This is a genomic window from Pseudomonas costantinii (assembly GCF_001870435.1).
Taxonomy (GTDB): domain Bacteria; phylum Pseudomonadota; class Gammaproteobacteria; order Pseudomonadales; family Pseudomonadaceae; genus Aquipseudomonas; species Aquipseudomonas costantinii.
The window spans coordinates 114778-167595 of the sequence record NZ_MDDR01000004.1; the positions used below are offsets into that span (position 1 = coordinate 114778).

42 protein-coding genes (1 of these 42 only partly in view) are annotated in these 52818 nt (G+C 61.1%); 10 read left to right on the top strand and 32 right to left on the bottom strand.

Going from position 1 to position 52818, the window contains the following annotated elements; translation table 11 throughout:
• From BFL40_RS01935 to BFL40_RS01950, 4 genes are all read left to right on the top strand, one after another.
• Positions 1–55, top strand: partial view of a DnaJ C-terminal domain-containing protein gene (locus BFL40_RS01935; RefSeq protein WP_071482822.1) — the 3' portion only. Its footprint begins 884 nt before the window's first position; the window shows 55 of its 939 coding nt (coding positions 885–939); its start codon lies off the left edge, out of view; its stop codon occupies positions 53–55.
• An 83-nt stretch (positions 56–138) separates the two neighbouring features.
• Entirely contained in the window at positions 139–7089 is a 6951-nt protein-coding gene (locus BFL40_RS01940) for an NEL-type E3 ubiquitin ligase domain-containing protein (protein ID WP_071482823.1), read from the top strand.
• Positions 7090–7171: 82 nt separating this feature from the next.
• Positions 7172–7744: a dermonecrotic toxin domain-containing protein gene (locus BFL40_RS34235; RefSeq protein ID WP_235864709.1), complete on the top strand. Its 573-nt coding sequence runs from the start codon at positions 7172–7174 to the stop codon at positions 7742–7744.
• 1 nt (position 7745) lies between these two features.
• On the top strand, positions 7746–8969 hold the full coding sequence (locus tag BFL40_RS01950) for an NEL-type E3 ubiquitin ligase domain-containing protein (RefSeq protein ID WP_071482825.1): 1224 nt from the start codon (positions 7746–7748) through the stop codon (positions 8967–8969).
• 16 nt (positions 8970–8985) lie between these two features.
• Here BFL40_RS01950 and ureC read toward each other — a convergent pair whose 3' ends face one another.
• The 11 genes from ureC to urtA all read right to left on the bottom strand — a co-directional run bounded on the left by ureC (position 8986) and on the right by urtA (position 19081).
• A complete protein-coding gene (gene ureC, locus BFL40_RS01955; RefSeq protein ID WP_071482826.1) occupies positions 8986–10686 on the bottom strand; it encodes an urease subunit alpha in 1701 nt (566 codons plus the stop codon).
• 137 nt (positions 10687–10823) lie between these two features.
• The gene (locus BFL40_RS01960) at positions 10824–11129 is read right to left on the bottom strand and encodes an urease subunit beta (protein WP_071482827.1); all 306 of its coding nucleotides are present in this window, start codon (positions 11127–11129) and stop codon (positions 10824–10826) included.
• A complete protein-coding gene (locus BFL40_RS01965) occupies positions 11126–11659 on the bottom strand; it encodes a GNAT family N-acetyltransferase (protein WP_071482828.1) in 534 nt (177 codons plus the stop codon). Before BFL40_RS01965 ends, BFL40_RS01960 begins: the two co-directional genes overlap by 4 nt.
• A 5-nt stretch (positions 11660–11664) precedes the next feature.
• A complete protein-coding gene (locus tag BFL40_RS01970) occupies positions 11665–12177 on the bottom strand; it encodes a GNAT family N-acetyltransferase (protein ID WP_071482829.1) in 513 nt (170 codons plus the stop codon).
• 9 nt (positions 12178–12186) lie between these two features.
• A complete protein-coding gene (gene ureA / locus BFL40_RS01975) occupies positions 12187–12489 on the bottom strand; it encodes an urease subunit gamma (protein WP_003171437.1) in 303 nt (100 codons plus the stop codon).
• 34 nt (positions 12490–12523) lie between these two features.
• A complete protein-coding gene (locus BFL40_RS01980; RefSeq protein WP_071482830.1) occupies positions 12524–13363 on the bottom strand; it encodes an urease accessory protein UreD in 840 nt (279 codons plus the stop codon).
• Positions 13364–13406: 43 nt separating this feature from the next.
• Positions 13407–14105 carry an urea ABC transporter ATP-binding subunit UrtE gene (gene urtE / locus BFL40_RS01985; RefSeq protein WP_071482831.1) on the bottom strand — a complete coding sequence of 233 codons (699 nt, stop codon included), beginning with the start codon at positions 14103–14105 and terminating at the stop codon, positions 13407–13409.
• Positions 14106–14242: 137 nt separating this feature from the next.
• Positions 14243–15103 carry an urea ABC transporter ATP-binding protein UrtD gene (gene urtD, locus BFL40_RS01990; RefSeq protein WP_071482832.1) on the bottom strand — a complete coding sequence of 287 codons (861 nt, stop codon included), beginning with the start codon at positions 15101–15103 and terminating at the stop codon, positions 14243–14245.
• Positions 15100–16179, bottom strand: a complete 1080-nt coding sequence (urtC, locus tag BFL40_RS01995) for an urea ABC transporter permease subunit UrtC (RefSeq protein WP_071482833.1) — start codon at positions 16177–16179, stop codon at positions 15100–15102. The genes urtD and urtC overlap by 4 nt, the downstream gene beginning before the upstream one ends.
• Positions 16179–17681: an urea ABC transporter permease subunit UrtB gene (urtB, locus tag BFL40_RS02000; RefSeq protein ID WP_071482834.1), complete on the bottom strand. Its 1503-nt coding sequence runs from the start codon at positions 17679–17681 to the stop codon at positions 16179–16181. Before urtB ends, urtC begins: the two co-directional genes overlap by 1 nt.
• A 134-nt stretch (positions 17682–17815) precedes the next feature.
• Positions 17816–19081 (bottom strand): urea ABC transporter substrate-binding protein, encoded by a 1266-nt coding sequence (urtA, locus tag BFL40_RS02005; RefSeq protein ID WP_071482835.1) that lies wholly within the window; start codon positions 19079–19081, stop codon positions 17816–17818.
• A 263-nt stretch (positions 19082–19344) separates the two neighbouring features.
• On the opposite strand from urtA, the gene BFL40_RS02010 reads away from it, so the two are divergent.
• Entirely contained in the window at positions 19345–23928 is a 4584-nt protein-coding gene (locus tag BFL40_RS02010; RefSeq protein WP_071482836.1) for a DUF4329 domain-containing protein, read from the top strand.
• A gap of 4 nt (positions 23929–23932) precedes the next feature.
• On the opposite strand, the gene BFL40_RS02015 is transcribed toward BFL40_RS02010, so the two are convergent.
• The 13 genes from BFL40_RS02015 to cbiE all read right to left on the bottom strand — a co-directional run bounded on the left by BFL40_RS02015 (position 23933) and on the right by cbiE (position 36749).
• Positions 23933–24943, bottom strand: coding sequence for a FecCD family ABC transporter permease (locus tag BFL40_RS02015; protein WP_071482837.1), 1011 nt, complete (start codon positions 24941–24943; stop codon positions 23933–23935).
• Positions 24940–25887 (bottom strand): ABC transporter substrate-binding protein, encoded by a 948-nt coding sequence (locus BFL40_RS02020; protein ID WP_071482838.1) that lies wholly within the window; start codon positions 25885–25887, stop codon positions 24940–24942. The genes BFL40_RS02015 and BFL40_RS02020 overlap by 4 nt, the downstream gene beginning before the upstream one ends.
• Positions 25884–26672 carry an ABC transporter ATP-binding protein gene (locus BFL40_RS02025; protein ID WP_071482839.1) on the bottom strand — a complete coding sequence of 263 codons (789 nt, stop codon included), beginning with the start codon at positions 26670–26672 and terminating at the stop codon, positions 25884–25886. The genes BFL40_RS02020 and BFL40_RS02025 overlap by 4 nt, the downstream gene beginning before the upstream one ends.
• 54 nt (positions 26673–26726) lie before the next feature.
• On the bottom strand, positions 26727–28832 hold the full coding sequence (locus BFL40_RS02030) for a TonB-dependent receptor (protein ID WP_071482840.1): 2106 nt from the start codon (positions 28830–28832) through the stop codon (positions 26727–26729).
• A gap of 149 nt (positions 28833–28981) precedes the next feature.
• Positions 28982–30364, bottom strand: coding sequence for a PepSY-associated TM helix domain-containing protein (locus BFL40_RS02035; protein ID WP_071482841.1), 1383 nt, complete (start codon positions 30362–30364; stop codon positions 28982–28984).
• A 113-nt stretch (positions 30365–30477) separates the two neighbouring features.
• Positions 30478–32547: a TonB-dependent copper receptor gene (locus BFL40_RS02040; RefSeq protein ID WP_071482842.1), complete on the bottom strand. Its 2070-nt coding sequence runs from the start codon at positions 32545–32547 to the stop codon at positions 30478–30480.
• Between the two features lie 93 nt (positions 32548–32640).
• The gene (locus BFL40_RS02045) at positions 32641–33066 is read right to left on the bottom strand and encodes a DUF2946 domain-containing protein (protein ID WP_071482843.1); all 426 of its coding nucleotides are present in this window, start codon (positions 33064–33066) and stop codon (positions 32641–32643) included.
• A 10-nt stretch (positions 33067–33076) separates the two neighbouring features.
• Positions 33077–33559 carry a copper chaperone PCu(A)C gene (locus tag BFL40_RS02050; protein ID WP_071482844.1) on the bottom strand — a complete coding sequence of 161 codons (483 nt, stop codon included), beginning with the start codon at positions 33557–33559 and terminating at the stop codon, positions 33077–33079.
• Positions 33560–33605: 46 nt separating this feature from the next.
• The gene (locus BFL40_RS02055; protein ID WP_071482845.1) at positions 33606–34001 is read right to left on the bottom strand and encodes a DUF2946 domain-containing protein; all 396 of its coding nucleotides are present in this window, start codon (positions 33999–34001) and stop codon (positions 33606–33608) included.
• A 102-nt stretch (positions 34002–34103) separates the two neighbouring features.
• Positions 34104–34427 carry a helix-turn-helix domain-containing transcriptional regulator gene (locus BFL40_RS02060; protein WP_071482846.1) on the bottom strand — a complete coding sequence of 108 codons (324 nt, stop codon included), beginning with the start codon at positions 34425–34427 and terminating at the stop codon, positions 34104–34106.
• Between the two features lie 5 nt (positions 34428–34432).
• Entirely contained in the window at positions 34433–34765 is a 333-nt protein-coding gene (locus tag BFL40_RS02065; protein ID WP_071482847.1) for a type II toxin-antitoxin system RelE/ParE family toxin, read from the bottom strand.
• A 56-nt stretch (positions 34766–34821) separates the two neighbouring features.
• The gene (locus BFL40_RS02070) at positions 34822–35547 is read right to left on the bottom strand and encodes a cobalt-precorrin-6A reductase (RefSeq protein WP_071482848.1); all 726 of its coding nucleotides are present in this window, start codon (positions 35545–35547) and stop codon (positions 34822–34824) included.
• On the bottom strand, positions 35544–36749 hold the full coding sequence (cbiE, locus tag BFL40_RS02075) for a precorrin-6y C5,15-methyltransferase (decarboxylating) subunit CbiE (RefSeq protein WP_071482849.1): 1206 nt from the start codon (positions 36747–36749) through the stop codon (positions 35544–35546). Before cbiE ends, BFL40_RS02070 begins: the two co-directional genes overlap by 4 nt.
• Before the next feature lie 38 nt (positions 36750–36787).
• On the opposite strand from cbiE, the gene cobG reads away from it, so the two are divergent.
• The 5 genes from cobG to BFL40_RS02100 all read left to right on the top strand — a co-directional run bounded on the left by cobG (position 36788) and on the right by BFL40_RS02100 (position 42139).
• A complete protein-coding gene (gene cobG, locus BFL40_RS02080; protein WP_071482850.1) occupies positions 36788–38134 on the top strand; it encodes a precorrin-3B synthase in 1347 nt (448 codons plus the stop codon).
• A complete protein-coding gene (locus tag BFL40_RS02085) occupies positions 38127–38753 on the top strand; it encodes a precorrin-8X methylmutase (RefSeq protein ID WP_016976987.1) in 627 nt (208 codons plus the stop codon). The genes cobG and BFL40_RS02085 overlap by 8 nt, the downstream gene beginning before the upstream one ends.
• Positions 38753–39484 (top strand): precorrin-2 C(20)-methyltransferase, encoded by a 732-nt coding sequence (locus tag BFL40_RS02090; RefSeq protein WP_071482851.1) that lies wholly within the window; start codon positions 38753–38755, stop codon positions 39482–39484. Before BFL40_RS02085 ends, BFL40_RS02090 begins: the two co-directional genes overlap by 1 nt.
• The gene (cobJ, locus tag BFL40_RS02095) at positions 39484–41121 is read left to right on the top strand and encodes a precorrin-3B C(17)-methyltransferase (protein ID WP_071482852.1); all 1638 of its coding nucleotides are present in this window, start codon (positions 39484–39486) and stop codon (positions 41119–41121) included. The genes BFL40_RS02090 and cobJ overlap by 1 nt, the downstream gene beginning before the upstream one ends.
• A 238-nt stretch (positions 41122–41359) precedes the next feature.
• Entirely contained in the window at positions 41360–42139 is a 780-nt protein-coding gene (locus BFL40_RS02100) for a hypothetical protein (protein ID WP_071482853.1), read from the top strand.
• On the opposite strand, the gene tspR is transcribed toward BFL40_RS02100, so the two are convergent.
• From tspR to prmA, 8 genes are all read right to left on the bottom strand, one after another.
• Positions 42136–42732 carry a MarC family protein gene (gene tspR, locus BFL40_RS02105; protein WP_032890615.1) on the bottom strand — a complete coding sequence of 199 codons (597 nt, stop codon included), beginning with the start codon at positions 42730–42732 and terminating at the stop codon, positions 42136–42138. The genes BFL40_RS02100 and tspR overlap by 4 nt on opposite strands.
• A gap of 168 nt (positions 42733–42900) precedes the next feature.
• A complete protein-coding gene (locus BFL40_RS02110) occupies positions 42901–45672 on the bottom strand; it encodes a hybrid sensor histidine kinase/response regulator (protein WP_071482854.1) in 2772 nt (923 codons plus the stop codon).
• A 115-nt stretch (positions 45673–45787) separates the two neighbouring features.
• Positions 45788–47080: a phosphoribosylamine--glycine ligase gene (gene purD / locus BFL40_RS02115; RefSeq protein ID WP_071482855.1), complete on the bottom strand. Its 1293-nt coding sequence runs from the start codon at positions 47078–47080 to the stop codon at positions 45788–45790.
• A 129-nt stretch (positions 47081–47209) separates the two neighbouring features.
• Positions 47210–48817 (bottom strand): bifunctional phosphoribosylaminoimidazolecarboxamide formyltransferase/IMP cyclohydrolase, encoded by a 1608-nt coding sequence (gene purH / locus BFL40_RS02120; protein WP_071482856.1) that lies wholly within the window; start codon positions 48815–48817, stop codon positions 47210–47212.
• An 81-nt stretch (positions 48818–48898) separates the two neighbouring features.
• Positions 48899–49219, bottom strand: coding sequence for a DNA-binding transcriptional regulator Fis (gene fis, locus BFL40_RS02125; RefSeq protein ID WP_002555375.1), 321 nt, complete (start codon positions 49217–49219; stop codon positions 48899–48901).
• A complete protein-coding gene (gene dusB, locus BFL40_RS02130; RefSeq protein WP_025859501.1) occupies positions 49216–50229 on the bottom strand; it encodes a tRNA dihydrouridine synthase DusB in 1014 nt (337 codons plus the stop codon). The genes fis and dusB overlap by 4 nt, the downstream gene beginning before the upstream one ends.
• Positions 50230–50414: 185 nt before the next feature.
• Positions 50415–51662, bottom strand: a complete 1248-nt coding sequence (locus BFL40_RS02135) for a DUF3426 domain-containing protein (RefSeq protein WP_071482857.1) — start codon at positions 51660–51662, stop codon at positions 50415–50417.
• A 30-nt stretch (positions 51663–51692) separates the two neighbouring features.
• Entirely contained in the window at positions 51693–52571 is an 879-nt protein-coding gene (prmA, locus tag BFL40_RS02140; protein WP_071482858.1) for a 50S ribosomal protein L11 methyltransferase, read from the bottom strand.
• Between the last annotated feature and the right edge of the window lie 247 nt (positions 52572–52818).

A 52818-nucleotide genomic window follows, 5' to 3' on the forward strand; every position in this document is an offset into this window, starting at 1 on the left:
CTTGTGGCAAGAGCTGGCGCAGAAAGCCGCGTTTAACCCACGCGAAAACTTCTGAGCCCAGTGCTACTGGCAACTATCTACCGCTGATAGCGTTCTCGGGCATGGTGTGCTGACTCTCCATTTCACAGGAGAGGCACCATGCCCGAGACTCCCGCTACACCCCCCGTTTCCCGCAGCATTCATGCACCGCTGATTGAGCAATCCCTGCCGGCGTGGGCGACTGCCGCCACCGCGCTGCGACGGGCGCAGTTCAAACAAGCCAATGCCCCCTTGCCGGACTGGTATCGGCAGGCCACGCTGGTGCAGCGCCAGGCCCTGGGCGACGCTGCTGTCGCCGGCTTCAGTGCACAGACGCGTCTGGACAAAGCCGTCGCTACCGTCCAAGACATCGACGCTTTCGCCGAACCCCTGCTGGTGAAGGCATTGCAAGACACGTTCAATGTGCAACTGGATGTGCACAAGACCCTGCTGTGCCTGCGAAAACCTGTGGACGTGGGCGTGTTCCATATTGAAATCAGCAGTTTCGAGGTGTTGCGCCTGCCGCTGTTGCAAGCGGCGTTGCACAACTTCGAGGAAGCGGAAAGTGAGCACGATGCGTTTCATGTGTCTTCAGGTTTTATTGGCGAAACCGCACCCGGCAAAGAGGGCGCCATCAGCACGACGCTGACCGTGACGGGGTTCATCCGGTTGTGTCGAACACTGGATATCGGCGCTCTGTACCAGGCTTATCTCAAGGCGTTTTTTTACCCGGAAGACGGCGTGACGCAGCAGGTGCTTCGTCTCAAGTTCGTGGCCGCGCAAAAGACGGCGCTGGCGGCCGCTGCGCAACTGGCACTGTTGAAAAAAGATATTGAACCTGATGATTACGCCATGATCCTTTCGGTGATCAATGGCAACAATCACCCGCAGGTCGGGGGCAGGCCGGTATGGTTTCGTGACCTGAGCTTGATGAAACATCGCATGACCGGCTGCGTAGTCTTCGTCATTTGCGAGAAATACCGCTACACCAACGATCTGATCCTCTACATCCCTAACGATCCTTTCGCCCCTCTCAAGCGCCATACGTGGACCACGCTCGACGCCCTGTTCAAACAGCGCTTCACCACCCGTGAGGCGAACGACCCAACTGATGGCAACCCAAGCAGTTACCAGCGGTTTTTCTCCCAGTTTTTCGCCTATGGCGATCGCCCCGACTATTTTGATCGGCTCACCGAAGACGGGCCGCAAACGTCGGCCATCCGATCCGGATCTCCGTTCGTTTCATTGATCAATCAGATGCTCAATGGCATCAACCCGTTCAGCGCGGTCACCAGTATCAATCAGTTGCCGCCCGGCCCGCCGCCCGTGAAAGTTCCCGACCCCGACCCCTATCTGGCGCCCAGTGCGATGCTGCGCAAGGGCCACGGAATTTGGGCAGACAACATCGACCTGTGGGACTACCTGTTCGACCGCCATCGCGAGCAACTCGTGGCCGACGCGCGCAGCCATGCCGTGCCGACCGCAGATGTGGACGCCCGGGTGCGCTCGGAAAAGCTCGCGCACCTGCTCAACATCGGCATGCTGGTGCTCAATGCCGTGGCCATGCTGGTCCCCGTGCTGGGCGAGGTGATGATGGGGGTGATGGCCAGCCAACTGTTGTACGAAACGTTCGAAGGCACCCTCGAGTGGGCCGAGGGCGACCGCAAGGCGGCCAAGGCGCACTTGGTGGATGTGGCGGAAAATCTGGCGCTGTTGGTGGTCATGGCCGGTGCGGGCAAGGGGCTGGCCAAGTTGGTGTCGGTCAAGCCAGCGCCGCTGATCGAGGCTCTGGAACCTGTGACTTCTGCGGACGGTAAGACGCGTTTGTGGAAGGCTGGCCTGGAGCCCTATGAGAGCCCGGTGGTGCTCAAGGCCGACACCCGGCCCAACGAGCTTGGCCAGTTCCGGCAAGACGGCAAGACCTACATCCGCCAGGCCGGCAAGGTTTATGAAAAGACCTGGGATGAATCCGCCCAGCGCTGGCGCATCCGGCACCCGTCCGATACCCAAGCCTATCAGCCGCTGCTCAGCCATAACGGCGCCGGCGCCTGGCGTCATGTGTTGGAGAAGCCGCTGAGCTGGGATCGCCTGACACTGCTACGACGGATGGGGCATGTCACCGAATCCTTCAGCGGTGAGCAATTGTTGAATATCGCCGACATCAGCGGTGTGGATGACAATGCCCTGCGCAAGATGCACATGGACAACGCACCGCCACCTGCGGCGCTGAGCGATACCTTGCGCCTGTTCGAGGCCGATCAGGGCGTGGCGAAAGTCATCGCGCAGGTGCAGAGCGGCCAGGCACTCGATGAACACGCGTTATACCTCTTGCCATTGGTGACCGAGATGCCGCGCTGGCCCCAGGGCCGAATGCTGGAGGTGTTCGATGCGGGCTCGACGCTCAAATACGGCGTTAGACCTCAGGTACCCCGTGCACTGCGTAAACCGACGATCCGCGTCAGCCGCGCCGATGTCCTGAACGGGCATTTGCCTGCGCGCATCCTGGCGGCGTTGGATGAAACAGAAATCGTCCGGTTTTTGGGCGGTGAGCCCGCACGGGTGCACGCAGAACGACCTGGGGAGTTCAGCAAGCAGATCGCCGATTACGCCCGCACCCGCCAGCCCGCGTTGTTTGAAAGTCTCTATCAGGGCAGCGGGCCCAAAGACCCGCTGGTCGCCAGGCTGCAACGCCTGTATCCGGGGTTGGGCGAGCAGGCTGCGCAAGCGGTCCTGGCCGATGCCGACGCGACGCAATTGGCCCACCTGCAAGCGACGGGGCGCGTTCCCCTGCCTCTGCAGGAGCACGCCCGTTGGCAGGTCAAGCAAGGGCGGCTGCGCCACGCATTTGCAGGCTTGTACATGGAAAATATCGCCTCGGCGTCCAGCCGGCGTCTGGCCTTGCATACGTTGGCCGAGTTACCGGGGTGGCCGAACAGCTTGCGCCTGGAAGTGCGCGAAGGACACATCGAGGGGCCGCTCCTGGATGCGGTCGGCAGTGACGCCGGTGCAACCCGCAAATACCTGGTGAAGAAAGGCCCGTTTTTCCAGGCATTCAATGAGCGGGGGGAAGCACTCAACAACCTGCCGCGCCACGGTGACAATTTCTACGCCTCGATCATGCATGCGCTGCCCGATGAAGCCCGGCGGTCCCTAGGGGTTCCCGAGGTGGGCCAAAGCCTGATGTTGCGACGCTCAATCACCGACCATGCGACAAGCCATCCTCTGGCGTCACAACGCATCGTCGAAGGCGCGCAGCGACGTCCGCGCTGGTTCAAACCGCCGCGGCGCTTGTCGAAGACACAGGTTGGCTACCCAGCCAGCGGCCGTGGAGAGGGGGTGGCGCCCTCACTGGTCAGTCGGGTGCAGGCGGTGTATCCGTCGCTGACCGAGGGCGAGGCCAACGGCTTTGTTTTTCGTCGAATGCTGGCAGGTGATACTGACCAACAGATTGTCAACATGCTCAACAACCGCTTGCGCGAATGGCAGAGCCTGGAAGGCACCCTTGATCGGTGGGCGACCGAGGGTACGGCGCAACCTCGTCGCAATCTGTTTGCGGTCCTCAGCGGCAGGCAGCAGGCGGCCCAAGCACTCAAGAACAGCTGGCGCAACTCGCCGTTGGCGGAGCTGCCCGAGCGCGCCCAACTTAGTCTGTACTGCGATGCGCCGTTGCCTGTGCTTGAGGCGGACTTTTCCCATGTGCGCACGTTAAGCATCGGCGGAGAGGGTTTCACCGCGGCCAGTGTTGCGCAGGCGTTCAGGTATTTCCCTGAAGTGGAAAACCTCACACTCATCGTAAACCACCCGGGGCTGCGCAACGTGCCAGGAGCAATGAGCCAGTTGCCCAAGCTCAAGCGTCTGACGGTCGCGTCCAGTTTCGCCTGCGATGCCGAGCAAGTTGCCCACGTGGAACGTCTGACCCAGTTGGAAACCTTGACACTGGACGGCATGCTGGAGGCCGGCCGCGTGCTGGATGTCAGCCGAATGCGGCAGTTGCGCAGCCTGATCTTGAGCCGTACTTACCAACCGATGTGGCCCACGGGGGTATTGGATCTTCCCTTGCTGGAACGCCTGGACCTTCGGGGTACGGGCATTCGGACTCTGCCGCCGCAGATGTTCGAGGCGGGCAACGAGCGGCTGTGGAAGGGCTTGTCGCTGGATTGGTCGCAGTTCGCCCCCGATGACTTTCGACAGGCTTATGACTACGTCACCCGTCACCCCGAACACCTGTTGGACCGCGAGGAAATGGTCCGCGACTATTGCAAAGGCGGCCTGTTACGCCTGCTCAGCCCTGGCAGCGTTGCGGGTGACCTGACTCTGCGCACGAGACAATCGGACATGTTGTTGCAGGCGTTTCTCGAACGTTGGCCTGATGCGTCGGCCAGGTTTGAGGCCATCGAGGCGCTGTCCGCGCAATACCAGAGGTTGACCCAGCCGCTGAAGGCCTGGAGAGCGGGCGGCGAGCCAGGCGTGGAGTTCATGCACCGGTACAACATTGTCGGCAGCCTCGAAGCTTGTTGGTACAACGGCGTGATGCAGCGCTACGGGCTGACAGGATATGCATCGACGCTGGACCTGTCGTCCGTGGCACTGAGCGAGCTTCCTCCACTCCCCGAACAAGGTTTTGAGCATATTCAGGTGCTGACCCTCAAAGGTTTGCGCGTTCCCGAGCAACAGCTGGGCGGGTTCTTTAACCGCTTCAGCGGGCTGCAAACCCTGAACCTGAGTGACTGCGCCTTGACCCAGTTACCGATGTCTTCGAGGCCCTGGGCAGCACTTGAGCACTTGGACCTGAGTCATAACCCGCTCAACAGCCTGGACGTCAGTACGATGCCTCGTCTTCAGGCGTTGGGCCTTAGTCACTGCACCTTGCAAACATTGCCCGTGGGCGTGGAGAGTCTGACGGACCTGACCTGGCTCGACCTGCGCCATACCCAACTGGTCAGCTTGCCCGAGACTGCACTGGCCAGCGATACCGTGATGTTCAGTGCCAATCTGTATGGCACGCCCTTGAACGAGGTGACACGCACCGCATTGGCTGCGGCGTTGCGCCGGGTCGAGCAGGCCCGGGGGCTGTCTACCGGTACTCTGGGGCGCTTCGCTCTGGACGCCATCCCGGAACAGTTCCCTCCCGCCGAAACCGCGCTGTCGATCTCCCGTCAGTTATTGCCGTTGCCCGCGCCGGTGGCGCTTGAGAGCACGCTGGAGCAGCACCTTGCTCGGTTGATGCCCACGCTGCAGGAACATGAGTTGCAGGCGTGGGTCGCCCGGATGCGTAGCGAAGGGCTTGCTGATGACGTGCTTACAACTCGCCTCAATGGGTGGAATCAGCAGTTCGACGCGCTGACTCGGCGCTTGAATGACTGGCTGTTCATGCGTGAAGCGCATGGTACCCAATGGGCCGTGTCGTCGCAGAGCCGGGGGCAGGCCGCCTTACGGATCGTCGAATCCTGGCGCGCCGGGTTGAGGGCGACTGAAGGGGTTGAGGGCGTTCTTGACCTGGAAGGTCTGCAATTGGGCGACCTGCCTGAACCGCCCGTGCGGTTTGATCACGTCGCGACCTTAAACCTGGCCGGGGCCAGAATTTCCGAAGACGGCTCCAACGGTTTCCTGCGCGCTTTTGGTCAACTGCGTACGCTGAACCTCAACAGCAACCTGCTGGCTGAACTGCCTGCGGCTGTCGGCGGCATGGGCCACTTGGAGCGCCTGGACTTGGCGGGCAACCTCTTTTCCGACCCGCAACCGCTTCTAGGCCCCTTGCAGAGGTTGGCGCAATTGCAACGGCTCGACCTGAGTCAGAACCGGCTGCCGGCATTCTCGATCAATCGATTGCCGCAACTGCGCGCGTTGGATCTGAGCAGTAACAGCCTGGAAGACTGGCCGGAGGGCACGCTGCAATCGAGGAACCTGCACACCCTCAACTTGAGCAACAACAGCATTACCACGATACCCGCCGAAGCCCTCGACGGCACCCACGACGCCTTGATGACGGGTGTAGACCTGTCCGACAACGTTGAGCTGTCGCGCGAAAGCCTGGAGCAGCTTCAGCAATACGCTGCCGGACGGGAACCAGGGAGGATATTGGGCATCAGGCGCTCGGATATCGATGATCTGCTTGCAGAGCCGAACACCGATAGCGAAGACAGCGACATTGAGCCCGACGAAGAGCTGCCTGACCCTGCGCCGTCGGATCAGCAAAGCGCGGCCTGGCTGGAGGGGATGCCCCCTGATCAGGTGGCTGAGCATCGCAGGCTCTGGGCGCAACTGGAGAATGAGCCGGATAACGCCGCGTTCTTTCACCTGCTGTCGCGCCTTCAGGACACCGAAGAATACCGGCTGGCTCGTGCTGACCTGACGCGTCGGGTGTGGCAGGTGGTGAAGGCGGCGAACGACGACAGCGAATTGCGCCAGACGTTGTTCGCCATGTCCACTACCCATGGCACCTGCGTCGACGGGCGCATGCTGACTTTCAGCAATCTGGAAATCAAGGTGTTCGAGCATGACGTCCTGCTGGATATTGACCCTGCCCGTCTTGATCTGAAAGGCCCGGCCTTGCTGAAACTGTCCCGCCAGCTGTTTCGCCTGGACAAGATTGAAACTCTGGCCAACCAGGCAGCACGACCGGGCGCCGATGTGGCGGAGGTGCGCCTTTCCTATCGGATTGGTGCGCGCGAAGCGCTGGAGTTGCCCGCGCAGCCTGCCTTCATGCGCTTTGCCAGACCGATCCGGGGGCCTGTGCTGGAGCAAACGATCCAGGCCGTGCAGCGCGCGGAAAGTTCCGAGGCGTTTTACGAGTTCCTGATCCACTTGGATTACTGGACCGATTACCTCAAGGAAAAGTACCTGCAAGAGTTCGCCACATTGGAGCAACGCCGCACACAAAGGCTTGAACAGATCGAAGGCACCGACTATGCCTCTACACAGCTCTACGCCGAAGCTTTGAACATGCTCGACGTCGACCAGCAGATCGAGCGAAACCAACTGCTGATTACCTTGTCGCAACGCGAGACCGGTGAGGGCGCGACCATTTCGCGCGACGCGAACCAGCCCGGTCCTTCCCAAGACCGGACATAACGACCGGTGATAGATAGTTAGGCTTTTTTCGCCGCGCCATTCCATAGGCTGATGAATTCTCATCAGTCTATGGAGTTCTGCAATGCCCTCAACTTCCCCCCCCTCGGGTGTGTTCAATGCCGACCTGCGCGGCGTGCACTACGATTTTCTCAAGACCCGCTTCGGCCTCGATCTGGACGTGCGCAACGTGTATTTCACGCGTAAGTACGGGCGCAAGAACCGCGATGATCTGTTTGGCATTTTCGTCTTTGATCGCACTGACGATTCCGCCTTGCACTACGAGTATCGCGGTGTCTCCCTACTGGAGGCGGCCCTGGACAATTTCGCGCCCGAGGAGGCGCGTGAGGCGCCCTGCAACGATTGTCAGGTCATCACGCGCTGGAATGCTTATGACGGCGATGTCATCGCCACCGTCGACGCTGTCATGTCCATGGCGCTGCCGATTGCTCCTCATGATTTTGCCGGACTGTGCCGCAGCCTCGACCTGGGTGCGCGGTACCAGCAGCACCTCAAGGCCATCCTGCAACCCGCTCTCCAGGCCGGTGGATGTCAGCCGTATGCCACGGCTCAAATGGATCTATCTGTCGGGTTGCGGCTTGCGCGAGTGGCCCACCGGTTTGTTCGCTTCGCCCCGGCCTCGGGGATTCGTACTTGAGATGAGCGGCAATCGTCTCGATGCCATTCCTGAGGTTTCGCCGGGCTCCGAGCGGGCCGGCATTCTTGCCAGAGCGGCGGTGACCCGTGAGTGGTTGACGCCGCAGGTCCTCGACAAGCTCAACCTGTATATCGAGTCGGTCGGCCTGGACCCGGAGCGCCGTTTCCCGCCACGTGGTGCCCAGGACAGCGGGCACTGGATGAGCGGACTGACGCAGCAGCAATGGTTGGGTAAGCAAGAGGCCTGGAATGCCCTTGAGGAAGCGCCCGGAAGCGAGTCATTTTTTGACGAGATTCGTAAGTTGAGCGAGCACCTGGATGACCGGTCCGATGCGTATAAAATCGACCTGACCGCCAAGGTCTGGCGCATGCTCGAAGCCATGGCCGGCGATACACCGTTACGCGAGCGGCTGTTCCAGATGGCGCTGGCGCCCACCACCTGCGTTGATGCGGGCGCACAGTTGTTCAATGCCATGGGCGTCGAAGTGTTGTTGGCCGAGGCGCTTTCGCTGCCCAATCCTGAGCTGATGAAACTGGAGTTGCTGGACTTGGCCAAGGGTAAGGCGCGGCTCGATGAACTGGGGCGTATTGCCCACGCGCGGGTCAGCGAACTGGTGGCCCAGGGGCGCAAGTTTCCTGTGTATGACGTCGAAGGCGGCTTGATTGCGCAGTACGATACCGACGGTAATCCTGTGCCCAGTATCGATGAAGTTGAAATCCACCTGGCGTATGTCACCCGATTGGCTAACCGACTGGATCTGCCTTGGCAGACCGGGATGTTCTTCGACGAACCCGACGTGACGAAAGCGATGCTGGAGGCCGCCTATAAGCGCGTCATTGCATTGGAAGACGGCGACCTGTTGAGAGACAGCATTGTCGACCAACCGTTTTGGACGGAGTACATACAAACGTCGTTTGCCAATGAGTTCGACGCGGTAAGTGCCAAAAATGAAGCGTTGATCAACCTGTACTCGGCCCAGGAAGAGTTGGCCGCTAACGGGAAGCTGTCGGTTGAGCAGAAGGCCGAGTTGCAGCGCACGATAGACGCGTCGGCGCAGGTGTTGGGCAAGTCACCTTCCCAGGCCAGCTCCGGCCAGGTCATGAGCGATGACGAATATTTCTCGGAAATGGAAAGCCTCGGTGAGGAGCGCAAAAACATTCTGCGCACCGTCACCGATCGGGTGATGGGCCGCGACTCTTCGGCTCACCGCGAACGCAACCCTTGAGCCCAGGCTCAGTGCTTCAGAACAGGAAGTAACGCTGCGCCATCGGCAGTGACTCGGCCGGCTCGCACCACAGCAACACGCCGTCGGCCTTGACCTGGTAGGTCTGTGGGTCGACGTCGATGTGGGGCAGGTAGTCGTTGTGGATCAGGTCGGTTTTCTGCACATCGCGGCAGCCTTTCACCACGCCGATCTGCTTTTTCAACCCCAGTGCTTCCGGCAACCCTGCTGCATGTGCCGCCTGGCTGATAAAGGTCAGGCTGGTAGCGTGCAGCGAGCTGCCGAAGCTGGCGAACATCGGGCGGTAGTGCACCGGTTGCGGCGTGGGGATCGAGGCGTTGGCGTCGCCCATCAAGCTTGAGGCAATCGCTCCGCCCTTGAGGATCAGCGTCGGCTTGACCCCGAAAAATGCCGGGCGCCACAGCACCAGGTCGGCCCATTTGCCGACTTCGATGGAGCCCACTTCATGGCTGATGCCGTGGGTGATCGCCGGGTTGATGGTGTACTTGGCGATGTAGCGCTTGATGCGGAAGTTGTCATTGCCTGGGCCGTCGCCGGGCAGGGCGCCGCGCTGTTTTTTCATCTTGTCGGCGGTCTGCCAGGTGCGTGTGATCACTTCGCCGACGCGGCCCATGGCCTGGCTGTCGGAGCTGATCATCGAGAACGCGCCGAGGTCGTGCAGGATGTCTTCGGCGGCAATGGTCTCACGGCGGATACGGCTTTCGGCGAAGGCCACGTCTTCGGCAATGCTCGGGTCCAGGTGATGGCAGACCATCAACATGTCGAGGTGTTCGTCGATGGTGTTGCGGGTGAACGGCCGGGTCGGGTTGGTCGAACTCGGCAGCACATTAGGGAAGCCGCAGGCCTTGATGATATCCGGCGCGTGACCGCCACCGGCGCCCTCAGTGTGGTAGGTGTGGATGGTGCGGCCCTTGAGTGCGGCGAGCGTGGTTTCGACGAAACCGGACTCGTTGAGGGTGTCGCTGTGGATCGCTACCTGCACGTCGTATTGGTCGGCGACGCTCAGGCAGTTATCAATACTTGCCGGGGTAGTGCCCCAGTCTTCGTGCAGCTTCAAACCGATGGCACCGGCCTTGACCTGCTCGATCAATGGCTCCGGCAGACTCGCATTACCCTTGCCGGTGAAGCCGATGTTCATCGGGAACGAGTCGCTGGCTTGCAGCATGCGCGCCAGGTGCCACGGGCCCGAGGTACAGGTGGTCGCATTGGTGCCGGTGGCAGGTCCCGTGCCGCCGCCGATCATGGTGGTGACGCCGCTGGTCAGTGCCTCTTCAATCTGCTGCGGGCAGATGAAATGCACGTGGCTGTCGATACCGCCCGCAGTGAGGATCATGCCTTCACCGGCAATCACTTCGGTGCTGGCACCGATTGCCATGGTCACGCCGGGCTGAATGTCCGGGTTGCCGGCTTTGCCAATGGCGGCGATGCGGCCGTTCTTCAAGCCGACGTCGGCTTTGACGATGCCCCAGTGGTCGATGATCAGCGCGTTGGTGATGACCGTGTCCACGACTTCATGGGCGAGCAATTGGCTCTGGCCCTGGCCGTCGCGGATGACCTTGCCGCCGCCGAATTTCACTTCTTCGCCATAGACCGTGAAGTCTTTCTCCACTTCGACGAACAGCTCGGTGTCGGCCAGGCGGACCTTGTCACCGACGGTGGGGCCGTACATGTCGGCGTAGGCTTGTCTGGAAATTTTCATCGCACGTTATTCCTCGATCGTTCCCACGCTCTGCGTGGAAATGCAGCCCTGGACGCTCTGCGTCCGCTCTTAAAGTCGTGACGCAGAGCGTCACCGGATGTATTCCCACGCGGAGCGTGGGAACGATCAGTGAAGCCCTAAAGGTCACCCATGATTTTCCCGGCGAAGCCAAATACCCGCCGCCCACCGCTCAAGTCCACCAACTCAACCTCGCGACTCTGCCCCGGCTCAAACCGCACCGCCGTGCCCGCCGGAATATTCAGGCGCATGCCGCGACTCAATGCACGGTCAAACGTCAGCGCATCATTGGTTTCGAAAAAGTGGTAATGGGAACCCACCTGGATCGGGCGGTCGCCGCTGTTGGCCACGCTCAAGGTGACAGTGCGGCGACCAACGTTGAGCTCGATGTCGCCAGGCTGGATCTTGTATTCGCCAGGAATCATGCAGGTTGCCCCAGGGTCTTGAAGTAGATGGCGGTCGGGGTGTAGCGCCCGTCCGGGCTTTGGCAGTAGTCGGGCAGTTCGCCGATCTTGGTGTAGCGCAGCGACTGGTAAAAGGCTTCGGCACCGGAACCGGCTTCGGTGTCCAAGTACAGCAGGCCGCGCTTGTGTTGGCGTGCGGCGAGTTCCAGGGCGTTCATCAATTGCTGGCCGAGGCCATGGCGGCGGGCGCTGCTGTGCACCAACAGCTTTTGCACCTCGGCGCGGTTCAATCCGTTGGCTTTTTGGCACAACGCCAGTTGTACGCTGGCGATCACTTGCTCGTCACGCACCACGACCCACAGCAACAGGCTCGCGTCTTCAACACTGGCTTGCACGCCGTTTAAATAGGCGCGGGCCTGGGTATCATCGAAGTCAGCCATGAAGCCGACCGAGGCACCATGCTTCACCGCGTCCAGCAACAGCTCGATCAAGCCCACGCGGTAATGGGCAAAACTTTCAGCATTCACTCGACGCAGTTGAGCCGTGCTCATCGATCTCACTCCTTGGGCGGTTCGGCGCCCGGATTCAATGTCAGTTGCATAAAGGTCAGGTCCAGCCAACGGCCGAATTTGATGCCCACTTGCGGCATCTGTCCGGTGGTGATGAAACCCAGGCGTTCATGCAGGCGGATCGAGGCCTGGTTGCCGCTTTCGATAGCGGCGACCATGACGTGTTTGCCGCAGGTGTTGGCGCGTTCGATCAAGGCCCCCATCAAATGTGGGCCGAGGCCTTTGCCACGTTGATCGTTGCGCACGTACACCGAGTGTTCGACGCTGTAGCGGAAGCCTTCGAAGGGTCGCCAGTCGCCGAAGGAGGCGTAGCCGGTGACTTCATCATTCTCGACCGCCACCAGGATTGGATAGGCCTGGGCCTGGCGTGCACTGAACCAGGCTTGGCGATTAGCCAGGTCAACCGGTTGTTCGTTCCAGATTGCCGTGGTGTTGAGCACCGCGTCGTTGTAGATGTCGCGAATCTGGGGCAGGTCGTGCTCGGTTGCATCACGAATCATGGCCGGGCCTCATGCGATGGGCTGGTGGACGGTCACCAGCTTGGTGCCGTCGGGGAAGGTGGCTTCCACCTGGATATCCGGGATCATTTCCGGGATGCCTTCCATCACTTGTTCGCGGCTGAGCAGGGTGGTGCCGTAGTGCATCAGGTCGGCCACGGTGCGGCCATCACGGGCGCCTTCCATTAATGCTGCGGAGATGTAGGCGATGGTTTCCGGGTAATTAAGCTTCACACCACGCGCCAGACGGCGTTCGGCGACGAGGCCGGCAGTGAAGATCAGCAGCTTGTCTTTTTCCCGTGGGGTCAAATCCATGGTTTGGCATCCAAAAAGGTTGAGAACGGGATGTTCATGTGTTCCAGATCCTGGGTGGCACTGCTTCGCGGCCGAGCACCGCCGGGCGCAGCAATCGCCATAAATCAATCAACCAGGCCCGCGCCAGCAGCGCTTCACTGGCCAGGCAGCGGGCTACCAGCAAGCCCGGTAATTGAGTCAAGTCGCCGCGCACGGCATGGGGCAGGGCGCGGCAGGCTTCAAGTAATTCAGGGGCGATATCACCGGTCAACAACAGTGTGGCGAACACCGGCTGGCCGTCCAGCCCGATAGGCGAGTCGAGCAAGCCATCAGCACCCACAATGCGCTGGCGCTCATGCCAGAGTAGCTGGCCGTCGCGGCGGATATCCAGATGTGATTGAAAGTGCCCGAGGTCGAAGCGCTCGCCGCTGGCCGGGCGACCGAGGGCGACCACGTCCCAGTAAAACAGCCGCGCATCGCCTTGCAGATCAATACGCGTCGTGAGTTCGGCCTGGGCCGCGCTGAACACGATGGTTTCCTGAGGCAGCCATTCCAGCGTAGCGCCAGCTTCCACGCTCAATTCGAGCGTTTGAAAGGCCGGGCCGCTGGCGCGATACCATTTGGCCGCGCCGGGGCTGGTCAATTGGGCCCAGGCGCCTGTGCCGACGTGGGCGCTGATGTCCAGGCGGTCACCCCCGGCAATCCCGCCGGGCGGGTGCACGATGATGTGCTGGCACACCTCGGGGCCTTCGGCGTACAGGTGCTTTTGCACGCGCAGCGGGCCGAGGTGGCGGCGCATCACCGGGCGCGTGGTGTCGCCGAAACGCGCGTAGCCGAGTTCCAACTCGGCATGCCAGCTGGGGGTGAACAGGGCGGGGGTAACGGGCAGGTTCATGGCTCAGTGCTTATCAATGGGACGCTAGAGATTAGATCGTAACTTAGATCGTAACCAGGCCGCGTACCCCCTCGCTTTCCATATTTTCACCGCGGCCTTGCTGCACGATTTCACCGCGGGACATCACCAGGTACTGGTCGGCGAGCTCTGCGGCGAAGTCGTAGAACTGCTCCACCAGCAGGATCGCCATATCGCCGCGTGCGGCGAGCTTCTTGATCACCGCCCCGATTTCCTTGATCACCGACGGCTGGATGCCCTCGGTGGGCTCGTCGAGGATCAACAAACGGGGGCGGCTCGCCAGGGCACGGCCAATCGCCAACTGTTGCTGCTGGCCGCCGGACAGGTCACCGCCACGCCGATGTTTCATTTGCAGCAATACCGGGAACAGCTCGTAGATAAACGCCGGGACCTCCTTGGCTTCGGAGCCAGGGAACCGCGAGAGCCCCATCAGCAGGTTTTCTTCCACCGTCAGCCGCCCGAAGATCTCCCGGCCTTGCGGCACATAGGCGATCCCGGCGTGCACGCGTTGGTGTGGTTTGAACCCGGTGATGGCTTTACCTTCCCAATTTACTGCGCCTTCTTTGGCGGGTAGCAAGCCCATCAGGCACTTGAGCAGGGTAGTTTTGCCCACGCCGTTCCGGCCGAGCAGGCAGGTGACTTCGCCAACTTTCACGTCAAAGGACAGCCCGCGCAGGATGTGGCTACCGCCGTAGTATTGGTGCAGCTTGTCGACTTGCAGCATGTTCACATTCTCCTCACTCGATCGTTCCCACGCTCTGCGTGGGAATGCCGCTTGGGACGCTTTGCGTCCGCTCTTAAAGTCGTGACGCGCAGCGTCACAGGATGCATTCCCACGCGGAGCGTGGGAACGATCAGCGGTCAGCGGCCGAGGTAGACCTCGATCACCCGTTCATTTTCCTGCACCTGTTCCAGCGACCCTTCGGCCAGCACACTGCCTTGGTGCAATACGGTCACGTGGTCGGCAATGGAACCGACAAAGCCCATGTCGTGCTCCACCACCATCAGCGAATGTTTGCCTGCCAGGCGCTTGAACAGTTCGGCGGTGAATTCAGTTTCGGCGTCGGTCATGCCCGCCACCGGTTCATCCAGCAGCAACAGTTGCGGGTCTTGCATCAGCAACATGCCGATTTCCAGGAATTGCTTCTGGCCATGGGACAGCAACCCGGCCGGGCGCTGCACCGAGGCGGTCAGGCGGATGGTGTCGAGCACCTCATCGATGCGATCTTTCTGCTCGCCGCTCAGGCGCGCGCGCAGGCTGGCCCACACCGACTTGTCGGTTTTCTGCGCCAGTTCGAGGTTTTCAAACACGCTGAGGGCTTCGAATACGGTGGGCTTCTGGAATTTACGGCCTATGCCCGCCTGCGCGATCTGCACTTCGCTCATGCTGGTGAGGTCCAGGGTTTCGCCAAACCAGGCTTTGCCGTGGCTGGGCCGGGTCTTGCCGGTGATCACGTCCATCAGCGTGGTTTTGCCCGCACCGTTGGGGCCGATAATGCAGCGCAACTCGCCGACGCCGATGTACAGGTTCAGGTCGTTCAATGCCTTGAAACCGTCGAAGCTGACGCTGATGTCCTCCAGGGTCAGGATCGTGCCATGGCGCGTATTCAGGCCTTTGCCGGCGGCCTGGCCGAGGCCGATGGCATCACGGGCGCTGCCCTGGTCTTTGTTCGGTTCCAGGATAGGTTCGAGCATAAATTCCGCCGTCGCTGTGATTCTCATTGTTCACCCCGTTTCTTCAACAGGCCAATCACACCTTTGGGCAAATACAGGGTGACGATGATGAACAGCGCCCCGAGGAAGAACAGCCAGTATTCCGGGAAGGCCACGGTGAACCAGCTCTTCATGCCATTGACCACACCGGCGCCCAATAACGGGCCGATCAAGGTGCCGCGCCCACCCAAGGCCACCCACACGGCGGCTTCAATCGAGTTGGTCGGCGACATTTCGCTGGGGTTGATGATGCCGACTTGCGGCACATACAGCGCCCCCGCCAAGCCGCACAGCACCGCGCTCAACACCCACACGAACAGCTTGAAACCACGCGGGTCGTAGCCGCAGAACATCAGGCGGTTCTCGGCATCGCGCAGGGCGGTCAGCACGCGACCGAACTTGCTCTGCGCCAGGCGCCAGCCGATGTACAGGCTCGCCACCAGCAACAGCACCGTGGTCACAAACAACACTGCCCGCGTGCCCGGCTCGGTAATGCCAAAACCGAGAATGCTGCGAAAATTGGTGAAGCCGTTATTGCCGCCGAACCCGGTCTCGTTACGGAAGAACAACAGCATCCCGGCAAAGGTCAGCGCCTGGGTCATGATCGAGAAATACACGCCCTTGATCCGCGAGCGAAAGGCGAAGAAACCAAACACCAATGCCAGCAAACCCGGCGCCAATACCACCAGGCACAGGGCCCAGAGGAAATGCTCGGTGCCCACCCAGTACCACGGTAATTCGGTCCACGACAAAAAGGTCATGAACGCCGGCAACTCATCACCGGAGGCCTGGCGCATCAGGTACATGCCCATCGCGTAACCGCCAAGGGCAAAGAACAAGCCGTGGCCGAGGGACAACATACCGGCGTAACCCCAGACCAAATCCAGTGCGAGGGCGACGATGGCGTAGCAGAGGATCTTGCCCACCAGCGTCAGGGTGTAGGCCGACACGTGCAGTGGATTTTCCGGCGACAGCAAAGAGAACAATGGCAGTGCCAGCAGCAGGATCAGAATCACCGCGCCCACCGCAATCGTCACCTTGGGACCGGCCTTTTGCGTGGCCGTAAGCATCAATGGCTGGTTCATCAGTCGATTACCCGTCCTTTCAGTGCGAAGAGTCCTTGCGGGCGTTTCTGGATAAACAGAATGATCAACGCGAGGATCAGGATCTTGCCGAGTACGGCGCCGATCTGTGGCTCAAGAATCTTGTTGGCGATACCCAACCCGAAGGCGGCCATCACGCTACCGGCCAACTGGCCGACACCGCCGAGTACCACCACCAGGAACGAGTCGATGATGTAACTCTGGCCCAGGTCCGGGCCGACGTTGCCGATCTGGCTCAGTGCTACGCCGCCTAAACCGGCGATGCCGGAGCCCAAGCCAAACGCGAGCATGTCCACGCGCCCGGTGGGCACGCCGCAGCAGGCGGCCATGTTGCGGTTCTGGGTGACGGCGCGCACGTTGAGGCCCAGGCGGGTCTTGTTCAGCAGCAGCCAGGTCAGCACCACCACACACAGCGCGAAGGCGATGATCACGATGCGGTTGTACGGCAGCACCAGGTTGGGCAGCACCTGAATCCCGCCTGATAGCCACGCCGGGTTTGCCACTTCAACGTTCTGCGCACCGAACACCAGGCGCACCAACTGGATCAGCATCAGGCTGATGCCCCAGGTGGCGAGCAGCGTTTCCAAAGGCCGGCCGTAGAGGTGACGAATCACCGTGCGCTCCAGGACCATACCGATGGCGGCGGTGACAAAAAACGCCACCGGCAGCGCGATCAACGGATAGAACTCGATGGCTTGCGGCACATAGCGCTGCATCAGCAACTGCACCACATAGGTGGAGTAAGCGCCGAGCATCAGCATTTCACCGTGGGCCATGTTGATCACGCCGAGCAAGCCGAAAGTGATCGCGAGGCCCAAGGCGGCGAGCAGCAAAATTGAACCCAGGGACATGCCGCTGAAGGCCTGGCCGAGGATTTCGCCGACCATCAATTTGCGTTTGACCTGGGCCAGGCTGGTTTCGGCGGCAGTGTGCACGGCAGCATCGCTTTCAACACCGGGCGCCAATAGCGCTTCAAGGCGCGTGCGGGCCAGCGGGTCGCCGGTACCACCCAATAGGCGCACGGCGGCGAGGCGAACAACGGGGTCGGTGTCCACCAATTGCAGGTTGGCCAAAGCCAGGCTGAGGGCGGTGTGCACGCCTTCGTCGGTTTCGGCGGCGACTTGCTGGTCGAGAAATTTCAGTTGCGCGGGCTGTGCGCTTTTTTGCAGGGTTTGCGCGGCCGCCAAGCGCAGCTTGGGATCGGCAGCGAGCAATTGCTGGCTGGCTTGTACGTTGTCGATCAGGCCGCGCAGGCGGTTGTTCAGGCGTACGGTTTTGGTTTCACCGTTGACCGTGAGTTGGCCTTGTTGCAGGGCATCCACCAGCTCGATGCGTGCCGGGTCGGGCTGGGCAGCCCAGTCCTGGAGCAGCTTGGCTTGTTGAGTCGGGTTGGCGGTTAAAAAGTCTTCGGCGTCGCTGGCGTGTGCGGCAAAGGGCAGCAACAGCAGGGCCATCAGGATGAAGCGGTAAAGGGCAGTGGGCATAAACAAGTTTCCTATAGATCGTTCCCACGCTCTGCGTGGGAATGCCGCCTTGGACGCTCTGCGTCCGCGTTGTGACGCAGAGCGCCACGCGATGCATTCCCACGCAGAGCGTGGGAACGATCAGTACCGCGGGCTTAGTTGCTCTTGACGGCGTAATCCGGCTTCTTGTCATTGCCAGGGATGTACGGGCTCCACGGCTGTGCACGGATTGGCTCATTGGTTTGCCACACTACCGAGAACTGCCCATCGGCCTGGATCTCACCGATCATCACCGGCTTGTGCAGGTGGTGGTTGGTCTTGTCCATGGTCAGGGTGAAGCCCGACGGCGCGGCGAAGGTCTGGCCGGCCAGGGCTTCACGCACTTTGTCGACGTCGGTGGACTTGGCTTTCTCGGCTGCCTGCGCCCACATATGGATACCCACGTAGGTGGCTTCCATCGGGTCGTTGGTTACGGCTTTATCCGCGCCCGGCAGGTTGTGTTTCTTGGCGTAGGCTTTCCAGTCGGCGACGAATTTCTTGTTCACCGAGTTCTCCACCGACTGGAAGTAGTTCCACGCCGCGAGGTTGCCCACCAGCGGCTTGGTGTCGATGCCGCGCAGTTCTTCTTCACCCACGGAGAACGCCACCACCGGTACGTCGGTGGCCTTCAAACCCTGGTTGGCCAGTTCCTTGTAGAACGGCACGTTGGAGTCGCCATTCACGGTGGAGATCACCGCAGTTTTGCCGCCGGCGGAGAATTTCTTGATGTTGGCGACGATGGTCTGGTAATCGGCGTGGCCGAACGGGGTGTAGACCTCTTCGATATCTTTATCGGCTACGCCTTTGGAGTGCAGGAACGAACGCAGGATCTTGTTGGTAGTGCGCGGGTACACATAGTCGGTGCCCAACAGGAAGAAGCGCTTGGCGCTGCCGCCTTCTTCGCTCATCAGGTATTCCACCGCCGGGATCGCCTGCTGGTTCGGCGCGGCACCGGTGTAGAACACGTTCGGCGACATCTCTTCGCCTTCGTATTGCACCGGGTAGAACAGCAGGCCATTGAGTTCTTCAAACACCGGCAAGACGGATTTGCGCGACACCGAGGTCCAGCAGCCGAACACCACGGCGACCTTGTCCTGGGTCAGCAACTGCCGGCCTTTTTCGGCGAACAGCGGCCAGTTCGAGGCGGGGTCGACTACCACGGGCTCCAGCATCTTGCCGTTCACACCGCCTTTGGCGTTGATCTCGTCGATGGTCATTAACGCCATGTCTTTCAGGGACGTTTCGGAGATGGCCATGGTGCCGGACAGCGAGTGCAGGATACCGACCTTAATGGTCTCGGCGGCCTGGAGGGTCCAGGTCATGCCCATGGCGGCAATCGATGCCGAGAGAGTGAAAGCCTTGATCAAGCTGCGACGCTTCATGGTGCGATCTCCGAGAACCTGAGTTGTTGTTGGACTGAGGACTGGACAATTGCAAGGGCTGTGCCTGCTTTGCGCGGCCCCAGTTCAGGGCCGTCTGTAGCGAGAAATGAGGGGGCGAACGCACTGAGTCGGTGCCCGGTTATGGGTGTGGTGCGGCCTGAGCACGGTCTTGGTGCGATAGCTGTTAACTATCTAACGCCTGGAGGTGTTCTGCGTGTTCAGGATGGACAGGGTGTTTTAACTCAACCCCACAAGGTGTACTGATGGACGACTCACCCCCACGCAGCAAACGTGCTGCGATTCCCCAGGGCCTCGCGAAACTAGGCACCCTGACACCTGCATTTGTCAGCGCCGATGATGTGGCGCGTTATCTCCACGAGCGTGTTGGTAATCGGCGCGACAGGGAGTTCGGCAGTGCAATAATGCAGCGCCATTCCGACCAGTTATTTTTGGCGAACGAGCCGCGAGAAGGCAAAGCCTCCACGTTCAACTGGGATTTGCTCTTGGACCGCAAAGACCCGTATAGCGACTTTTTGCACCCTGACGGCTTTAAACTAGTGGCGAGCTTCCACTCCCATCCAGACATGTACACTACGGTTCAGAAGCTGAATCCTGAGTGGACGGAGCAACAGATCCGGGCTCACATGAGTTTTTATTCCACGCCGGACATCATGTTCAATTTGCAGGATTGCCTGCGATTCACTGCGGCGTACCTGTCTGGTCCAGACGGCACGTTACTCAAATACCAACCCAGCAATAGTCCTGCCGAAGTAGGGTTTATCAATTGGCTCAAGACCAATGGGCCCTGGACGTCGCCCCATGCTCACAACGGCACACTGGAGGGTGTGTTCAAGAAGCTGGCCTCGGTGGGAAGGCTCAGCTTTATTCTGTCCAGCTCGTCCTGGGGTGGCTCGGTGGGTGATGTTCCAGCGGACTGGGAGCCTTACAAAGCGTTTAACGCGGCGCCTTTGCCACAGCCCTGCGGGCCGGTGTTTGCTAGTCGCGACCTGGCCATGAACTACGCCGGGGCGCGCACTCAGCGCCAGCCAACGCTCAAGCAGCAGGTACTGATCCTACAAAGTACGGCGAATGGCTGGTTTACTGCTGCCGAGCCGCAACCCGTCGAGTCTATCGGGGGGCAATTACCGACGCTTCCGGTCGGCCTCCATTTGCATGGGATCTATGTCCATTCCCGACCATTACCGGCCCAGTACCCCGACTTGGAAGACTGGCTGTATAAAAATTTCATCAGTCCGTTGGAGTTGGCGCAGCACATCGCCCGGTTCCGAGGGTATGCCAACGATCCGCAACCGACCCTCGGCGCCTCGCTGTTTATCCGCATGCGCGACGATGCTGTGCTGCGCTATCAATTTTCCGGCTCGGCGGCGGAGTCGCAGCTCTTCGTTCAGGGACCTGATGGCGAGGTCAGCGACAATGGCCTTCAGGCCCACCTGAACACCGGCCGCTTGTTGACCCGCGCGTTTGTCTGGCTGGTTGCGCAAGCGGGTGAACTCACAGTGGAAAAGACCAGTGCGTTGTGGGACCGCGTCGGCGTGGTAGATGCGACGTGGCTGCCGTTTTCGACGTTTGCTTTACCCGCGTTGAGCCGGGCCTTTCTCACGGCTGACGATGCCGCTCGTTACGCCCATGTGAGTATTGGCGGGCGCCGTGATCGGCTATTCGCCGGGTTGATCCTGGAGCGTAGTGATGGCCGGTTTGTGGTGACTGAGCCGGAGAGTGTTGTGGCAGGGCCCTTCTTGTCGACAGCCGGCTACCCGAAAGATCGGCAGGGTTCGCCAATCGTTCTTCATCCTGGCTATCGTTTGCAGGGGCGTTATGGGTCATGTGCAGCACTTTCTACGCTCGACCGGGAGCAAGTCGAACGGCTCAAGTGGACCCGTCAGGAGGCGGAGCTTCATGGGCAGATGCTGAAAGACCACGACGTGCACGCCATCCTGCAATCAGGCCTTGTGGCGTACCTGTCCGGCACACCGGAAAGTTTGATCAGTTACCAGCGCGGGGAGGCTTCAAGCAGTTGGAAACAGCAATGGCAGCCCGATGCTTCCGGCGGCATGAGCCCTCTGGCTAAAAAGCTCGAAAGTGGCTCAATCAGGCCGGCTGACGTTGTACGGACACTGGCCGCATCGGGCACTTTGCGGGTCAGGACGGAGACACTGTTGTGGGGGCCTGCCGAAAAGGTCGAAGTGGATTGGGAGCCCTTTGTACGGGTGCTGGAATTTCAGCGCCCCGATGAGCTGAGCTATGGCGCGATCTTTGACAGCGCGGATGCAGCCGCCCTGGATGTGCATCGACGTGAGCCGGAACGGGCTCGTCCGCGCTACGTCTCGCTTTATTTCGCCTTCATCTTCAAACATCAGGCTCGGGACGAGTACATCGCCAGCGAACTGGTCCCTGTGACACAGAAGACACCGCTTCTGTCACTTCCCGACGTCGCCGACAACGCTGTACCCGAAGGGTTTGCTTGCCATGGCGTCTACTACTCCCGGCAATGGGCAGGCGATGGGGCAGTGGATTGGTTGAGTCGCTTTTTTATCGTGCCGCAAGACCTGAGTATCGCCGTTATCCAACTGCGCAACGCAGTACGGATATCTGTCACGGACGCCGCCATCTATATCGCACCGCCCGAGGGTGCATTGCTGCGCTACTGCTCGCCCTCGACCAACGCATTGTTTGAAGCGCAGAGCACTGGAGATACGTACGAGAACATTCAGGCCAGGTTGGACATCGGTACGCTGACGCCACCCAAGTTTGTCCGCATGGTCGCGCAGGCCGGTGATCTGCAGGTCATTCACGAAAGCCCGTGCTGGGACCGCTCGGGCAACGTTCCGCAAATGTGGAATCCTTACGCCCATATCCAACGTCGGCGCTTGAGCCCGGCGTTTCTCTCAATGGATGACGCCGCCCGCTATGTGCGTCGACGCGTGCCGGTGGGGCTGACGGCTCGCTACGCGGGTGTGATCTTGCTGCGCGATGACGGCTGGTTCCTGGCTACCGAGCCCGTCGTGGTGCCCGATGAAGTATTTGATATCAAGAGGATACTCCCCGATGCCTTGGTGGAGGCGGGGCTTCATCCTATGCGGACCCTGCCGGTGGCCTGTTATCACTCCAGGCCGGCGATGCATCTGCCGTTTTTGCTGACACCCGAGCAGGAGCAGGTGTACAGCAATATGATTTCTACCCGGGTCCTGGCCCAGATGCTGGACGCGGGAAATAAGCGTATGCAGAACTATTTGCTGGGGCCGGACGGATCGCTGATCAGCCTGCTGGCCACCCCGCAAGTGAAGTACCCGTTGATTACCAACCGGGACGTGATTACCCGACCTCGAAACCGCCATGATTGGTTGTATGGTGAGATCGAACTCAGGCTGCGTTCAGGGGATTTGACACCTACGGAGTACGTCAATCGTGTGGCTGAAACGTTCATCTTGAAGGTGGTGGTGGGCAGCTCGATGTGGGGGATTACAGGCCCGGTATCGGGCTGGCGCCCTTACGTGGTGCCAACCAGTTCTGTCCGGGGTTATGCCCGTGCTCATCACGACCCGGCCTGCAGCCCGGTTTGCACCCAGCTGGACGATGCTGCGCACTGTGCACATAAGCAAGTGGCTGCGCGTGAGGAACTGAGCTTCGGTTACTTGCTCAAGTCCACGCAAAATGGCAACTACACGGCGACCCTGCCGATAGTGGATGGCGGTGCCCGCTTTGCTCATCGTCGGGTGTTCAGCGATGCCGGTTACCCTTATCGCTATGAAATGGCCGGTCTGTATTTTTGTGTGCCGCAGCAGGCTGATTTTCAGCCGAAGGGGCGGGTGCAAGATGGTGACGGCATCTACCAAGGATTGTTCTCTCCCTACGATTTGAAGGATGCGCTGGCGCTGGTGCATGCCACTGCGACGCGTGCGAGCCTGCCGCTTTATATTTCCTGTGCCGACGGTGCGCTGCTCAAGTTTGTGGTGCGCAATGAACGATTTATTCAGTACAGCGACCTGATTGAATTGCGCATCCGGAAATTAAGTCCCCGTGATTACATTCGACGCATGGCCGCGGCCGGCGATCTGCGGGTTCTACACTCCAGCGATAACTGGCCGGGCCTGGGTGTGGTCGGCAGCGATTGGCAGCCGGGACGCTCGCGAGCCATGGCTGCGCTCGACGAGAACCGTTTGGTGTTGGGGCCGATTCACGCACACGGTGAAGATGCCGCGCATTATGCCCATGGGCTGGTGGGGGGATTTTCCGGTAAACAATACTTGAGCGCCCAACTGGAGAGCCTGGTCGGCAGCTGCTACTTGCCGGTCCTGCCATTGGAAGACAACGGTTATCCTTCGCTGGTGGCCGAACGGCTGTTCCCTCAGGCGCACTCAGCGATCGGGCCTGCTCGACCCCTGCCGGACGTGCCCAAGGGTTACCAGATCAGCGCAACTCATCTGGTGTATCACGCGGGGCTCGATCAGCCTGAAACGGTGGGTGAGAGTCAGTACCGGCAGTATTTTGTGTCCTGGCGCGAACTGGGTTTCTACCTGCATGAGTTGAAACGCAAGGGGCTACCCATCAACAGAATTTACTTGTCGACTCGCGATGGTGCGCTGTTGAGTTATCTGCCCACGTTCAGTAACGATGAAATCAATCTGTTCGACAGTACCCTCAAGTGGTCGAAAACCTCGGGCTACTCCCGGCTTGCGCCAAAACCTTCCTGGGTGATCACCGAGCTGGCACGTATCGGCGAACTGAGGGTGATTCACCCGGGAGGCTTTTGGCGGCAGCGGGGTAGGGTGCGGGCTGACTTCAAAGAGGTGAACGGCAGCTACGTGCCCGACAAGGACGAGCTGTGAGCCGCTAACGCTTACGCATCAATCCGATAAAAAACAGCCCGCCAATCGCCGCCGTGGCCACGCCAATCGGCAAGTCTTCGGGGGCGATCAGCGTGCGTGCGGCCACATCCACCCATACCAGGAACAGGCTGCCCAGCAACGCGCACACCGGCAGTAACCGACGATGTTCGGCGCCCACCAGGCGCCGGGCGATGTGCGGCACCATCAGCCCGACAAAGCCGATGGAGCCGCTGATGGACACCAGCACGCCGGTCATCAGCGACGCGACCAGGAACACCTTCAGCCGCACATTGCGCGCGTTCAGGCCCAGGGTCACAGCCGTCTGTTCACCCGCCATCAATGCGTTCAACGGACGGGCCATGCCCACCAGCACCAATAGCCCCAGCAGCACCGTGGCGCTAGGGACCGCCAGCAGTTCCCAGCGCGCCAGCCCGAGGCCGCCGAGCATCCAGAACATCACCGCCGAGGCCGCGCGGTGGTCGCCCATGAACAACAAAAGATTGGCCGCGGCCATCATCACAAACGACACCGCCACGCCGCACAACAACAGGCGATCACTCTCCAGTCGACCATTGCGACTGGCCACCGCCAGCACCACCAGCATGCTCACCAGTGCGCCGATAAACGCGGCGATGGGCAAGGTCAGCAGGCCGATGATTTCACCCACATGCAACACCACAATCACCGCACCCAGGGTTGCGCCGGAGGTGACGCCCAGCAGGTGCGGATCGGCCAGCGGGTTACGCGTGACCGCTTGCAACACCGCGCCAATCAGCGCCAGCCCGGCGCCGACCAGTGCGCCCAGCAACATGCGCGGTACGCGGATCAGCCACACGATATGTTCCTGCCCGGCCGGCCAATTCACCTCGCCGAAGCCGAAAGCCTTGTACAACACAATTCGCCACACCACCTCAACCGGCACCCGCGCCGGACCGAAGCCCAGCGAGATGACACAAGACACCAGCAATACCGCACCAAGGGCGGCGAGCAGTAAGGCGTAGCGACGGGTGATCATTCGCCGTGGAACCCCTTGGCCAGGGTTTCGACGGCCAGCACGTTATCGATGCCCGGAGTGGCCTGTACGTAAGGGATCACGATAAAGCGCTGGTTCCTGATCGCGTCCACCGCTTGCAGCGCCGGGTTGTTAAGCAGGAACGCTTGCTTCTGCTCGGCGGTGATTTCGCTGTAATCGACGATCACGATCACCTGCGGGTTGCGCTCCACTACGGTCTCCCAGTTGACCCGAGTCCAGCTGGCGTTGATGTCATCCAGGATATTGCGCCCACCGGCCGCATTGATCAGCGCCTCGGGCATGCCCAGGCGGCCGGAGGTCATGGCGCGGTCTTCACCGCTGTCATAGAGGAAGACGCGAGGTTTATCCGCGGGTAGGTCTTTCTGCACCTCGGCGACCTGCGCTTGCATCTGTGAAATCAGGGCATTGGCGCGGTCTTGCACGTCGAAGATCTTGCCCAGGTTGCGCAGGTCGTTATAGGTGTCTTCCAGGGTTGCGGCCGGGCGCTTCATCACAAAGGCGCAGGATTCGGTCAGCTCGTACACGTTGATGCCCAACGGTTGCAGGGTTTGCGGCGTGAGGTCGCCGCCCACGCGCATGCCGTAATCCCAACCGGCGAAGAAGAAATCCACGTTAGCGTTGAGCAGGGTTTCCACCGACGGGTACTTGCTTGCCAGCTCCGGCAGGCCGTCGAGGATCTCGGTCATTTGCGGGGTCACCGATTTCCAGCCAGTCACGCCGCTGTAGCCGGCCATGTGCGATTTGAGGCCCAGGGCAAGCATCATCTGAGTCATGTTGATGTCGTGGCTGACCGCGTGTTTTGGCGCCTCCTGAAAGGTCACGTTGCGGTTGCAGCTTTTGATGGTCACCGGGTAATGGGTCGCCTCGGCGAACGCTTGAGCAGTGCCGAGCAACAGAGCGAGAGACAGCAGAGCGCGCAGGATCATGGTTGAGTTATCCAGGTGATTCGGGGGTAGCCGGACAAGGGGTGGGTGTCGATCAGCGCTTCGACGCCGAACACGTCACGCAGCAGTTCGGCGGTCAGTACTTCATGGGGCGTGCCGCTGGTGATGATGCGTCCGTGGTCGATCACGTACAGGCGATCGCAGAACGCGGCGGCCAGGTTCAGGTCGTGAATGCTGGCCAAGGTGCCGATGTTCAGGCGCTTTACCAGCCGCAACAACTCCAACTGAAAGCGCGGGTCGAGGTGGTTGGTCGGCTCGTCGAGGATCAGCAATTCGGGTTGCTGGGCCAGGGCGCGGGCCAGGATGACGCGCTGCTTTTCACCGCCGGAAAGGGTGGCGAAGGCATGGTCTTCGAAGCCCTGCATACCGACGGAGTCCAGCGCTTGCTGGATCAACTGTTGGTCGTGCAGCGTGTCGCTGTCGAATAAACCTTTGTGGGGCGTACGGCCCATGGCGACCACTTCATCCACCCGCAGGCCGAAGGCGTCGGGGAACTCTTGCAGCACCACGGCGATACGTCGCGCGCACCATTTTGCGCTGTGTTTCCACACGTTCTGATGTTCGAGCAGTACGTCACCCTGTTCCGGTTTGCTGAACCGGTAGGCGCAGCGCAACAGGCTGGTTTTGCCGCTGCCATTGGGGCCGATCAGCCCGACAAACTCTCCCGCACCGACGCGCAGGCTGGCGTCACGCAGCTGGAACTGGTGACGACAGTGGCCGTGATCCTGGGGCGTCCAGGTGAGGCGGGTGAGGGTGAGTGAAGTCATCAATGCTCTCTGGTTCAACACCGGTCAAAAATGTGGAAGCTGTGTTTTGTTCAGTTAGAAGGTGTAATCCGCCGTGACGAAGAATGAGCGAGGCTCACCCAGGATCCATTGCTGCCCGTCGTTGTACTGGCTCACGGCGTAGGTGCGGTCGAACAGGTTATTCAATTGCAGGCCCAGGGTGGTGTTGCGCATGGCCTTCCACGACACAGTAGCGTCGACCACGGTGTAGCTCGGCACTTCGCTGGTGTTGGCGGTGTCGGCATACCGCGCGCTGACGTAACGCACACCGGCCCCGGCGCGGATGTCATCGGTCACGGCCTTGCTCAGCCACAGGTTGGCGGTACGGTTTGGCACGTCCACCGGACGGTTGCCGTCGCGGGAAACCGACTGCTTGTTGACCACTTCGGAGAAATCGTCGTACTGCGCCCGCACGATGGCTGCGTTGGCTTGCAGCTGCCAGGCGTTGGGCAGTTGCAGGTCGAGACTGGCCTCCAGGCCATTGGAGGATTGCTGGCCGACTTGTTCTTTAAGGGTCGTGTTGGGAATGCTCACCAACAGTTTCTTTTTGACGATGTGGTAGGCCGCCAGGGTCCATTCGCCACGGGAGTCCCAGAACGCCTGCTTGAAGCCAACCTCGGCCTGTTTCGCGGTGGACAGGCCGAATTGTTGCTGGTTCGGGCTCAGGGTAATCAAGCTGCCGACGCCGTCGGTGCTGGTGGCGTACTGACCGTAGACCGAAGTGTCCGGGGTGATCGCGTAGACCAGGCCGGCTTTCCAGTTATTGCCGGTAAGGGTCTTGTCGGAGTCGTTGCCTTTCACCAGATCTTCGCGATCGATGTGCAGGTAATCACGACGCACGCCGGTGATCAGCGACAGTTGATCGGTCAGTTGCAGGCGGTTTTCGGCGAAGCCTGCGAGCTGTTTGGTGGTGCTGACCGACTGCGGGATGAATGGGCTGTTGCTTTCAAACGGTTGTGGCACCGGGTGGTAGATGTCCACCGGCTGGCCTGCGTCGGATACGTCTTGGTACGGCGAGTTGCTGGCGAGACGAAAACGAATACGGTTGTATTCGGCACCGACCACGGTCTGGCTGTCGAGGCCGAACAGGGTGTGCTTGAACGTAAAGGTCTGGCGGTCGCCCACTTGCTCCTGGTTGTGCTTGATGCCCAGATAGCTCTGGCGCACCAGGCCGCCGTCGACATAGTTGTAGCTCTCGGCGTTCTGCCAGCGACGCTGGTTTTTCAGGTACGACAGCTCGTTGGTGGCGGTGACGTTGTCGTTGATCTGCCACTCGCTGGTCAGGCGCGTCCACTGGTCGTTGTAATGCTGGATAGCGTTGCTGACGTTATAGTTCTTGTCGCGCAGGCCCCTGTGCAACTGGCCGTTAATCAGTGGCGTGCCGTAGTCGTTCTGCGGGGTCTGGTCGCCGTAGTCGTGGGCCAGGGTGAAGCTCAGGTTGTCGGCCGGCTGCCAGCGTAGGGCGCCGCTGACGAAGTCGCTGGCGGAGTCGCCACGGTCGATGAAACCGTTGCTGCGCAGGCGGTTGACGTTCAGGCGGTAGCTCAGGGTGTCGGTCAGCGAGCCGCCGCTGTCGAGCGCTTCCTGTTGGCGATCATAGGAGCCGTAGCCGAGGCGGATGTGGTTTTCGATCTCGCCTTCAAAGGGCTTTTTCGCAATCGTATTGATCACTGCGCCGGTAGCGCCCTGACCGTACATCACTGAGGCTGGGCCGCGCAGCACGTCCACGCGCTCGACCGACCAGGTGTCCACCGGAAAGGTAGAGGTGCCGGCGCCGTCGAACATACGCTGGCCGTCGTACAGTTGCAGAACGGAACTCTGCCCGGTAAACCCGCGCGCTTGCAACGAGGTGCCGCCGTCGCCCGGCGTGCCGGTGCGGCTGATGCCGGTGGCGCGGGAAATTGCGTCCTGCACGCTGGCGTCACCGCGTTCGCGGATTTTTTCACCGGTCTGGCTTTCGACGCTGCCCGGGGTTTGTCGGGCCGTAAGATTCAGACGAGAGCCGGCAGTGGTCGGGGTGTCCAGGTCGATGCGTTCGTTATCGATAGCCGGCGCGGTGACGGGGCTGGCGGGCAGGGTCAGGGCCTGGGCGCTGTTATGCAGGGCGAGCAGGCACAGGCCGCACGCAAGGTACTTGTTCATCGGTCGATCAGTCTTCTTGGAGGGTTGCTCGCCGCAGGGCGCGGCGAGCAACGATAACGCAGAAAGTGTTATAAGTTAACACTTATTGGCTGCGGGACAAAAGTCGCGCAAGGCTACAGAAGGCCTCTGCCTGGGGCATCTCACCTGGTTCATGCCGAACGTGAGGCGGGTTCACGTTGGCCAAAAAAACGCGACAGCACTAAACGATCCAGCGCCCACACGGCGATCAGCGATGCGCCCACCAACGGAAAAATAATCGCCAGAGCGAGCATGATTACCATCGCGGTTTTCCACTTCGGCAGGTCATGGCGCAGCGGTGGAACACCCAGGCCGCCCACGGGCCGACGCTTCCACCAGATCACCACGCCACTCACCGCACTGAGCAGAATCATCAGGCAGATCAGCAGCACGATGATCTGGTTCACCACGCCAAACATCTTGCCTTCGTGCAGCATCACGCCGGTCTCAGTTGCGCGTGCGACGGTGTTGTAGTGCTCCCAGCGCACATCGGCCAGAACCTTGCCGGTGTATTGGTCCACATGCAGTGTGGCGTCGTTGCGCGGGTCGTTGGCGAACACCGCGACGGTGAATACACCCTCGGCGGTGCTCGGGAAGGTGATGCTGTAGCCGGGCTCGACCTTGCGCGCGTTGGCCAAATCGACCACCTGTTGCAGGCGTACAGTCGGCGTGGCCGGCCCTGCGTGCAGGGCACCGTGCTTCATATGTTCGGCATGCTCGCCGGACATCGGCATCGGCGTGTTTTCCATGGCCCAAGGCACGGTCTGTTGGCTCGCGGTGTTGAGCACGCGTGCCTGCTGATCGGACTGCGGCACGTTGTTCCACATCGCTGCGGGGAAGGTGTTCCACAGCTGCGCGTATTGCTTACCCCAAAAGCCGGTCCAGGTCATGCCGCTGAGCAACATTACCAGCAGAAAGGCCGCGCCCCAGAACCCGGCGACCGCATGCATATCACGCCAGAACACGCGGCCACGCGTATTGAAACGAGGCCACAACACCCCCGCCGATGATTTGCCGCGCGGCCACCACAAGTACACGCCGGACACCACCAGCATCACGCCCCAACCGGCGGCGAGTTCCACCAGGCGATCGCCGACGGTGCCGATCATCAACTCACCGTGCAGCGCACGGGCGATGGCCTGCAGGTTGTTTTTCGCATCCTGTTCACCGAGCACGGTGCCGCGATACGGGTCGACGAATACCGTCACCTCGCGCCCACCGTTATGCATCACGAATTGCGCGCTGCTGGTGGCGTTGGCCGGTGGCAGGTACTTGCTGATGGTGCCTTGAGGGTAGGCGGCCTTGGCCCGTTGCAGCTGCTCGTCGGCGCTCAGCGCGTGTTCGGCGGCGGGCACGGTGAGCAGGTTGCCGTACATCAGCGGGTCGAGTTGGGGTTTGAACAGGTAGATGATGCCGGTCAGGGCCAGCATCACCATAAATGGCGCGACGAATAGCCCGGCGTAGAAGTGCCAACGCCAGGCCAGGTTGTAGAAGGAAACTTTTTGAGTGGTCATCAGGTGCTCCGCAAGGCTTGAATTTTTGTGTCAGTTACGCCGCCATCGCGGGCAAGCCCGTTCCCACATTTGGAATGTATTCCAAGGTGGGAGCGGGCTTGCCCGCGATGCCTTTAGAAGCTCATGTCCACCTTGGTCCAAAGCGTGCGCCCTGGCTCCTTGATGGCTTGCGGGTCGTTGGCCGGGTAGCCGAACCCGGCGTTGCCGGCCAGGTTCAAGTGTTCGGCGTAAGCCTTGCCGAACAGGTTGTCGACGCCGGTGCTGACCTTGAAGTGTTTATTGATGCGGTACGCCGCGTTCAGCGAGAACACGCCAAAGCCGCCACTCTTGTCGAAGTCCTTGCCGACTACGTTGCCTTTGTTCTGGTCGATGCGGTTTTGCGCGGCGACCACGCGCCACAAGGCACCGGCACTCCAGTCGTCTTCGCTGTACGTCAGGCCGAAGCGTGCATCCAATGGCGGCATTTGCGGCAGGGCCTTGCCGTCGCTGGTGTTCTTGCCCCAGGCGTAGGCGAGGGTGGCGTCGGCCTTCCAGTGGCGGGTCAGCTTGTACGCCGTGCCCAATTCGCCGCCCATGATGCGGGCGTCAACGTTGCGGGCCTGGGAGGTGGTGCCCATCATTCCTGGCTTGTAGTCGAACAGGATGAAGTCCTGCACGCGGCCGATATACCCCGAGGCCCAGGCTTCGAGGTCGGCGGTTTTGTATTGCGCGCCGAAGTCGAACTGGGTGGTTTTCTCCGGTTTCACACCGTCGAAGGCATTCACCGAACCGACGGCGCCAGTGTTGGGGGAGAACAGCTCCCAGTAATCCGGGAAGCGCTCCGAATGTCCCAGGCCTGCGTAGAGGGTGGTCGGGCTGTCGGCCAAATCATGCTCATAGCGCATGAAGCCCGACGGCAGTGTGTCGGCGCGGGTGTCATCGGCGGTGGGGTTGGGACGGGCCATCATTCCCGAGCCTGTGGTCTGGCGAAAGTCCTTGGCCGAGGCGCGGTCCAGTCGCGCGCCGGTGATCAGGCGATCGCGGTCGGCGGCGTACCAGGTCAGTTCGCCGAACGCGCCGTAGTTATGGAAGTTGGCGTCCTTGACCCGCGGCAAGTCCTTGTAGGTATCGATGCCCATGCTGCTGCGCTGGCGGTGTTCGTTGGTCTGCGCATCCAGGCCTCCTATCAGTTGTAGATCGGCCCAGCGCCAGGTCGCCTTGATCCGCGCGCCAAGGGTGCGACGATCAACGTTAGCCGCCATGGGCCCGGCCATCATCCCGGTGCCTGATGGCGTACGCAGGCTGTAGTTGTCCATCACATGGTCGGCGTAGTTGTAGTAGACCTGGGCCTCGACCTTATCCAGCACCTCGCCGATGTTGGATTTTTCGAAACGCAGCCCCAGGCTTTCACGCAGGAACTGCGAGCCGTCCATGCCACGCCCGGCGTAACGCGCCTCGCCATCACCACGGCCGGCGGTGAGTTCCAGCAGGGTGTCGGCGTCAGGGGTGAAGCCGACGGCGACATCGCCATTCCACTTGTCGTAGCGCGAGGCCACGGTTTTGTTATTGCCATCCTTGTAGTCATCGGCATGTGCCTGGTTGCCGATCACTCGCACATAGCCCAACGGCCCACCGGCAGCAGCGTCGATGACCTTATCGAAACGCCCGTTGGAGCCGGCCAGCACACTGGCGTTGACCCGTGTGCCCAGTTCACCGAACTGCTCCGGCTCGCGCTCGAACAGAATGGTGCCGGCTGAGGCGCCCGGGCCCCAGAGTACGGTTTGCGGGCCTTTGATCACGGTCAGCTTGTCGTAGGTTTCCGGCGAAATGTACGAGGTGGGCGCGTCCATCCGCCCAGGGCAGGCGCCGAGCATCATGCCGCCGTTAGTGAGGATATTCAGGCGTGAGCCGAACATGCCGCGCAGCACCGGGTCGCCATTGGTGCCGCCGTTGCGCACCAGGGCGAAGCCGGGGATGGTCTTGAGGTAATCGCCACCATCGCTGGCGGGCACCGGTTGGCGCGGGTCTTTCGGGTTGGTGATCACGGTCAGCGGTGAGCTGGGGGCGATTGCGGTGATCACGGTGGGGCTCAGCTCATGCTCGGCGTGCTCGTCGGCGTGGGCCAGTGGAACCAGCAGTGCGCCGCACAGAACGGCGAAAACGGGGGTACATCCCAAACGGGAGTCAGCAGAAAACCTGGACATGACAAATTCCATCAATCAATCGTAAACAACACGGCCAGCAGCCTGCGGCTGTCTGTCTAAAGTCGGCCGGGGTGAAGTAACGCTGTGAAGTGCTTACGAAGCGATGGGCGGCGCGCGGCTACGGGCGCCGGGGAAGATGCTCTGCCGGGCATGGCCCAGGCGGGTGGCGGGGGTGAGGGCGTTGGCCGGTGGCGGGCTGCCGAGAATGGCGTAGGACACGCTGCCGGGCAGGGCCGGGCAACTGAAGAGCAGGTCGCAATAGCCGCACTTTGCCCAGAGTGCGTGATGTTCGTTGGGGGCTTTAGTGTGATGGGATTCGCCATGGTCGCCGGGCATTTCCATCGACATTTCCATGGGCATGTCCATCGACATACCGGCGTGATGATCCATCGGCATCGCTTGGGAAATCAGCGGACCGATAAAAATCATCAGCATGGCGAACAGGCTGATCCAACTGCCGCGCATAAGGCTCATGGGCTTACGGCGGCGCGGGGACAACCTGGCGCGAGGGGCGCCCATCGAGGTTGGCTTACTGGGAGTGCATATGCTCGTGGCCAGCCATCGGCGGCGTTTTCTGTACCGAGACTTCCACTTCCACCTTGCCGGCTTTTTCGAAGGTCAGGGTCAGTGGGAATTGCTTGCCGTCGGCCAACAGGCTGCGGTCTTTAAGGCCCAACAGCATTACGTGATAAGCCATCGGCGCGAAGGTCAACTCACCTTTGGCCGGTACAGCGACGCTGGGTACTTGCTGCATCTTCATCAAGTCGCCCTGCATCACGTGCTCGTGCAGTTCGGCCTTGTCCGCCACCGGCGTGTCGACGCTGAGCAGGCGGTCCGGGGTAGCACCGGTGTTATGAATCACAAAGTACGCCGCCACCGTGGGCGCGTTCGGCGGCAACTCCTGGGACCAGGGATCGCTGACCAGCAGGTCGCCGGCCTTGTAGTCATCGGCATTGGCAGCAACGCACACCGGCAGCAACAACGCAGCCAGAAGCAGGGAAGATTTGAGCATGGCAGTTCTCCAGAACGGTTCTAAACGCAGTTCACTTGCGAAGAAATCAGACCGTTGGAGAGGCGCGCGGGTTGAGGCTCGGCCATTGCTGGCGCGGCGTCGGGGTTTGCAGTGACGGCGGCGGCAGGCTCAGCAGCGCATCGAACCGCGTGACGTACAACTGCGGCACATGCCCCGGCAACGCCACCAATGGCGCGGAGCCTGAGCAACACCAGCAATGCTGCATGGTGGAGTGATCGTCCTGCTGTGGTGCCGGAATCTCCAACTTGCCCAAGGCAATTGTTTTGAGGCTGGCGCCATTGGAGGAACAGAAACTGCCCCACAGCATTTGTTGGATCGGGTCCTGGGACTGCTGCATCGCACTCGCCATCGGCATGGCAAAGGCGTTGAACAGCACTGCAAAGCAGGCGATCCAGACGATTGCAAAGCGTTGACGGGCCATGGCGGAGAATCCGTAGGGTTAAACGATCAGGTGGGTATTTAGCCTGATCGAGGGGGATAAGTAAAAAGGGGCGGTGTGGTTTGGTGTCGCAGTTCTGGCAAGTTACGCAGTGGGTACTCCGTGGACCTGCATATCGACGCCTAACGTTTTTCTAATCACTGCAAAAATAGCCGCCAGATTATCCATGCTTGGATTACCGCTGGCAGACAGCATTCGATGCAAGCTCTTGCTAGGTTTTGAGGTTTCTTTTGCAAGACCTTCAAAGCCCACTGTAGCGTTAACCAGATCACGCAAAATTACGCGTGAAACTTCCGGTTCACCATTGAGAAACAGCGTAGCAGCCTCGTCTAGAAGTGCTTGGGCAAATTCGGGGTCGCGCTGGGCACGTTCGGCAATTGTGTGTTTGTAGCTGCGGGTGAGCGCCATGCTGGTTACCTCTTTTGTTCCGTTTTTTTGCCACGCTGATGTTCATCGATCAGCGATTTTACGACGTTGATATCGCGCTTTTGACTGGACTTGTCGCCACCACCGAACAAGATGATTAATCGGTGACCTTCTTGTATCAGATAGATTCGAAGGCCGGGTCCCCAGTTGATGCGGTATTCGCCCAGTCCGTCAAACCACTTGATGTTGCTGGTATTGCCCATCTCAAGTCGAACCAATGCAGTTGAAACTTTGGTCGCCGCTGGCACACTCAAGGATGAAAACCACTCATCGAACGGGCTGATCTGGTTGTCGCGTCGGTATTCTTCGATCTCAATCATTAGCCGTCCTGAAGGTAACAAATAGGTTACTAGTCAAGCAAGCAAGCGATCCTGTCTTATCGAATGAAATTTGCCAACGCTATGAGTGTTTCTTTGGGCGACAAGAGTTCCAGATCAACCTTCGCCAACACCGGTCGTTTAAGCACCAGCACCGGCACCCCACGCTCCCGAGCCACTTCCAGCTTCGGCTCGGTCGCCGTGCTGCCGCTGTTCTTGCTGATCAACACATCAATCTGTCGCCGCTCAAACAACGCGCGTTCGTCTTCGATCAAAAACGGCCCACGCGCGCCGATCACTTCACAGCGTTCATTCCCCGGATACACATCCAGCGCGCGCAACGTCCAGAACTGGTCCTCTGGGATCTCATCAAGATGCTGCAACGGCTCGCGTCCCAGCGTGAATAGTGGGCGTTTGAAGGGTTTCAAAGCTTCAATCAATTCAGCCCAATCACTGACCTCGCGCCAATCATCACCGGACTGCGGCTGCCACGCCGGTCGGCGCAAGGCCCAGCACGGGACATTGCATAACTGCGCAGCCTGGGCGGCGTTTTGGCTGATCTGCGCCGCATAAGGATGCGTGGCATCCAGTATCAGGCTGATGTTTTCATCGCGGACAAACTGCGCCAGACCTTCAGCGCCGCCATAACCACCCACGCGCACCTGACAGGTCAGGTCAGTCGGCACCCGCCCAACCCCGGCCAGGCTGTAGATATGTTCCGGGCCGAGGGTGCGGGCGATGGCCAGGGCCTCGGTGACACCGCCCAGCAGCAGGATACGGTTCATAGCGGTTTGATCACTTCCAATAGGGTGATCGGCAGCGCTTGGCGCCAGGTGTCGAACTCGCCTAGCGGCTGGGCCTGGGCCACATGGATGCGCGTCAGTTCGCCACCGTGCTGGGCGCGCCAGTTCATCAAGGTCATTTCGCTTTGCAGGGTCACGGCATTGGCGACCAAACGGCCACCGGGCCGCAGGTGTTGCCAGCAGGTGTCGAGCACGCCGTCGCGGGTCACACCGCCGCCGATAAAGATTGCGTCCGGCGTTTCTAAATTGCTTAAAGCCTGGGGCGCGGTGCCGCGAATCAGTTGCAGGCCGGGGACGCCGAGGGCGTCGCGGTTGTGTTCGATCAGGCCTTGGCGGCCCGCATCGGCTTCAATCGCCAATGCGCGGCAGCTCGGATGGGTGCGCATCCATTCAATGCCGATAGAGCCGCTGCCCGCGCCCACGTCCCACAGCAGTTCGCCGGGCATGGGTGCCAGGCGGGCCAAGGTCATGGCGCGTACATCGCGTTTGGTCAGTTGACCATCGTGTTTGAACGCCGAGTCGGGCAGGCCGGCGAGGCGCGACAGGCGCGGGGTATTGGCGTCGGCCAGGCAGTCGATGGCGATCAGGTTCAAGTCGGCGACCGACACAGGTTGCCAATCCTGAGCCAGCCCGTCGATACGCTGCTCATCTGCACCGCCCAGGTGTTCAAAGACGCTCATACGACTAGGCCCAAACCCGGACTCAACCAACAGCGAGGCAATCGCCGCAGGACTGCGCCCATCATTGCTCAACACCAGCAAGCGCACACCACTGGCCAGATGTGCGTTCAGCGCCGCCAATGGCCGAGCCACCACGGACAACGTCACCACTTCCTGCAATGGCCAACCCAACCGTGCTGCCGCCAGGGAGACTGACGAAGGTGCGGGCAAAATCAGCAATTCTTCAGCCGCCACTTGCCGCGCCAGGCTGGCCCCCACGCCATAAAACATCGGGTCGCCGCTGGCCAGCACGCACACAGGCTCGCCGCGCCGTGCCAGCACCGGCTCCAGGGAAAACGGGCTTGGCCACAGCTGGCGTTCGCCGCGAATACACACCGGCAACAGGTCCAACTGGCGTTGGCCACCTATAATCCGGGAGGCGCGCAACAGGGCATGCCGGGCGTTTCTGCCCAGCCCCTTGAAGCCGTCTTCACCGATGCCTACTACCGTCAGCCAGGGCGACATATGAATTCCTTGAACGACATCCGACGGGCAGGCTTTTCATGCCGCCGGACAAAGCAGGCATAATACCGCGCCTTTACCCGTCAACCGGTAGCCCCGTGAACCCAACGCCTGTTCTGAACACCTTGCGCCCCTCGGCTTGTCCGGGGTTGCTGCGTATTGTCCAGGCGTTGGATGGCGGCATTTGTCGGATCAAACTGACCGGTGGTTCGATCAGCACCGTGCAAGCCCATGCCGTGGCGGACGCGGCCCAGGCCTATGCGGGCGGGGTGATCGAGGCGACCAACCGCGCCAACCTGCAGATTCGCGGGATCGGCGCCGAGCAGGAGGCCTTGATCGCGATGCTCCTGGCCGCAGACCTTGGTCCGAACAACGCGGCCGGTGACGACGTGCGCAACCTGATGCTCAGCCCCAGCGCCGGGATCGATACGCACATGCTATTCGACACCCGCCCGCTGGCCGAGCAGATTCTGGCAACCCTGCAAAATCATCCGCGTTTCCATGAGCTGTCGGCCAAGTTCGCCGTGCAGTTGGATGGCGGCGAAGCCTTGGCGATGCTCGAACATCACCATGACCTGTGGTTGTCGGCGTTTGAGCAAAAGGGCGAGATTTTATTGGCGTTCGGCCTGGCGGGTTGCCCGGGGCTGGATGCGCCGTTGGCAGCCGTGCCGCTGGACCAGGGCCATGCATTGGTGGTGGCCGTGCTGGAAGCGTTTCTCGACCTGGCCACCCCGGCGCAAACCCGCATGCGCCATCTGGCTGTGGATAACTTACTGAACCAACTCAGCCTGCCGCTACTGCCGATTGACGGCTTCAAACGCCCGGCCAGTGGCGCTTTGTTGCACCTCGGAACTTATCCACAGCACAAAAAAGATCAGTTCTACGTCGCCGCCGTTGCGCCCTTGGGTCGCCTGGATTCGACAATGCTCAAGGGCGCTGCACGACTTGCCAGCGAGCATGGCGACGGCACGTTGCGCTTCACGCCCTGGCAGGGCGTGCTGCTGCCCAACGTTAAAAATCCGGGCGCGGTTACCGACGGCTTGGAGCAACTGGGCTTCCTCTGCTCTGTCGACCAACCCCTGGCGCGCATGATCGCCTGCACTGGCTCAAGCGGCTGCGGCAAAGGCCTGGCCGATACCAAGGCCGACGCGGTGTTACTGGCCGCCCTGCATCCGGACCCACACGTGCACCTGTCTGGCTGCTCGCGCTCCTGCGCCGCCGCGCATGTCGCGCCGGTCACCTTGCTGGCGGTGAGCCCCGGCCATTACGACCTCTATTTTCGCGAGGCAGCCCAGCCCGGTTTCGGCCGGCTGCACGCGCGCACTCTTTCCATTGAAGCGGCGGGCGCCTTGCTGCGCGTTCGCCCACGGAGCAACACCGATGATTGATTACATCCGCGACGGTCAGGAGATCTATCGCAACTCCTTCGCCATTATTCGCGCGGAGGCCAAGTTGGACCGCATCCCGGCCGACCTGGAAAAACTCGCGGTGCGGGTGATTCATGCGTGCGGCATGGTCGATGCGATCGACGGCCTGCAGTTTTCCGAAGGCGCCGGTAAAGCCGGGCGTGACGCGCTAGCGGCTGGCGCGCCGATTTTGTGTGATGCGCGGATGGTCTCCGAAGGCGTGACCCGTGCGCGCCTGCCGGCTAACAACCCAGTGATCTGCACCTTGCGCGACGACAGCGTGCCCGAGCTGGCGCGCGAACTGGGGAATACCCGTTCCGCTGCGGCGCTGGAACTGTGGCGGCCGCATTTGGAAGGCAGTGTGGTGGTGATCGGCAATGCGCCGACGGCCTTGTTCTACCTACTCGAAATGCTCGACGCCGGTGCGCCGAAACCGGCGTTGATCCTCGGCTTCCCGGTCGGTTTTGTCGGCGCCGCCGAATCCAAAGCGATGCTCGCCGCCGACAGCCGTGGCGTGCCGTTCGTGATCATGCAGGGCCGTTTGGGCGGCAGTGCGATGGCCGCCGCAGCGGTCAACGCCTTGGCCACGGAGGTCGAATAATGCAGGCGCGCGGACGTTTGATTGGCCTGGGCGTAGGCCCCGGTGACCCGGAACTGATCACCCTCAAGGCTCTGCGCCTGCTGCGTGAGTCGCCGGTGGTGGCGTACTTCGTGGCCAAGGGTAAGAAGGGCAACGCCTTCGGCATCATCGAGGACCACCTGGTGCCGCAACAGACGCTGATGCCGCTGGTGTATCCGGTGACGACGGAAGTGCTGCCGGCGCCGCTGTCGTACGAGCAAGTGATCAGCGATTTCTATGACACTGCCAGCCTGGATGTCGCCGCTCACCTCGACGCCGGCCGTGATGTGGCGGTGATTTGCGAAGGTGACCCGTTCTTCTACGGCTCCTACATGTATTTGCACGACCGCTTGGCTGAGCGCTACGACGCTCAGGTCATCCCCGGCGTTTGCTCGATGTTGGGTGGCGCCTCGGTACTGGGTGCGCCGTTGGTGTATCGCAATCAGAGCCTGTCGGTGTTGTCGGGCGTATTGCCCCATGACGACCTCAAGCGCCGCTTGGCGGACGCAGACGCGGCGGTGATCATGAAGCTCGGTCGCAACTTCCCCAAGGTGCGCCAGGTGCTGGAAGAACTCGGTTTGGCCGACCGCGCGCTGTATGTGGAGCGTGCGACCATGGCCAATCAGAAAATCGTACCGCTGGACCAGGTGGAGCCGATGTCGTCACCGTACTTCTCGCTGATCATCGTTCCGGGCGAAAGGTGGCAAGGTTGATGAGCCCGGCGATTGTCATTCTGGGCCAGGGTAGCCTGGCGACTGCGCGCACGATCCAACAGGTTTACCCCGGCGCGTTGATCCACGGCCTGGCCGGCCGGGTTGAAGGTGCAGACCACGCCTACAGTGAGTTCGGCGCGACCTTGCGTCAGTTGTACCAGCAAGGCACGCCGCTGATTGCACTGTGCGCTGCGGGCATCGTGATCCGTACCTTGGCGCCACTGCTGCTGGAAAAAGGTGAAGAACCTGCCGTGCTCGCCGTGGCCGAAGACGGTAGCGCTGTGGTGCCGCTGCTCGGTGGCCTTGGCGGTGTGAATGTCATGGCGCGCGAGATTGCCGCCGCGTTGGGTGTGGCCGCTGCGATTACCACCAGTGGCGAGTTGCGTTTCGGCACCTGCCTGCTTAATCCGCCGGTAGGTTATGAGCTGGGTGACCTGGAGCTGGGCAAGCGTTTTGTCTCGGACCTGCTGGCCGGCGAAAGCGTGCGCATCGAAGGCGCGGCGCCCTGGTTGGACCAGGCCAATCTGCCTCAGGACCAACACGCGCATTTAGCGATTCATGTGGGCAGTGCCGACCGCGAACCTGTCGCCAACGAGTTGCTGATTTATCCGAAGAACGTGTGCGTCACCTGCAAGCCTGGTGCGCAGTTGGCCGAGCGTGTACGAACGGTGTTGCGTGACGCTGGCATCGCCCTGCAATCCCTGGCCTGTCTGTTGGCCAGCGACACGCAGATGGCCGAAGCGTCACTGCATGACGCGGCGTTGGAACTGGGTGTACCCGTGCGTTTCGCCAAGGTGGAGCAAGACGCGGATATCGTTATCAGTGTGGCCGAGCAGCCTTTGGACCTGTCGCAAGTCGGCCGCCCCCGTGGTCGTCTCGCCGTGATTGGTCTTGGCCCAGGCGCCGCCGAGTTGATGGTCCCGGCCGTGAAGGCTGAACTGGCACGATGCACCGATGTGCTGGGCTATGAAACCTACGTGCGCATGGCCGGACCTTTCCGTGACGATCAGGTGCAGCACTGCACCGACAACCGCGAAGAAATGCAGCGCGCTCGCCACGCCTTCGAACTGGCCGCGCAGGGGCGCTCGGTGGTGGTGGTTTCATCCGGCGACCCCGGCGTGTTTGCCATGGCCGCCGCCGTGATTGAAGCGTTGCACGAGTCGAGTGACCCGGCGTGGCATCAAGTCGACCTGGAGATCTTGCCGGGCGTCTCGGCCTCCCTGGCTACCGCTGCTCAGGCGGGTGCACCGTTGGGCCATGACTTCTGCGTGATGTCGCTGTCGGACAACCTCAAACCGTGGGCGATCATCGAAAAACGCCTGGACCTCGCGTCCCAAGCCGACCTGGCGCTGGCGTTCTACAACCCGATCTCGCGTTCGCGGCCTTGGCAACTGGGGCGCGCCCTGGAAATCGTCGCGTTACATCGCACACCTGAGACGCCGGTGGTGCTGGGGCGTGATATTGGTCGCCCGGGCCAGACCCTGCGTATCACCACGCTGGGGCAACTGACGCCCGAGCAGGTAGACATGCGCACCATGGTGCTGATCGGTTCGTCCACCACCTGCGTGTTCCCGCGCGCCGGTGGTGGTGATTGGGTGTACACACCGCGCTGGTATGGCGAAAAACCCGTCTGCTGAAAACGGCTTGCCGCACGCAAGAAAGCTCCGAGTAACGCTGGGTGATTACCTACCGTTATTCGGGGCTTTTTCTTTTTTTGTCGATGAAATCCGGAAGGGTTCAGGGGGCGCCTAACAATTGCTGGGTGGCGTATTTCGCAGCGTGCCGGCAAGCGATGTTTGTCGTCTGGAAAGCTTGCCTGCGGCTGGATTAGTGTGGACACACGCCCCATTTGGGGGTGCTTGTGGAGAACTGAAAATGGAGCGACATCCTAGAAGGATCATCAATGCAAAAAGGCGCAAGCTGATTGCCGCCTACAAGTTGCCAGGAGCGCCAGGCGTGTACGCCTCATTGCCGACCGATACTGAGGACAACAGCAATGCGGCAGTTGTGAACAACGGGGTGATCTCGTTTATCGAGGGCATGTCTGCGCTGAACCGGGAGTACGTCCGCAAGAGCTATCTTCTGGCCAGCAGCTATGTGAGCGATGTGTTGAAGGTCCACCGGGGTACCGAGGCGTGGTACGACGAATTTATCAAGGTGATGATCAGCTTGGGCTGGCTACCGGTGCGCAGCAGTTTCGAGCGGGTCTCAAGCTCCGGCAAAGGGTTGACGGTGCAACTGGCGGCACTGAACATCATTGCGGCGATGTTGGCATCGACCTCACTGGCGGGGTCCCTGCTTGCGACGCTGCCCAAGTTGGCGGCCGATGCGCTGGAGGCCTTGAAGCGGACGCCTGCGTCTTTCGAGTTGTTCAAACGTAATTGTGCGGTACACCAAGGCGGCGATTTCGGTTTGGCGTCCTGTGCCGAAACCGATGGCGAAGTGATGATGGTGCTGGTGACTTACAGCTCACACGGCGTGAGCAAACAGGTGGGGCTGCCGTTTCTGGAGTGGGACAGCTCCTCGTTCGAGGCCTTCAGCGGGCAGACCTGCCTGGTGCTGAATACCTCGGTGGTCAACGAAAAAACCATTCGGCTGATGCGCGAAAGCGCGGGTGACAAGGTGCAGTTGGCGATCGCCAAATACCGGATCTAGGGCACCAGGTAACCGCGCACTCCGGTAAAGATAATTTGTGCGGCCAGGGCGCAGACGAACAATCCCATCAACCGGCTGACAATCTGCAAGCCCTGGTCGCCGAGAATGCGTTCGATACGGTTGGACAAGTACAGCACCACGCCCACCGTGAAGCTGGCCAGGGCGATGCTGAGGATCGCGGTGATCTTGTCATCCCAATGGGGCTGGCTGACGCCCATCACCAGCAGTGCGCCGATGGTGCCGGGGCCGACCGTGAGGGGAATGGTCAACGGCACGATGGTCACGTCCTGCTGCACGTTGTCGGTTTGCACGGCCGACTTGCCTTGGGCCATGCCCAGGGCTGAGATAAACAACACGCTGCCGGCGCCGATGCGGAAGGCATCCACGGTGATGCCAAACACACTGAAAATCACCCGGCCAAACAGGTAGAGCAACACGCTCGATACCAGCGTCGCCAGCGCCACTTTCCAGGCCAGGCGCCGCCGTTCTTTGCTGGAATAGCCGCGGGTCAGGCTGATAAAGCAGGACAGCACGAAGAACGGGCTGTAGAGCACCAGCATTTTCAGGTAGACGCTGAATAACACGTGGAGCATGGAGGCGGCTCGCAGGCTGGGAAGGTCGTGGGGGAGTCTAACAGTCTCGGATGATCGTTCCCACGCTCTGCGTGGGAATGCCGCTTTGGACGTTCCGCGTCCCGCCCGGAAAGTGACGCAGAGCGTCACAGGATGCATTCCCACGCGGAGCGTGGGAACGATCATCGGTCAGGAGGGGGCGTGTTCTGGCCGCTGCTGACGCTGCGTCACCCAGAACTCCACCAGCTCACGCAACTGCGACAACTCCACCGGCTTGGCCATATGCCCATCCATCCCGGCCTGGCGCGCGCGCTCTTTATGTTCCGAGAGAATGTGTGCGGTCAGCGCCACCACCGGTGTGCGAATACGCTGGTGACTGACTTCCCAGGCCCGCAGTTGCTGGGTGGCTGAGAAACCATCGAGGATTGGCATTTCACAGTCCATCAGCACCAGATCGTAACGCTGGGCTTTCATCGCCTCGAGCGCTTCTTCGCCGTTGCTGGCGGTATCGGGGTTGAGGTTGAGCTTGCCGAGCATGCCGCGAATCACTTTGGTGGAGATGCTGTTGTCTTCGGCCACCAGGATGCGGAAGTCGTTGGGCACGGTCACCGCGACGGGCGCGCTGAGGGCGGCGCGTGGCTGCACGATGCCTTTGCTGCGTTGGGTCAGTTCGTCGGCCAGGGTGGTCTTCAGCGTATAGCCGGCGACCGGCTTGGCGAGGATGCGCTTGATCCCGCAGTTGCGCGCGATGATCTTGCTGGGCGCGTTGCTGATGCCGGTGAGCATGATCAGCAGGATGTCGTGGTTCAGGCTCGGGTCTTCCTTGATCTTCGCCGCCAGTTGCATGCCGGTCATGCCGGGCATGTTCTGGTCCAGCAGTACCACGTCGAAGTAGTCGCGCAGGTGCGCTTTGGTGCGCAACAACGCCAAGGCTTCTTTGCCCGAAGGCACGGCACTGACGTTCAAGCCCCAGGCGGTGCATTGTTGCACCAGCACCTTGCGGCAGGTGTCGTTGTCGTCCACCACCAACACCCGTGCATCTTTGAGTGGGCCGTCGAGGTCGGAGGTCGGGTGTTCCAGGCGTTCCGGGTCCAGCGGCAGGGTCAGCCACAGGGTGCTGCCCTGGTGGCTGCCGCTCTTGATACCGAACTCGCCGTTCATCAACAGGATCAGTTGGCGGGCAATCACCAGGCCCAGGTGGCCGCTCAAGCGGGTGGCCGAGAGGAAGTTCTTGCTGTGCAGTTCGCTGTGCAGCAACGCGTCGCGTTCGGCGGCTTCCATCGGCAGGCCACTGTCCTGCACGGCAATGCGCAGGCGTGGCTTGGTGCTGCGCTCGTCGAGGGCGACGACGATCAGCACTTCACCTTCATCGGTTTTTTGCAGGGCGTTTTCCAGCAGGCTCAACAGTGCCTGGCGCAGGCGCGTGGGGTCACCGCTGATCACCCGGGGCACTTGGGGCTGGATAAAGCTGATCAGCTCGACGTTCTGCTGCTCGGCCTTGGCGCGGAAAATACTCAGGCAGTCTTCGATCAGGGCATTGAGGTCGAATTGCACGTCATCCAACTCGATCTGCCCGGATTCGAGCTTGGAGATGTCGAGGATTTCGTTGATCAGCGTCAGCAGTTCGTTACCGGCGCTGTGAATGGTTTGAACGTAGTCGCGTTGTTTAACCGACAACGGCGTGCCCAGCAGCAACTCGGTCATGCCCAGCACGCCGTTCATGGGGGTGCGGATTTCGTGGCTGATCTTCGCCAGGAACTCGGCCTTGGCGGCAATCTCGGCGTTGCTGGCAGCCAGGTCGCGGCTGAGGCTGAAGCGAGTTTCAACAATTGCACGCTGACGCTCACCCAGGGCCAGGCTCATCAACAGACCGCTGAGGCAGATAAAGCTCAGCAGGGTGACGATCAAACCTTGCGGTGCAACCAGTGTCAGGCCGAGCAGGGCGGGGAGGATGATCAGCGTACCGATGTTGAACACCACCATCGCCGCTACGAACAAGCGCGCAGGGCGGTAGCCTTTTTGCCAGTGATAAGCCGAGATAAACAGCATGCTCAGGCCGGCCAGGGCTACCAAGGCATAGGTGATGATGTTCAGCGGCAAGGTGTTGACGAATAACAGCAGCAGGCCGCTCAGCACGATCAGCAGGATGTCGGCCATCAGCAGCTTGTTCAGTGGGTGCGGGCCCAGGGGCATGAAGAAGCGATAGGCAAACATCAGCCCGCACGGCGCGGTCAGCAACAGGGCGAGGTACGCGCCTGGGGTTTGGATCGCGTGCCAGTTCGGCAGCCACGGCCCCACCAGGTTGAGCAGCAGCGCCAGGCTCAGCATCAACAGCAATTCGCAGGCCGCCAGCCACAGACTGCTACGCGAGCGATGGTAGGCGAAGCGCGTGAGGTTATGCAGGATCAGCATCAACAGGACGCCGAACAGCAGGCCGTAGATCAGCGTCTGGTTCTGGTCGGCGGCGGCCAACACGGCCGGTTCCAGGGTGATGTAGGGGCGCAGTTCGTGTTCCGAGACCAGGCGCAGGTAGACCTCGAGGGGTTTCTGGCTTTGTGGCATCGGCAGCATGAAGTCGCTGCTGGGCAGAGGGCGTTCGGCCTGGGGCTGGCGCGTGCCCGTGTTTTGTTGTTCCACCAGGGTGTCGCCGTCCAGTACATAGAGGCTCAGGTGGGACAGGTCCGGGGCGAATACCCGCAGCACTTGCTCGTGCTTGCCGGGTTGTAGCTTGAAACGTACCCACAACGCACCGTCCGGCTCCGCGGCGGTAATCCGGTCCAGTTCGATGGGGCTGAATTGATTGGTGTAGCGGGCGGAACGGATGTCGCTCAGTTGCAGGTCGGCCTGTTCATCAAGCAATACTGCCCAGCCACTGCCTTGCGCGGCGGCCTGGGCCGGGAACAAGCAGAGCAGGGTCAGCAGACTGACTGTGAAACCTATGGCGATCCTGAGCCAGCGCACGGCGAAATCCCTTCGTAGGTTGATGCACGGGTTAACTATGCGCGGGGCGCCATGTGTAGGGCAAGGGCCTGGGGCCCTTACCTAACCGAACGGATAGCTACTTAATGGTAGCTGCTCAGTTGCTCTCGCCACGTTCGCGGGCAATGGCGCGGTAGCCGATGTCCGTGCGGTAGAAGCAACCTTGCCAGTCGATTTTCGCGGCCAGCTTGTACGCCTGTTGTTGCGCGGCGTCGACACTGACACCCATCGCGGTGGCGCACAACACACGGCCACCTGCGGTTACAACATTGCCATCCTTGAGCGCGGTACCCGCATGGAACACCTTGCCTTCCAGCGTAGCAGCCGCGTCCAGACCTTCAATCACATCGCCCTTGGCGTAGTCGGCAGGGTAACCACCGGCCGCCAGCACAATGCCGACGCTCGGACGTGGGTCCCACTGCGCTTCAACCTTGTCCAGCGCCTGGGCCAGCGCCGCTTCCACCAGCAGCACCAGGCTCGATTGCAGACGCAGCATCACCGGTTGGGTTTCCGGGTCGCCGAAGCGGCAGTTGAACTCGATGACTTTCGGGTTACCGGCTTTGTCGATCATCAGGCCGGCGTACAGGAAACCGGTGTACACATTGCCTTCGTCGGCCATGCCACGCACGGTTGGCCAGATCACCAGGTCCATGACGCGCTGGTGCACTTCGCTGGTGACCACTGGAGCAGGGGAGTAAGCACCCATGCCGCCGGTGTTCGGGCCACTGTCGCCGTCGCCGACGCGTTTGTGGTCTTGGCTGGTCGCCATCGGCAGTACGTTTTTACCGTCGACCATCACGATGAAACTGGCTTCTTCGCCGTCGAGGAACTCTTCGATGACGACGCGCGAACCGGCGTCACCAAAGGCGTTGCCGGCGAGCATATCGCGCACAGCGTCCTCGGCTTCTTGCAGGGTCATCGCAACGATCACGCCTTTGCCGGCGGCCAGGCCATCGGCCTTGATCACGATCGGCGCACCTTTTTCACGCAGGTAAGCCAGGGCTGGCTCGATCTCGGTGAAGTTCTGGTAGTCGGCGGTAGGGATCTTGTGGCGTGCCAGGAAATCCTTGGTGAACGCTTTGGAGCCTTCCAGCTGTGCAGCGCCGGCGGTAGGGCCGAAGCAATCCAGGCCACGGCTGCGGAACAGGTCCACGACGCCGGCAACCAATGGCACTTCCGGACCGACGATGGTCAGGGAGACGTTTTTCTCGGCAAAATCGGCCAATTGCTCAAGGGCCAACACGTCGATGGCGACGTTTTCGCACTTGGCTTCGATAGCGGTACCGGCGTTGCCTGGGGCGACGAATACTTTCTGGACGCGTGGGTCCTGGGCAACTTTCCAGGCCAGGGCGTGTTCACGGCCACCGCTGCCAATGATCAAAACATTCATTTCAAAAACCTCGTGTGGAGGATCGTTCCCACGCTCTGCGTGGGAATGCCTCTTGTGACGCTGCGCGTCACGCTTTGGGACGCGCAGCGTCCCGGGCTGCATTCCCACGCGGAGCGTGGGAACGATCAATCAGTGGCGGAAGTGGCGCATGCCGGTGAAGACCATCGCGATGCCGGCTTCGTCAGCAGCAGCAATCACTTCAGCATCACGCATCGAACCACCCGGTTGGATCACGGCGGTCACGCCAGCCTTGGCCGCATTGTCCAGGCCGTCGCGGAACGGGAAGAATGCGTCGGAGGCCATCACCGAACCGACCACCTGCAAACCGGCGTGCTCAGCTTTGATCGCGGCGATACGCGCCGAGTTCACGCGGCTCATCTGGCCGGCGCCGACACCGATGGTCTGGCGGTTTTTGGCGTAGACGATGGCGTTGGACTTAACGTACTTGGCGACTTTCCAGGCGAAGATCAGGTCGTTGATCTCTTGTTCGGTCGGAGCACGTTTGGTTACGACTTTCAGGTCTTGGCTGCCGATCATGCCGATGTCGCGGCTCTGTACCAGCAAGCCGCCGTTGACGCGCTTGTAGTCCCAGGCGGCGGCACGGTCAGCCGACCACTCGCCGCAGGCCAGCAGGCGCACGTTGGCTTTGGCGGCGACGATGGCGCGGGCCTCTTCGCTCACAGAAGGGGCGATGATCACTTCAACGAACTGACGCTCGACGATCGCTTTAGCGGTCTCGGCATCCAGTTCACGGTTGAACGCGATGATGCCGCCGAATGCGGACTCGGTGTCGGTGGCGTAGGCCAACTCGTAGGCCTGGCGAATGCCGCCTTCCGCATCCGGGCTCACGGCCACGCCGCACGGGTTGGCATGCTTGACGATTACGCAGGCTGGTTTGACGAAGCTCTTCACACATTCCAGCGCGGCGTCGGTGTCGGCCACGTTGTTGTAGGACAGCTCTTTGCCTTGCAGTTGGGTCGCGGTGGCGATGCCCACTTCGGCAGGCTTGGCTTCAACGTAGAACGCCGCGCTCTGGTGCGGGTTCTCGCCGTAGCGCATTTCCTGGGCCTTGATGAACTGGCTGTTGAAGGTGCGCGGGAACTGGCTGCGGCCGGAGGTCGACAGGGTCTCAGCGGCCTGGTTCACGGTGCCCATGTAGTTGGCGATCATGCCGTCGTAGGCGGCGGTGTGTTCGAACGCCTTGAGCATCAGGTCGAAGCGTTGGGCGTAAGTCAGGCCACCGGCTTTCAGGCTTTCCAGCACATCGGCGTAGTCGCTGGCGTTGACCACGATGGCTACGTCTTTGTGGTTCTTGGCAGCCGAGCGAACCATGGTCGGGCCGCCGATATCGATGTTTTCGATGGCGGTCGGCAGGTCGCAGCCTGGCTTGTTGATGGTGGCTTCGAACGGGTAAAGGTTAACGGCCACCAGGTCGATCGGCTTGATGCCGTGTTCGGTCATGATGGCGTCGTCGATACCGCGACGGCCGAGGATGCCGCCGTGGATTTTCGGGTGCAGGGTCTTGACCCGACCGTCCATCATTTCTGCGAAACCGGTGTAGTCCGCCACTTCCACTGCGGCCACGCCGTTGTCCTGCAGCAGTTTGAAGGTCCCGCCTGTGGAAAGGATTTCCACGCCCAGGGCTTCCAGCTCCCGGGCAAATTCGAGGATCCCGGTCTTGTCGGAGACGCTGATCAAGGCACGGCGGATCGGCAGGCGGGTAGTCTGGTCGGTCATTTCAATTTCCATCAAAAGCAAAGGAGTCAGCAAAAAAGGCGACCGTTTTTACGCGGGCGCCTTTCTGGTTTGATTGAATGCTTACAGCAAATCGTACTGTTTGAGCTTTTTGCGCAAGGTGCCACGGTTGAGGCCCAGCAGCTCACTGGCTTTGGTCTGGTTGCCCTTCACGTAGTTCATCACGCTTTCGAGCAAAGGTGCCTCGACTTCGGAGAGCACCAGGTTGTACACGTCCGTGACGGAAGCGCCCTCAAGGTGGGCGAAATAATTGTGCAGCGCTTTCTCGACACTCCCACGAAGGGTCTGGCCTTCTTCGCTCGGCGTGTTGAGGTGCTGTTTCAAATTGACGTTGTCGCTCACGGGTGTTGTTCCACTCACTAAAGTCTCGGTCATCATCGTCATGCGGCCACCCCCTCTCCGTCCCCTGTCCCCAGGCTCTTGTAACGCTCGCCGAAAAACTCACGAACGTTGGCGCACTGTGCTTCCGTATCATCCAAACGATTGAAGTGGGCGCGAAACTCCCTGGCGCCCGGCAGGGTTGCGAGATACCAGCCGACATGCTTGCGAGCAATGCGTACTCCCATTACGTCTCCATAGAAGGCGTGCAGGGCGGCCAGATGCTCTAGCAGAATACGTTCCACCTCGATCAACTCCGGTGCCGGCAAGACTTCGCCGGTACGCAGAAAATGCTCGATCTCACGAAAAATCCACGGCCGCCCCTGGGCGGCCCGGCCAATCAACAAGCCATCGGCACCGGTGGCGTGCAGCACGCGCCGGGCTTTCTCGGCTGAGTCGATATCGCCATTGGCGAAGACCGGCATCGACACCGCCTGCTTGATCGCGGCAATGGTGTCGTACTCGGCTTCACCGGTGTAAAGGTCTGCGCGGGTGCGGCCATGCACCGCCAGCGCTGTGATTCCTGCCTGTTCGGCGATCTTCGCCACCGTCAGGCCGTTCTTGTTGTCCCGGTCCCAGCCGGTACGAATTTTCAGGGTGACCGGCACATCCACTGCGGCGACAACGGCCTGCAGGATCTCGGCTACCAACTGCTCATCTTTCAACAGTGCGGAACCGGCGGCCTTGTTGCAGACCTTCTTGGCCGGGCAGCCCATGTTGATGTCGATGATCTGTGCGCCCAACTCCACGTTGGCTCGGGCCGCATCCGCCAGCATCTGCGCATCACCGCCGGCGATCTGTACCGAGCGGGGCTCGGGATCACCTTCGTGGATCATGCGCATCCGCGATTTGCGGGTGTTCCACAAACTCATGTCGCTAGTGACCATTTCCGAGACTACTAGACCCGCGCCCAAGCGTTTGCACAGCTGACGAAAGGGCTGGTCGGTGACGCCCGCCATTGGGGCGAGAATCAAGCCGTTCTGCAATGTATATGGGCCGATGCGTACCGCCGACATAGGACTTCCCTGTTGTGGGGCCGGATCATTAGAGTTCGAAAAAGGGTTGGCATGATACCCGCTCTCGATGACTGGATAAAGGCTGAATTGGATAAAATCTGAACAGTTATTTCTTTATCGCCGCCGGTTTGGTTGCGCAAAGCCAAGTCAATAATCCGCCGCCAAGCCTTTGCGTGTGAGCCGATTTACTCAGGCGAGTGGAAAGTCAGGCTGTAATTCACGGCTTTGCTGCCCGGATCGAGGATATCCAGGGAGATATGGATCGGCGTCTGCGAAGGCATTTCGCTCACCCCGGCCAGCTCCCCACTCAGGTATTCGCCGGGCTTGAAACGACGACTGGCAATCAGGGTGCCGTTCAAATCGGCAAAGCGCAGTTCCAGCAGCGGGAACGGCTGGGAGAATGTCGCACGGTTATAGATGATCGCATCCACCACCAGCGCCCCAGCGAACTCCGGGTTACTGCGTACTACCAGATTGCTGCTCTTGATATGCGCGATATCGACCCGTGATGGCACGGTGCAACCCAGTGTAGGGCACAGTTGCTGGAACCATGGGCGGTAGGCGTCCTGGCGGGCCAGGTCGTCGAATTGGTAGGCGATGTACTGGCCTGCCAGGCCAGCGGCGGCGAGCAATACCAGGAACATCCAGATGAGGCGGGAGCCCCAGCCAGAAGGACGTTTCTGCGCATATAAGTGCAGTGGATCGTCTTCAAGGTCCTGGAGTACGTCGTCGTGGGCGCCGGCTTCGGGACGCAGGCGTTTGCGACGGGATTGAGGACGCTCTTCGGGTTCTGGTTCGTCCACCGCATCGGTCACAGGGGTGAACGGTGGGTCAAGATCATCAGGGCTTGAGCGCAACGGTGGCTCATCGTCGAGATCGTCGGTGTGAAACGACATGGACGGCTCGGTGCGCTGCTTGGTCGCTGGGGCCTTGGTGGGTTCAGGTTCGTCTTCGGGCGGCTGGTCGCGTTCCTCGGGTGGCTCGCTGAAGAGGCTGGCGGCCCATTTTTCTTCCTCGGCCTTGGCGGTGTCGCGGCTGGCGCTGAGGGAGTCTTCCTTTTGCCGGCGATCAGTGTTCGCTTGACGACGCTCCGCTCCCAACGGCTGGGTGTGCTGAATCTCGCGGCGCTCCAGCTTGGCCAGTTCTTCGTCCAGGTCCAGATTGTCCAGGTCCAGCTCTTCGGCGGTCCACTGTTTCTGGCTGATTGCCCGCGGCGCCTGGGGAGGGGCCTCGACAGCTTCTTCAACGACAGTCGGCGGCTCAGGTTCCGGCGCAGGCGTGCTGGCGCGCTGCTCCAGCAACTGGCGAGCCGCGTTGAATACTTGCAGGCACGAGCCGCAGCGAACCACGCCACGGGCCACGCTTAATTGAGCGTGGCTGACGCGAAAGCGGGCTTGGCAATGCGGGCACTGGGTGACGAAACTGTCGGTCATGCGGCCATCCGATTCAGGCAAGCGCTCATTCTAGCGCCGACGACCGCTGATGCGTACCCAGCCATCGCGGTTGGCGATCGGGTCCAGCTCGAAATCCTTCGCGTAGGCAGCGGCCACGTCTTCACCTTGCTCGGCGAGGATGCCCGATAGCGCCAGGCGGCCGCCCGGCTTAACCAGGCTCGATAGTTGCGGTGCCAGGGAAACCAGCGGCCCGGCGAGGATGTTCGCCACCAGCACATCGGCTTGCGCCTGGGGCAATTGCTCCGGCAGGTACAGCGGGAATTTACCTTCAGGGATGTTGTTGCGCCCGGCGTTATCGCGGGAGGCTTCGAGGGCCTGTACGTCGATGTCGGTGCCGACGGCTTCCTTCGCGCCCAGCAGCAGGGCGGCAATCGCCAGGATCCCAGAGCCGCAGCCGAAGTCCAGTACGTTGCAGTCGCTCAGGTCCTGGCCGTCCAGCCACTCCAGGCACAGTGCGGTGGTGGGGTGGGTGCCGGTGCCGAACGCCAGGCCCGGGTCGAGCAACAGGTTGACCGCATTTGGCTCGGGGGCGGCGTGCCAGCTTGGCACGATCCACAGGCGTTGGCCGAAGCGCATTGGCTGGAAGTTGTCCATCCAGCTGCGTTCCCAGTCCTGGTCTTCGATGATTTCGCTGTGGTGCTCGGGCAGTGGGCTGCCGGTGAGCAGTTCCATATGGGCCAGGACGCTGGCGGCATCGGTGCCGTCTTCGAACAGGGCCAGCAAGTGGGTGTGGGACCACAGGGGGGTGGTGTTGAGTTCGGGTTCGAAGATGGGTTGGTCTTCGGCGTCCATGAAGGTTACCGAGACGGCGCCGACTTCGAGGAAAGCGTCTTCGTAGGTTTCGGCTTGTTCTGGGCTGATGGCGAGACGGACTTGCAGCCAAGGCATGGCGGGTACCTTTGAAAATAATGAATGTGCAGCGGGGGGTGGGCTGCTGGAAGCGCGCCAGTTTACGCGAGGTGGGGGGGGAGTACATATCCGTTTCTGCGGTAACGGCTGATATGGGTTCCGCCCTTACGGCGGGTCACTTTTGGAAAAGAGCCCCAAAAGTAACCAAAAGGGCTCTTGGGTATGACTCACCCACATAGGTAACAAATCAGTTCAAGCACATAGGTAACAGTTTTTAACTGGTACT

Bases quoted from the DNA above. Each gene is read 5' to 3' on its own strand.
- urtB (WP_071482834.1), bottom strand. From the start codon at position 17,681: ATGCCCACTGCCCTTTACCGCTTCATCCTGATGGCCCTGCTGTTGCTG.
- dusB (WP_025859501.1), bottom strand. From the start codon at position 50,229: ATGTCGGCGGTACGCATCGGCCCATATACATTGCAGAACGGCTTGATT.
- BFL40_RS02060 (WP_071482846.1), bottom strand. From the start codon at position 34,427: ATGGCGCTCACCCGCAGCTACAAACACACAATTGCCGAACGTGCCCAG.
- BFL40_RS02085 (WP_016976987.1), top strand. From the start codon at position 38,127: ATGATTGATTACATCCGCGACGGTCAGGAGATCTATCGCAACTCCTTC.
- urtC (WP_071482833.1), bottom strand. From the start codon at position 16,179: ATGAACCAGCCATTGATGCTTACGGCCACGCAAAAGGCCGGTCCCAAG.
- BFL40_RS02070 (WP_071482848.1), bottom strand. From the start codon at position 35,547: ATGAACCGTATCCTGCTGCTGGGCGGTGTCACCGAGGCCCTGGCCATC.
- BFL40_RS02015 (WP_071482837.1), bottom strand. From the start codon at position 24,943: ATGATCACCCGTCGCTACGCCTTACTGCTCGCCGCCCTTGGTGCGGTA.
- purD (WP_071482855.1), bottom strand. From the start codon at position 47,080: ATGAATGTTTTGATCATTGGCAGCGGTGGCCGTGAACACGCCCTGGCC.
- cbiE (WP_071482849.1), bottom strand. From the start codon at position 36,749: ATGTCGCCCTGGCTGACGGTAGTAGGCATCGGTGAAGACGGCTTCAAG.
- BFL40_RS02055 (WP_071482845.1), bottom strand. From the start codon at position 34,001: ATGGCCCGTCAACGCTTTGCAATCGTCTGGATCGCCTGCTTTGCAGTG.
- BFL40_RS02010 (WP_071482836.1), top strand. From the start codon at position 19,345: ATGGACGACTCACCCCCACGCAGCAAACGTGCTGCGATTCCCCAGGGC.
- urtA (WP_071482835.1), bottom strand. From the start codon at position 19,081: ATGAAGCGTCGCAGCTTGATCAAGGCTTTCACTCTCTCGGCATCGATT.
- BFL40_RS02135 (WP_071482857.1), bottom strand. From the start codon at position 51,662: ATGACCGACAGTTTCGTCACCCAGTGCCCGCATTGCCAAGCCCGCTTT.
- BFL40_RS02030 (WP_071482840.1), bottom strand. From the start codon at position 28,832: ATGAACAAGTACCTTGCGTGCGGCCTGTGCCTGCTCGCCCTGCATAAC.
- cobJ (WP_071482852.1), top strand. From the start codon at position 39,484: ATGAGCCCGGCGATTGTCATTCTGGGCCAGGGTAGCCTGGCGACTGCG.
- BFL40_RS02040 (WP_071482842.1), bottom strand. From the start codon at position 32,547: ATGTCCAGGTTTTCTGCTGACTCCCGTTTGGGATGTACCCCCGTTTTC.
- urtD (WP_071482832.1), bottom strand. From the start codon at position 15,103: ATGAGAATCACAGCGACGGCGGAATTTATGCTCGAACCTATCCTGGAA.
- BFL40_RS02025 (WP_071482839.1), bottom strand. From the start codon at position 26,672: ATGACTTCACTCACCCTCACCCGCCTCACCTGGACGCCCCAGGATCAC.
- BFL40_RS01960 (WP_071482827.1), bottom strand. From the start codon at position 11,129: ATGATTCCTGGCGAATACAAGATCCAGCCTGGCGACATCGAGCTCAAC.
- BFL40_RS34235 (WP_235864709.1), top strand. From the start codon at position 7,172: ATGCCCTCAACTTCCCCCCCCTCGGGTGTGTTCAATGCCGACCTGCGC.
- BFL40_RS01965 (WP_071482828.1), bottom strand. From the start codon at position 11,659: ATGAGCACGGCTCAACTGCGTCGAGTGAATGCTGAAAGTTTTGCCCAT.
- BFL40_RS01980 (WP_071482830.1), bottom strand. From the start codon at position 13,363: ATGAACCTGCCCGTTACCCCCGCCCTGTTCACCCCCAGCTGGCATGCC.
- BFL40_RS01940 (WP_071482823.1), top strand. From the start codon at position 139: ATGCCCGAGACTCCCGCTACACCCCCCGTTTCCCGCAGCATTCATGCA.
- ureA (WP_003171437.1), bottom strand. From the start codon at position 12,489: ATGGATTTGACCCCACGGGAAAAAGACAAGCTGCTGATCTTCACTGCC.
- prmA (WP_071482858.1), bottom strand. From the start codon at position 52,571: ATGCCTTGGCTGCAAGTCCGTCTCGCCATCAGCCCAGAACAAGCCGAA.
- BFL40_RS02090 (WP_071482851.1), top strand. From the start codon at position 38,753: ATGCAGGCGCGCGGACGTTTGATTGGCCTGGGCGTAGGCCCCGGTGAC.
- BFL40_RS02100 (WP_071482853.1), top strand. From the start codon at position 41,360: ATGGAGCGACATCCTAGAAGGATCATCAATGCAAAAAGGCGCAAGCTG.
- fis (WP_002555375.1), bottom strand. From the start codon at position 49,219: ATGACGATGATGACCGAGACTTTAGTGAGTGGAACAACACCCGTGAGC.
- BFL40_RS02035 (WP_071482841.1), bottom strand. From the start codon at position 30,364: ATGACCACTCAAAAAGTTTCCTTCTACAACCTGGCCTGGCGTTGGCAC.
- BFL40_RS02050 (WP_071482844.1), bottom strand. From the start codon at position 33,559: ATGCTCAAATCTTCCCTGCTTCTGGCTGCGTTGTTGCTGCCGGTGTGC.
- ureC (WP_071482826.1), bottom strand. From the start codon at position 10,686: ATGAAAATTTCCAGACAAGCCTACGCCGACATGTACGGCCCCACCGTC.
- BFL40_RS01970 (WP_071482829.1), bottom strand. From the start codon at position 12,177: ATGATTCGTGATGCAACCGAGCACGACCTGCCCCAGATTCGCGACATC.
- purH (WP_071482856.1), bottom strand. From the start codon at position 48,817: ATGACCGACCAGACTACCCGCCTGCCGATCCGCCGTGCCTTGATCAGC.
- BFL40_RS02065 (WP_071482847.1), bottom strand. From the start codon at position 34,765: ATGATTGAGATCGAAGAATACCGACGCGACAACCAGATCAGCCCGTTC.
- BFL40_RS01950 (WP_071482825.1), top strand. From the start codon at position 7,746: ATGAGCGGCAATCGTCTCGATGCCATTCCTGAGGTTTCGCCGGGCTCC.
- tspR (WP_032890615.1), bottom strand. From the start codon at position 42,732: ATGCTCCACGTGTTATTCAGCGTCTACCTGAAAATGCTGGTGCTCTAC.
- cobG (WP_071482850.1), top strand. From the start codon at position 36,788: ATGCCGCCGGACAAAGCAGGCATAATACCGCGCCTTTACCCGTCAACC.
- BFL40_RS02045 (WP_071482843.1), bottom strand. From the start codon at position 33,066: ATGGGCGCCCCTCGCGCCAGGTTGTCCCCGCGCCGCCGTAAGCCCATG.
- BFL40_RS02020 (WP_071482838.1), bottom strand. From the start codon at position 25,887: ATGATCCTGCGCGCTCTGCTGTCTCTCGCTCTGTTGCTCGGCACTGCT.
- urtE (WP_071482831.1), bottom strand. From the start codon at position 14,105: ATGCTGCAAGTCGACAAGCTGCACCAATACTACGGCGGTAGCCACATC.